This window comes from Pseudomonas sp. P4_C8 (assembly GCF_056401975.1).
The window spans coordinates 1-56,724 of sequence record NZ_JBFUIH010000021.1 but is presented as its reverse complement, the minus strand read 5'-3'; the positions used below and the strand labels follow the sequence as shown (position 1 = coordinate 56,724).

Annotated in this window: 51 protein-coding genes and 3 pseudogenes (1 of these 54 only partly in view); 30 read left to right on the top strand and 24 right to left on the bottom strand. The window is 59.3% G+C overall.

Translation table 11 applies throughout. The annotated features are described in order from the left end of the window. The 16 genes and pseudogenes from tssH to AC1DWM_RS14920 all read left to right on the top strand — a co-directional run. On the top strand, positions 1-1,701 hold the 3' portion of the coding sequence (gene tssH / locus AC1DWM_RS14995; RefSeq protein WP_477795525.1) for a type VI secretion system ATPase TssH. 948 nt of this gene lie to the left of the window's left edge; only the last 1,701 of its 2,649 coding nucleotides appear in the window; its start codon lies off the left edge, out of view; its stop codon occupies positions 1,699-1,701. A 10-nt stretch (positions 1,702-1,711) separates the two neighbouring features. Further along, positions 1,712-3,229: a sigma-54 interaction domain-containing protein gene (locus AC1DWM_RS14990; protein ID WP_477795524.1), complete on the top strand. Its 1,518-nt coding sequence runs from the start codon at positions 1,712-1,714 to the stop codon at positions 3,227-3,229. 93 nt (positions 3,230-3,322) lie between these two features. Next, positions 3,323-3,463 carry a hypothetical protein gene (locus AC1DWM_RS14985; RefSeq protein ID WP_007894589.1) on the top strand — a complete coding sequence of 47 codons (141 nt, stop codon included), beginning with the start codon at positions 3,323-3,325 and terminating at the stop codon, positions 3,461-3,463. Between the two features lie 17 nt (positions 3,464-3,480). Further along, complete coding sequence (gene tagH / locus AC1DWM_RS14980) at positions 3,481-4,677, top strand: type VI secretion system-associated FHA domain protein TagH (protein ID WP_477795523.1); 1,197 nt, start codon at positions 3,481-3,483, stop codon at positions 4,675-4,677. Between the two features lie 5 nt (positions 4,678-4,682). Further along, entirely contained in the window at positions 4,683-5,183 is a 501-nt protein-coding gene (gene tssJ, locus AC1DWM_RS14975; protein WP_477795522.1) for a type VI secretion system lipoprotein TssJ, read from the top strand. Between the two features lie 2 nt (positions 5,184-5,185). Next, entirely contained in the window at positions 5,186-6,517 is a 1,332-nt protein-coding gene (gene tssK / locus AC1DWM_RS14970) for a type VI secretion system baseplate subunit TssK (RefSeq protein ID WP_477795521.1), read from the top strand. A 5-nt stretch (positions 6,518-6,522) separates the two neighbouring features. Continuing rightward, complete coding sequence (gene icmH, locus AC1DWM_RS14965) at positions 6,523-7,398, top strand: type IVB secretion system protein IcmH/DotU (RefSeq protein ID WP_477795520.1); 876 nt, start codon at positions 6,523-6,525, stop codon at positions 7,396-7,398. Positions 7,399-7,411: 13 nt separating this feature from the next. Next, positions 7,412-10,939, top strand: coding sequence for a type VI secretion system membrane subunit TssM (gene tssM, locus AC1DWM_RS14960; RefSeq protein ID WP_477795519.1), 3,528 nt, complete (start codon positions 7,412-7,414; stop codon positions 10,937-10,939). After that, positions 10,939-11,667: a PP2C family protein-serine/threonine phosphatase gene (locus AC1DWM_RS14955; protein ID WP_477795518.1), complete on the top strand. Its 729-nt coding sequence runs from the start codon at positions 10,939-10,941 to the stop codon at positions 11,665-11,667. The genes tssM and AC1DWM_RS14955 overlap by 1 nt, the downstream gene beginning before the upstream one ends. Beyond that, positions 11,664-12,680 (top strand): serine/threonine-protein kinase, encoded by a 1,017-nt coding sequence (locus tag AC1DWM_RS14950; protein ID WP_477795517.1) that lies wholly within the window; start codon positions 11,664-11,666, stop codon positions 12,678-12,680. Before AC1DWM_RS14955 ends, AC1DWM_RS14950 begins: the two co-directional genes overlap by 4 nt. A 28-nt stretch (positions 12,681-12,708) precedes the next feature. After that, positions 12,709-14,736: pseudogene (locus AC1DWM_RS14945) on the top strand (type VI secretion system Vgr family protein); the annotation flags it as partial. A 9-nt stretch (positions 14,737-14,745) separates the two neighbouring features. After that, on the top strand, positions 14,746-15,144 hold the full coding sequence (locus AC1DWM_RS14940) for a peptidoglycan-binding protein (RefSeq protein ID WP_477795547.1): 399 nt from the start codon (positions 14,746-14,748) through the stop codon (positions 15,142-15,144). An 11-nt stretch (positions 15,145-15,155) separates the two neighbouring features. After that, entirely contained in the window at positions 15,156-16,916 is a 1,761-nt protein-coding gene (locus AC1DWM_RS14935; RefSeq protein WP_477795516.1) for a peptidoglycan-binding domain-containing protein, read from the top strand. Between the two features lies 1 nt (position 16,917). Next, on the top strand, positions 16,918-17,421 hold the full coding sequence (locus AC1DWM_RS14930; protein ID WP_477795515.1) for a hypothetical protein: 504 nt from the start codon (positions 16,918-16,920) through the stop codon (positions 17,419-17,421). Between the two features lie 118 nt (positions 17,422-17,539). Continuing rightward, on the top strand, positions 17,540-18,145 hold the full coding sequence (locus AC1DWM_RS14925) for a hypothetical protein (protein WP_477795514.1): 606 nt from the start codon (positions 17,540-17,542) through the stop codon (positions 18,143-18,145). Positions 18,146-18,217: 72 nt separating this feature from the next. Beyond that, positions 18,218-18,823, top strand: a complete 606-nt coding sequence (locus AC1DWM_RS14920; protein ID WP_477795513.1) for a hypothetical protein — start codon at positions 18,218-18,220, stop codon at positions 18,821-18,823. A 31-nt stretch (positions 18,824-18,854) separates the two neighbouring features. Here AC1DWM_RS14920 and AC1DWM_RS14915 read toward each other — a convergent pair whose 3' ends face one another. Then, positions 18,855-19,238 carry a DUF6124 family protein gene (locus AC1DWM_RS14915; protein ID WP_477795512.1) on the bottom strand — a complete coding sequence of 128 codons (384 nt, stop codon included), beginning with the start codon at positions 19,236-19,238 and terminating at the stop codon, positions 18,855-18,857. Between the two features lie 411 nt (positions 19,239-19,649). Between AC1DWM_RS14915 and AC1DWM_RS14910 the strand changes: the two genes are divergently transcribed. Further along, on the top strand, positions 19,650-20,039 hold the full coding sequence (locus AC1DWM_RS14910; protein WP_109626748.1) for a helicase: 390 nt from the start codon (positions 19,650-19,652) through the stop codon (positions 20,037-20,039). A gap of 253 nt (positions 20,040-20,292) precedes the next feature. Here the strand turns inward: AC1DWM_RS14910 and AC1DWM_RS14905 are convergent, their stop codons facing one another. From AC1DWM_RS14905 to exbB, 6 genes are all read right to left on the bottom strand, one after another. After that, positions 20,293-21,693 (bottom strand): HDOD domain-containing protein, encoded by a 1,401-nt coding sequence (locus AC1DWM_RS14905; protein WP_477795511.1) that lies wholly within the window; start codon positions 21,691-21,693, stop codon positions 20,293-20,295. Between the two features lie 78 nt (positions 21,694-21,771). Beyond that, entirely contained in the window at positions 21,772-23,847 is a 2,076-nt protein-coding gene (recG, locus tag AC1DWM_RS14900; protein ID WP_452628665.1) for an ATP-dependent DNA helicase RecG, read from the bottom strand. Positions 23,848-23,856: 9 nt separating this feature from the next. After that, a complete protein-coding gene (locus tag AC1DWM_RS14895) occupies positions 23,857-24,786 on the bottom strand; it encodes a LysR substrate-binding domain-containing protein (RefSeq protein WP_477795510.1) in 930 nt (309 codons plus the stop codon). A 270-nt stretch (positions 24,787-25,056) separates the two neighbouring features. Then, positions 25,057-25,806 (bottom strand): energy transducer TonB family protein, encoded by a 750-nt coding sequence (locus tag AC1DWM_RS14890; protein WP_477795509.1) that lies wholly within the window; start codon positions 25,804-25,806, stop codon positions 25,057-25,059. Beyond that, a complete protein-coding gene (gene exbD / locus AC1DWM_RS14885) occupies positions 25,803-26,231 on the bottom strand; it encodes a TonB system transport protein ExbD (protein ID WP_477795508.1) in 429 nt (142 codons plus the stop codon). Before exbD ends, AC1DWM_RS14890 begins: the two co-directional genes overlap by 4 nt. Before the next feature lie 6 nt (positions 26,232-26,237). Continuing rightward, complete coding sequence (gene exbB, locus AC1DWM_RS14880) at positions 26,238-27,206, bottom strand: tonB-system energizer ExbB (protein ID WP_477795507.1); 969 nt, start codon at positions 27,204-27,206, stop codon at positions 26,238-26,240. A 189-nt stretch (positions 27,207-27,395) separates the two neighbouring features. On the opposite strand from exbB, the gene AC1DWM_RS14875 reads away from it, so the two are divergent. Continuing rightward, positions 27,396-28,253 (top strand): SDR family oxidoreductase, encoded by an 858-nt coding sequence (locus AC1DWM_RS14875; protein ID WP_477795506.1) that lies wholly within the window; start codon positions 27,396-27,398, stop codon positions 28,251-28,253. 51 nt (positions 28,254-28,304) lie between these two features. On the opposite strand, the gene AC1DWM_RS14870 is transcribed toward AC1DWM_RS14875, so the two are convergent. The 7 genes from AC1DWM_RS14870 to AC1DWM_RS14840 form a co-directional block, all read right to left on the bottom strand. Then, on the bottom strand, positions 28,305-29,039 hold the full coding sequence (locus AC1DWM_RS14870; RefSeq protein WP_477795505.1) for a hypothetical protein: 735 nt from the start codon (positions 29,037-29,039) through the stop codon (positions 28,305-28,307). Positions 29,040-29,120: 81 nt separating this feature from the next. Next, on the bottom strand, positions 29,121-29,861 hold the full coding sequence (locus AC1DWM_RS14865; RefSeq protein WP_223521206.1) for a hypothetical protein: 741 nt from the start codon (positions 29,859-29,861) through the stop codon (positions 29,121-29,123). A gap of 56 nt (positions 29,862-29,917) precedes the next feature. Further along, positions 29,918-30,298 carry a RidA family protein gene (locus tag AC1DWM_RS14860; RefSeq protein WP_003229509.1) on the bottom strand — a complete coding sequence of 127 codons (381 nt, stop codon included), beginning with the start codon at positions 30,296-30,298 and terminating at the stop codon, positions 29,918-29,920. A 25-nt stretch (positions 30,299-30,323) separates the two neighbouring features. Then, a complete protein-coding gene (gene spoT, locus AC1DWM_RS14855) occupies positions 30,324-32,429 on the bottom strand; it encodes a bifunctional GTP diphosphokinase/guanosine-3',5'-bis pyrophosphate 3'-pyrophosphohydrolase (RefSeq protein WP_223521205.1) in 2,106 nt (701 codons plus the stop codon). Positions 32,430-32,486: 57 nt separating this feature from the next. After that, complete coding sequence (gene rpoZ, locus AC1DWM_RS14850; protein ID WP_007894670.1) at positions 32,487-32,750, bottom strand: DNA-directed RNA polymerase subunit omega; 264 nt, start codon at positions 32,748-32,750, stop codon at positions 32,487-32,489. A gap of 167 nt (positions 32,751-32,917) precedes the next feature. Then, positions 32,918-33,538, bottom strand: a complete 621-nt coding sequence (gmk, locus tag AC1DWM_RS14845) for a guanylate kinase (RefSeq protein ID WP_223521204.1) — start codon at positions 33,536-33,538, stop codon at positions 32,918-32,920. 12 nt (positions 33,539-33,550) lie between these two features. Next, positions 33,551-34,414: a YicC/YloC family endoribonuclease gene (locus AC1DWM_RS14840; RefSeq protein WP_223521203.1), complete on the bottom strand. Its 864-nt coding sequence runs from the start codon at positions 34,412-34,414 to the stop codon at positions 33,551-33,553. Positions 34,415-34,683: 269 nt separating this feature from the next. Between AC1DWM_RS14840 and rph the strand changes: the two genes are divergently transcribed. The 3 genes from rph (at position 34,684) to gltS (ending at position 37,459) form a co-directional block, all read left to right on the top strand. After that, entirely contained in the window at positions 34,684-35,406 is a 723-nt protein-coding gene (gene rph, locus AC1DWM_RS14835; protein WP_071552787.1) for a ribonuclease PH, read from the top strand. 28 nt (positions 35,407-35,434) lie between these two features. Then, the gene (locus AC1DWM_RS14830) at positions 35,435-35,803 is read left to right on the top strand and encodes a DUF4870 domain-containing protein (protein ID WP_223521202.1); all 369 of its coding nucleotides are present in this window, start codon (positions 35,435-35,437) and stop codon (positions 35,801-35,803) included. Positions 35,804-36,253: 450 nt separating this feature from the next. Continuing rightward, positions 36,254-37,459, top strand: a complete 1,206-nt coding sequence (gene gltS, locus AC1DWM_RS14825; RefSeq protein ID WP_223521201.1) for a sodium/glutamate symporter — start codon at positions 36,254-36,256, stop codon at positions 37,457-37,459. Between the two features lie 131 nt (positions 37,460-37,590). Here gltS and AC1DWM_RS14820 read toward each other — a convergent pair whose 3' ends face one another. Next, the gene (locus AC1DWM_RS14820; RefSeq protein ID WP_007934608.1) at positions 37,591-38,370 is read right to left on the bottom strand and encodes an exodeoxyribonuclease III; all 780 of its coding nucleotides are present in this window, start codon (positions 38,368-38,370) and stop codon (positions 37,591-37,593) included. Positions 38,371-38,452: 82 nt separating this feature from the next. Here AC1DWM_RS14820 and pyrE point away from each other — a divergent pair, with 82 nt between their 5' ends. Continuing rightward, entirely contained in the window at positions 38,453-39,097 is a 645-nt protein-coding gene (gene pyrE, locus AC1DWM_RS14815) for an orotate phosphoribosyltransferase (protein WP_077748578.1), read from the top strand. A gap of 162 nt (positions 39,098-39,259) precedes the next feature. Here the strand turns inward: pyrE and argB are convergent, their stop codons facing one another. From argB to coaBC, 4 genes and pseudogenes are all read right to left on the bottom strand, one after another. Beyond that, the gene (gene argB / locus AC1DWM_RS14810) at positions 39,260-40,165 is read right to left on the bottom strand and encodes an acetylglutamate kinase (RefSeq protein WP_046030681.1); all 906 of its coding nucleotides are present in this window, start codon (positions 40,163-40,165) and stop codon (positions 39,260-39,262) included. A gap of 39 nt (positions 40,166-40,204) precedes the next feature. Next, a pseudogene (locus tag AC1DWM_RS14805) lies at positions 40,205-41,581 on the bottom strand (phosphomannomutase/phosphoglucomutase); the annotation flags it as partial. 269 nt (positions 41,582-41,850) lie between these two features. Then, positions 41,851-42,306: a dUTP diphosphatase gene (gene dut / locus AC1DWM_RS14800; RefSeq protein ID WP_027926354.1), complete on the bottom strand. Its 456-nt coding sequence runs from the start codon at positions 42,304-42,306 to the stop codon at positions 41,851-41,853. 5 nt (positions 42,307-42,311) lie between these two features. Next, positions 42,312-43,520: a bifunctional phosphopantothenoylcysteine decarboxylase/phosphopantothenate--cysteine ligase CoaBC gene (coaBC, locus tag AC1DWM_RS14795; protein WP_477795546.1), complete on the bottom strand. Its 1,209-nt coding sequence runs from the start codon at positions 43,518-43,520 to the stop codon at positions 42,312-42,314. Positions 43,521-43,656: 136 nt separating this feature from the next. Here coaBC and radC point away from each other — a divergent pair, with 136 nt between their 5' ends. Next, entirely contained in the window at positions 43,657-44,331 is a 675-nt protein-coding gene (gene radC, locus AC1DWM_RS14790) for a RadC family protein (RefSeq protein WP_223521200.1), read from the top strand. 131 nt (positions 44,332-44,462) lie between these two features. Here radC and AC1DWM_RS14785 read toward each other — a convergent pair whose 3' ends face one another. Further along, entirely contained in the window at positions 44,463-46,052 is a 1,590-nt protein-coding gene (locus AC1DWM_RS14785) for an ABC transporter substrate-binding protein (RefSeq protein ID WP_477795504.1), read from the bottom strand. A 446-nt stretch (positions 46,053-46,498) separates the two neighbouring features. On the opposite strand from AC1DWM_RS14785, the gene rpmB reads away from it, so the two are divergent. Further along, entirely contained in the window at positions 46,499-46,732 is a 234-nt protein-coding gene (gene rpmB / locus AC1DWM_RS14780) for a 50S ribosomal protein L28 (protein WP_007894701.1), read from the top strand. Between the two features lie 11 nt (positions 46,733-46,743). Then, positions 46,744-46,899 carry a 50S ribosomal protein L33 gene (gene rpmG, locus AC1DWM_RS14775; protein WP_007894709.1) on the top strand — a complete coding sequence of 52 codons (156 nt, stop codon included), beginning with the start codon at positions 46,744-46,746 and terminating at the stop codon, positions 46,897-46,899. Between the two features lie 187 nt (positions 46,900-47,086). Here the strand turns inward: rpmG and AC1DWM_RS14770 are convergent, their stop codons facing one another. After that, positions 47,087-47,449: a cupin domain-containing protein gene (locus AC1DWM_RS14770; protein WP_223521198.1), complete on the bottom strand. Its 363-nt coding sequence runs from the start codon at positions 47,447-47,449 to the stop codon at positions 47,087-47,089. A 225-nt stretch (positions 47,450-47,674) separates the two neighbouring features. Here AC1DWM_RS14770 and AC1DWM_RS14765 point away from each other — a divergent pair, with 225 nt between their 5' ends. Together AC1DWM_RS14765 and AC1DWM_RS14760 are read left to right on the top strand one after the other, a co-directional pair. Further along, the gene (locus AC1DWM_RS14765) at positions 47,675-49,168 is read left to right on the top strand and encodes an aldehyde dehydrogenase (RefSeq protein WP_477795503.1); all 1,494 of its coding nucleotides are present in this window, start codon (positions 47,675-47,677) and stop codon (positions 49,166-49,168) included. Between the two features lie 161 nt (positions 49,169-49,329). After that, a complete protein-coding gene (locus AC1DWM_RS14760) occupies positions 49,330-50,544 on the top strand; it encodes an MFS transporter (RefSeq protein ID WP_477795502.1) in 1,215 nt (404 codons plus the stop codon). Here the strand turns inward: AC1DWM_RS14760 and AC1DWM_RS14755 are convergent. Both AC1DWM_RS14755 and AC1DWM_RS14750 read right to left on the bottom strand, forming a co-directional pair. Continuing rightward, positions 50,498-52,066, bottom strand: a complete 1,569-nt coding sequence (locus AC1DWM_RS14755; protein WP_477795501.1) for a phospholipase D-like domain-containing protein — start codon at positions 52,064-52,066, stop codon at positions 50,498-50,500. The genes AC1DWM_RS14760 and AC1DWM_RS14755 overlap by 47 nt on opposite strands. A gap of 60 nt (positions 52,067-52,126) precedes the next feature. After that, a complete protein-coding gene (locus tag AC1DWM_RS14750; protein ID WP_477795500.1) occupies positions 52,127-53,548 on the bottom strand; it encodes an aminotransferase-like domain-containing protein in 1,422 nt (473 codons plus the stop codon). A gap of 178 nt (positions 53,549-53,726) precedes the next feature. Between AC1DWM_RS14750 and AC1DWM_RS14745 the strand changes: the two genes are divergently transcribed. Next, positions 53,727-53,972 carry a DUF1127 domain-containing protein gene (locus tag AC1DWM_RS14745; protein WP_223521193.1) on the top strand — a complete coding sequence of 82 codons (246 nt, stop codon included), beginning with the start codon at positions 53,727-53,729 and terminating at the stop codon, positions 53,970-53,972. A 143-nt stretch (positions 53,973-54,115) separates the two neighbouring features. Here AC1DWM_RS14745 and AC1DWM_RS14740 read toward each other — a convergent pair whose 3' ends face one another. Next, complete coding sequence (locus tag AC1DWM_RS14740) at positions 54,116-55,429, bottom strand: NAD(P)/FAD-dependent oxidoreductase (RefSeq protein WP_223521192.1); 1,314 nt, start codon at positions 55,427-55,429, stop codon at positions 54,116-54,118. Positions 55,430-55,576: 147 nt separating this feature from the next. On the opposite strand from AC1DWM_RS14740, the pseudogene AC1DWM_RS14735 reads away from it, so the two are divergent. Continuing rightward, positions 55,577-55,831: pseudogene (locus AC1DWM_RS14735) on the top strand (YkgJ family cysteine cluster protein); the annotation flags it as partial. Between the two features lie 127 nt (positions 55,832-55,958). After that, positions 55,959-56,724: IS110 family RNA-guided transposase (locus AC1DWM_RS14730; RefSeq protein WP_477795545.1), on the top strand; the 766-nt coding region annotated here is incomplete at its 3' end.

The window sequence follows — 56,724 nt, the reverse complement described above, 5'->3', positions numbered from 1 at the left end:
GCGGCGACCACTTGGGCGGAGTACAAAAAATACTTCGAGAAAGACCCGGCGCTGGCCCGTCGTTTCCAACCGGTGCAACTGCACGAACCGACTGTCAGCGAAGCGGTGACCATCCTCCGTGGCCTGGCTCAGGTCTACGAGAAGAGCCACGGTATCTACCTGCGCGACGACGCGGTGGTTGCGGCGGCCGAGTTGTCTGCTCGCTACTTGGCTGGCCGGCAGCTGCCAGACAAAGCCGTCGACGTGCTCGACACCGCGTGCGCCCGCGTTCGCATCAGCCTCGCTGCCGCGCCGGAAAGCCTTGAACGCCTGCGTGGCGAACTGGCCGAAGGTGGCCGTCAGCGTCAGGCCCTGCGCCGTGATGCCGAAGCGGGTTTGCTGATCGATCACGAAGCGCTGGACGCGTTGGAAGCGCGTCTGGATGAAGCCGAAGACGAAAGGGGCGCGCTGGAAACCCTGTGGACCGAACAGAAAGAACTCGCCGAATGCTTGCTGGACCTGCGTCAGCAGCTGGCCAAGGCCCGCGAGGCCGCTGCCGTCGAACGAACCGTCACGGTTGAGGAAGACGCTGAAGGCACCGTGATCGAAACCCTTCCGGTCGACGAAGCGCAAAGCGTCGAAGCCCTGGAAGCCCGGCTCAACGACACGCACAAAACCCTGACAGCATTGCAAGTCAAAGAACGCCTGGTGAGCTTCGAAGTCTGCCCGCGTCTGGTCGCTGAAGTGATCAGCGCCTGGACCGGTGTGCCATTGGCGCAACTGGCCCGCGAGCACAACGCCAAGGTCGCGAGCTTCGCCACCGACCTGCGCACGCGCATCCGTGGTCAGGAACAAGCCGTTCACGCACTGGACCGTTCGATGCGCGCCACCGCTGCCGGCCTGAACAAACCGGATGCGCCAGTGGGCGTGTTCCTGCTGGTCGGCCCGAGCGGCGTCGGCAAAACCGAAACCGCGCTGGCCCTCGCTGATTTGCTCTACGGCGGTGATCGTTTCATCACCACCATCAACATGTCCGAGTTCCAGGAGAAACACACCGTTTCGCGCCTGATCGGTGCGCCGCCGGGCTACGTCGGTTATGGCGAGGGCGGCATGCTCACCGAAGCCGTGCGGCAGAAACCGTACTCCGTTGTCCTGCTCGATGAAGTCGAAAAGGCTGACCCGGACGTGCTCAACCTGTTCTACCAAATCTTCGACAAAGGTGTAGCCAACGATGGCGAAGGTCGGGAGATCGATTTTCGCAACACGCTGATCCTGATGACCTCGAACCTTGGCAGCGACCGCATTAGCGAACTCTGCGAAAACGGTGCGCGGCCGACCGCCGAAGTGCTCGAAGAAACCATTCGCCCGGTCCTCAGCAAGCACTTCAAACCGGCGCTGCTGGCGCGCATGCGCGTGGTGCCTTACTACCCGGTCGGCGGCCCGGTGCTGCGCGAGCTGATCGAAATCAAACTCGGTCGTTTGGGCGAGCGCTTGAACCGTCGTCAGCTGGATTTCACCTACTGCCAGAACCTCGTCGATCACCTGGCCGAGCGCTGCACCCAAAGCGACAGCGGCGCGCGCCTGATCGACCATTTGCTCGACCTGCACGTGCTGCCGCTGGTGGCCGACCGCTTGCTCGACGCGATGGCCACCGGTGAAAGCCTCAAGCGTGTGCACGCCACGCTCGATGGCGACGCCAGTGTGATCTGCGAGTTCGCCTGAGGTGGGTGTGATGTTCACTCAAGTGCCGCAACCGCTGGTCTATGCCGAAGCCTTGCTGGCGCAGTTCGCCAGCCTGTCGCGGGCGGCGGACGGTGCTGCGCTGCTGGGTGACTTCGTGCGCGGGTTGGCCGAACTCAGCGGTTGCGAACTGACGCAGCTGTACCTGCTGGATGCGACCCACACCAGTCTGGGGATGAACGCCGAATGCCTGAACGGCATTCTGCAGCCCCGGGAAGCGGCGAGCCTGCCGGCGGATTACAACGGTGAACAACTGCTGCAGTTCGCCCTGTGCCAGAACCGCGTGGTGAGCCTCGGCGAGTTGAGCGGCAGTCTGCACGAAACCAGTTTCCTGCCACCACAGGCCACGCCTTGGCAGTCGCTGCTGTGCGTGCCGCTGGTCAATCAACAGAAAGCGGTCGAAGGCTTGCTGCTGTGCGCCAGTCGCCGGCACATCGACCTGCAAGGGTTTGCCGATTCCCTCGGTCAACTGGGCTCGTTTGTGCTGGGCCAACTGCACTTGCTGCAACGTTTGCGTCAGCCGATCGGTATTTCACGGCCAGTGCCGGTCAGTGTGCCGAGCGCCAGCGGTTACGGCTTGATCGGCAAAAGCTCGGCCATGCGCCAGACCTATTCGCTGATCAGCAAAGTCCTGCACAGCCCTTACACGGTGTTATTGCTCGGCGAAACCGGGACCGGCAAGGAAGTGGTCGCCCGGGCCATTCACGACTGCGGCCCGCGACGCTCCCAGGCGTTCATTGTGCAGAACTGCGCGGCGTTCCCCGAGAACCTGCTGGAAAGCGAGCTGTTCGGCTACCGTAAAGGCGCCTTCACCGGCGCTGATCGTGACCGCGCCGGCCTGTTCGATGCGGCCAATGGCGGCACGTTATTGCTCGATGAAATCGGCGACATGCCGCTGTCGCTGCAAGCCAAGTTACTGCGCGTGTTGCAGGAAGGCGAGATCCGCCCGCTGGGCTCCAACGACACCCACAAGATCGACGTGCGCATCATCGCCGCGACGCACCGGGATTTGTCGGTGCTGGTCAGCGAAGGCAAGTTCCGCGAGGACTTGTACTACCGCCTCGCGCAATTCCCGATCGAGTTGCCGGCGTTGCGTCAGCGCGAGGGCGACATCCTGGATCTGGCGCGGCACTTCGCCGACAAGGCCTGCTCGTTCTTGCAGCGCGATGCGGTGCGTTGGTCCGATGCTGCGCTTGATCACCTGTCCGGATATACCTTCCCCGGCAACGTGCGCGAACTCAAAGGCCTGGTCGAACGCGCGGTATTGCTGTGCGAGGGCGGCGAGTTGCTGGCCGAGCATTTCTCCCTGCGCATGGAAGCCATGCCGGAAGACAACAGCCTGAACCTGCGCGAACGCCTGGAGCAGGTCGAGCGCAGTTTGTTGCTCGATTGCCTGCGCAAAAACGACGGCAACCAGACCCTCGCCGCCCGCGAACTCGGCCTGCCACGCCGCACACTGCTGTACCGCCTCGGGCGCCTGAATATCAATTTGGGTGATTTCGATGGTTGAACTCACGCATTGCCAGTCCATCTCATCCGCTTTCGATAGTGCCGCCCGAACAGGTCGGCGCTGTGTGCTTTGTCTACCCATGGAGACCCTCTGATGCCTGTTCGTCACTGGCAAGCCGTCCTGCTGACCCTCGTCGTTCTATGCGGCCTCGGCGGCTGTAGCGGCAATTACAAATACAACGACAACACCTATCGCCCATTGGGTGATCCGCAGGCGGTCAATCGCGGCAAGTGACCGCAAGGAGTATCACCATGGAACTGGTTTTCGAAATGCTCAACACCAAGCAATTCGTGCCCACGAATTTGTGCCAGAAAACCTTCAAGCAGGCCGGTGGCGTCATCGGTCGGGGCGAGGATTGCGACTGGATCATTCCGGACCGCAAGCGGCATCTGTCCAACCACCACGCGTTGATCAGCTACCGCGAAGGCACGTTTTTCCTGACCGATACCAGCAGCAACGGTATCCAGAACAGCGAAAGCGGCGCTCGCCTGCGTAAGGGCGAAGCGATGCGTATCGAGCACGGCAGCGTCTATGTGCTGGGTGATTTCGAGATCCGTGCGCGGCTGGTGCGTGACCCGGCGACCTTCGACGTGGAAGTCGGCCGTCCGCAAGCGGCGGGCAGCATCATTCCGGATGACGCCTTCCTCGATCTCGACCCGCTGAACGCACTGGATCAGCAAGAGCGCGTGTATTCGGAAATCGAGGAATTGATCTCCCCGAGCACCACGATCGAAGACACCCGTCAGCGCGCCGACTACGCGCGTATCGACATGGAAAGCCTGATGGTCCCGGTGCTGATCAACGCCCCGGCCGAACCCGCACCGGCCCCAGCGCCGAAAGCGGTCGAACGTCAGAGCGAAGGCTTCTGGGAGCATTTCGGTGCCGCGCTGGGCGTGGACCTCAAAGGCCTCGACCATGACGCCCGCGAAGCCCTGGCGCTGAACGCGGCACGCTTGCTCAAGCAAAGCGTCGGCGGTTTGCAGCAGAGCCTGCGAACCCGCAGCGAACTGAAAAACGAACTGCGTCTGGCCCAGACCACCGTGCAAGGCTCTCAAAAGAACCCGCTGAAATTCGCCGTCGATGCCAGTGAAGCGCTGGGCATTTTGTTGCAGCCGAACAAGCCGGGCCAACTGCCGGCCGAACAGGCGATCTCCCGTGCATTCCGCGATTTGCAGGCGCATCAGGTGGCGCTGTTGACCGCCAGCCGCGCCGCCGTTCGCGGCACGCTGGAGCACTTCTCGCCACAGCAATTGACCCTGCGTTTCGAGCGCGACAACAAACCGTTGCTCGCCACCTCCGGCAGTCGCTGGAGAGCCTACGGGCGTTATCACCAGGCCCTGCGTCAGGACGATGACTGGAGCGAGCGCCTGCTGGCCCGCGACTTCGCTCAGGCCTACGAAGAACAGATTCGCCTGATTTCCACCCTACACACCGACCACCAAGGATGATGCGCATGTCTCGCTGCTCGACCGCTTTTTTCAAGACGCTGACGGCGCTCATAGCCCTGGTGCTGTTGGCCGGTTGCTCGTCGCTGTCGCCGTATTCGAAAGTGACCAAACTCAACCTCAAACTGACCGCCAGCGATCAGCTGAACCCGGACCTCAACGGGCGTCCGTCGCCTATTGTTGTACGCCTGTTCGAGCTCAAGCACCCGGTGACTTTCGAGAACGCCGACTTCTTCAGCCTGTATGAACGCGCCAAGGAATCCCTGGCCCCGGACCTGGTGGCCAGCGAAGAACTCGAACTGCGTCCGGGCGAAACCATTGAACTGAAACTCAGCGTGGAAGAGGGCAGCCGCTACGTTGGCGTGCTCGCCGCCTACCGCGACCTGCCGGAAACCAAATGGCGCTACACCGTGCAAATCACCCCGATGGACGTCACCGACGCCGACCTGACGCTGGATCAAGCCGGCATCCGCAACAGCCACGAAGCGCTCGCCAAGGCGGATGACTGATCATGAATACCCATAAAGTCATTTGGCAGGAAGGCATGCTGCTGCGGCCGCAGCACTTCCAGCACAACGATCGTTACTACGATCACCAGATGAAGACCCGCACCCAGTTGCTGGGCAGTTACACCTGGGGCTTCCTCAACCTGGACATCGACTTGCAGTTCCTCAACATGGGCAAACTGGTGGTCAGCCAGGCCTCGGGGATTCTGCCGGACGGCAGCCTGTTCGAACTCGGCGGCAACACCGAGCCGCTGGCGCTGGACGTACCGCCGAACACCGGCAACACGCCGATCTACCTGGCTCTGCCGCTGGTGACCGGTAACCACATCGAGTCGCGCCGTCCCGAGCAATCTGACGTGCTGGCGCGCTATACCGCGTACGAAGCCGAAGTCGCCGACTCCAACGCCGGTGATGATTCCGCTAGCCAGGTGCGCTGCGGTCGCCCGGACTTCAAGCTGTTGCTCGGCGAGCAGCAGACCGATCAGGCCTACGTGAAGCTGAAGATCTGCGACGTGCTCGACACCACGCCCGACGGCGTGATCAGCCTCGATCCGGACTTCGTGCCGACCTACCTTCAGGCGCATGCCTCCAGCTACCTGCTGTCGTGCCTCAAAGAAGTGATCAGCATGCTCGGTCACCGGGGTGACACCATCGCCGACCGCATCTGTTCCAACGGCAAGGTCGGCGGCGCGGAAGTCGGCGACTTCATGATGCTGCAACTGATCAACCGCACCGAACTGCTACTGCGTCACTACCTCGGTCTGGAACAGGTTCATCCGGAAGAGTTGTACCGCACGTTGCTGACCATGCTCGGTGATCTGGCGACCTTCTCCAGCGACAGCAAACGCCCGCGTCTGGACAGCCGTTACCAGCACAGCGATCAGGGCGCGAGCTTTCGCAAGCTGATGGAAGCGATCCGTCAGGTGCTGTCGATGGTGCTGGAACAGCACGCCATCGAACTGATTCTGCAGGAGCGTCAGTACGGGATCATCGTCTCGCCGTTGCACGACCACAAACTGCTGGGCTCCGCGTCGTTCGTGCTGGCAGCCAGTGCCAACTGCGACTCCGAAGAACTGCGCCACCGTCTGCCGGGGCACCTCAAAGTCGGCCCGGTGGAACGCATCCGCCATCTGGTCAACCTGCATCTGCCGGGCATCAAGGTCAAACCGTTGCCGGTGGCCCCTCGGCAGATCGCGTTCCACTCCAACAAAACCTATTTCATCCTCGAACTCAGTTCCGCAGATCTGGCAGAACTGGAGCACTCGGGAGGCTTCGCGTTCCATGTCTCCGGCGAATTTGCCGAGCTTGAGCTGAAATTCTGGGCCATCAGGAACTGACCGACATGATCAAGAACATGGAACACCATCAGGACGATAAAACCGTCTTGCTCGACCGCCAGGGCCACGGCCCGGCGCAAAGTCCGCTGACTGATTTCGCCGCACCGCCGCGTTTCGAACAGCTCGAAGAACGCATGATCTACGCCGCGCGTCTGCGCCCGGCCGAAGCGTTCAACATCAGCCTCAATTCGCTGGTGGCGGCGGCCTCCGATTTGTTGTCGGAAGTGGTACGACTCAAGCACAGCGACATCCGTCAAGACATGGTCGCGCTCAACGAACGACTGACCGCCCGGCTCAAACTGTTTGACGCGCGCGCACTGCACAACGGCGCTGAAAATAGTCAGGTGATGGTCGCCAGTTACGTGCTGTGCACTGTGGTCGATGAAGCCATCGTGACCACGCCGTGGGGCAACGAAAGCCAGTGGTCGCAGATGAGCCTGCTCAGCAGCATCCACAACGAAACCTCCGGCGGCGAGAAGTTCTTCCAGCTGCTGGATAGCCTGTCGAAAAACCCGGTCAAGCACCTGCCGATGCTGGAGTTGATGTACCTGTGCCTGTCCCTTGGTTTCGAAGGCAAGTACCGCGTACAAGCACGCGGCATGCTTGAACTCGATGGCATCCGCGACGCTTTGTACCGGCAGATCCGTCAACTGCGTGGCGACGTGCCGCGCGAGCTGTCGCCGCACTGGGAAGGCCTGAACGATCAGCGTCGCAGCCTGGTGCGCATCGTGCCGGCATGGATGGTGGTGCTGTTCACTTTCGTCTGCCTGGTGGTGATGTATTCGGGTTTCGCCTGGGTCTTGGGCGAGCAACGCGAAACCGTTCTGCAACCTTTTCAGCCGCTAGATCCGGCCGCGGTCCAGCCGCTGTCGCAGCCGTAAACAGGGACGTGTAATGAAAAAGTTTTTCAAGAAAGTCGGCGCATTTCTGCGCAAGACCTGGGTCTGGACCTTGCTGGTGGTGTTGTTTGTCGCGCTGCTGGTGTGGTTCGTCGGGCCGCTGCTGGCGGTGGATGACTACAAGTTCTGGGAAGGCTCGACCTCGCGCTTGCTCACCATCAGCGTGCTGTTCCTGATCTGGGGCCTGACCATGGTCTTCGTCAGCTGGCGGGCCGGTGTACGCAAGAAAGCCATCGAAGACACCGAAGACGGTCAGGATCGTATCCGCCGTGAAGAGTTGATCGACGAAGAGCAGAAAGAACTTCGCGTACGCTTCAAGGATGCGCTGAAGACCCTGAAGACCTCGAGCCTGTACCGCGGTCGCAGCGAGCGCTGGCGCAGTGATTTGCCGTGGTACTTGCTGATCGGCCCGCAGGGCAGCGGCAAGACCAGCCTGCTGGACTTTTCGGGCCTTGAGTTTCCGATCAACAAGATCGAGCGCAAACTGACCCGCGACACCCGCGGCACCCGTCATTGCGACTGGTACTTCGCCGACCACGGTGTGCTGATCGATACCGCCGGGCGCTACCTGACCCAGCCGGATGCCGGAGTCGATGGCGGCGCTTGGAGCACCTTGCTCGATCTGCTGCGCAAGCGTCGCCGCAACCGTCCGTTGAATGGCGTGCTGGTGACCATTCCAGTGGAGACCCTGCTGTGCCCCGACGAGAAAGACCTCGAGCCCCTGGCCGATCAGGTACGTGCGCGCTTGCAGGACGTGCATCAAAAACTCCACGTCGATGTGCCGGTTTACCTGGTGCTGAGCAAGGCCGACAAGCTGCTCGGTTTCGACGAGTTCTTCGATCAACTGACCCGCGAAGAAAGCGATCAGGTGCTCGGCACCAGCTTTCGCAAAGAGCAGAGCGGCGCCGATGTCGCCGTGCTACGCGCCGAGTTCGAAGAGCTGCTGCATCGCCTCAACAGCCAAGTGATCATGCGCATGCACCAGGAGCGCAACGCCCAGCGCCGTGGCCGCATCCTCGACTTCCCGCATCAGCTGGGGCAGCTCGGCGAGCGTCTGTGCCTGTTCGTCGACACAGCGTTCACCGGCAACCGCTACCAGCGTGCCAGTCAGTTGCGCGGTTTCTATTTGACCAGCGCACCGCACTTGACCCAGGAAATGGACGCGACTGCAGCTGCTATTGGCGCCAACGTAGGCGTGAATAGCGGCATGCTGCCGACCCTGCGCAGCGGCCGTTCGCGCTTCATTCACCATGTGCTCAGCCGAGTGATTTTCCCCGAGGCCGATCTGGCCGGTCTGGACAAGCGCGAACGCAGCCGCATCCATTGGGGCCAGCGTGCTTTGTACGTGGGCGCGCTGGCGGCACTGGGGCTGTTCGGCATGCTGTGGGCGGGCGGTTTCTCGGCCAACTACGAGCGTCTGGAAAACCTGCGCAACCTCGCCACCCACTGGACGCAACAACGGTCGGCCCTGACGGCGCGCGATGATTCCATGGCCGTGCTAAAACCGCTCGACACCGCCTATGCGGCGACTCAGGTCTTCCCGAAAAAAGGCGACGTGAGTTACCACGAGCGCGGCGGCCTGTACCAAGGCGAAGACGTCAACCCAGTGGTCAAGAACGCCTACGAGCGTGAGCTCGAAGCGCAACTGCTGCCGAAGGTCGCGACGCTGCTGGAAGGGCAGATCCGCGCCAACATGCGCGACCGCGAACGCCTGCTTAACAGCCTGCGTGCGTACCTGATGCTGAACATGAAAGACCGTCGCGACGGCCCGTGGCTCAAGGATTGGGTCGCCACCGAATGGTCCCAGCGCTACGCCGGCAACACCGCCGTGCAGAACGGCTTGAACACGCACTTCGAGCGTTTGCTTCAGCAGCCGTTTATCTACCCGCTGAACGATCAATTGGTGGCTCAGGCACGTCAGGTCTTGCGCAGCGAATCGCTGGCCAACGTGGTTTACCGGATGCTGCGCGAGCAGGCTCGCAATCTGCCGGAATACCGTCTCAGCCAACACCTCGGCCCACAAGGTTCGCTGTTTGTCGGCACCGATTATGTGATCCCGGGGTTCTACACCCAACAGGGTTATCAGCAGTATTTCTCGGTCCAGGGTTCGGCGCTGGTTACTGACATCCTGCGTGACAACTGGGTGCTAGGCGAAGGCGCGGGCATCAGCGGCATGGACTTGCGTCGACTGATGGTCGAACTGGAGCAACTGTACTTCCGCGACTACGCCAACTTCTGGAGTGAAGCGGTCGGCCAGGTGGCTTTGCCACCGATCAACGACGCGGGCGAGGGCGCCGAGCAACTGGCGGGCCTGACTTCGGCCAATTCCCCAGTGCTGCAACTGCTGGTGGAAGTACGCGAGAACACTCGCTTCTCGGTGGTGGCCGACAGTGCTGACGAAGCGGCAGATGCGGCTGAGAAACTGGGCGGCAAGCTCGGAAAATTGGCAGCTGCCGCGGCTGATAAAGCCGCCGACATGACCGCTCAAATTACAAAGCAGCTGCCCGACACCGCGAAGAAATCCCTGCAGCGTCGCTTCGAACCGCTACACCGTCTGCTGGACGACAACAACGGCCCGGCCGCTGATTTGACCCCGGCGCTCGCGGCGCTCAACGACCTGCAAATGCAACTGGCGAGCCTGGCGCGTGCCAGTTCCCCAGAGCAAGCCGCGTTCGAAATGGCCAAGACCCGCATGAGCGGGCAGCGTGATGCGCTGAGTAACTTGCGCAATGCCTCGAATCGTCTGCCGCGCCCGGTCAGCGTGTGGTTCAACGTGCTGGCCGAAGACACTTGGCGTCTGGTGCTCAACGACTCCTACCAGTACCTGAACCAGCGTTATCAGAGCGAGCTGTACAGCTTCTATGGCAAGGCGATCAACAAGCGTTATCCGTTCAGCGCCCATAGCACCAGCGACGTGGCGATCAGCGACTTCCGCGAGTTCTTCAAGGCCCAGGGCATCAACGATCGCTTCTTCGACACCTACATGCGTCCGTTTGTGAGCGGCGATCCGGGCAACTACCGCCTGCGCAGCATCGACGGTCACAGCCTGCCGATTTCCAGGGTCTACCTCGACCAGATGGCGGCGGCACAAGTGATCCGCCAGAGCTTCTTCTCGATCAACCCGGCCGAGCCGCAAGTGCAGTTCAAACTGGAGCCGTACACCCTCGACCCGGCCGTCAGTCGTTCCGAGTTCAAGTTTGGCGACAAGACCATCGAATACCGCCACGGCCCGATCGTGCCGGTGTCGTTCAAATGGCCGACCGATGCTGAAGACGGTCGCACCAGCCTGGTCCTCGACAGAATGGCCGGCCGCCCGATCGGCATCGAGAAGAACACCGGCCCGTGGTCGCTGTTCCGTCTGCTCGACCTGATGCAGACCGAGTACCTGAGCGGTCGCGACGTGCTGGTGTTGAAGGCTGATGTTGGCGGCCTGCGCGCCAACTACCTGCTCAGCAGCCAGCGCACGCCGAACCCGTTCGACATGGGCGTGCTGCGCACTTTCCGTATGCCGGTGCAGCTCTGATGCTGGTTGCCAGTCCCTGGCGCAGCGCTGCGCGGACCGACGCCGGCAAGGTTCGGGCGCGCAACGAAGATGCCTTTCTCGACTGCCCACAGCAGGGGCTGTGGGTGGTCGCGGACGGCATGGGCGGTCATCAGGGTGGCGACATCGCCAGCCAGTTGATCGTCGCCAGCCTGGCGGAATTGCCGATGCAGGACGACTTCGACGAACGACTCAAAGGTATTCGCCAGTGCCTGCACTGGCTCAATCGCCGTTTGGGCCAGGAGTTGACCGTCACCGCCGGGCGCCACGACAGCATCATGGGCAGCACCGTGGTGGCGCTGCTGGTGGACGGCAATCGCGCGGCCTGCATCTGGGCCGGCGACAGCCGTTGCTATCTGTGGCGCGGCCAGCGGTTGTATCAGCTGTCCAAGGACCATTCGCTGCAACAGCAACTCATCGACGAGCAAAACATGAGCATCGAAGACGCCAAGGCTCATCCTGCCGCCCATGCCCTGACCCGTGCGGTCGGGGCGGCCGAGCAGCTGACCCTGGATGTGCTCGAACTCGAGGTTTATCCCGGCGATGCGTTTCTGTTGTGCAGCGATGGTTTGTACAACGGGCTGAGCAGCGACGCCTTGGGCAACGCCCTGAGCCTGACCGCGCCGCACGTTGCGCTGGAGCGTCTGTTCGACGGCGCTCTACGTGGCTCGGCGCGGGACAACCTGACGGCCGTGGTGATCCGCCAATGACCCAACTCATGTCGCCGCTCGACGACCTGCTGGTGAGCGAAGAGCAGGCCAGTAACCTGACTTACTTTGCGTTTGCCCCGCCTCTAAACGGAAAGCCGCATACGGCAGAGCCTTCGCTGGCGCCGACCAAGCCCAGCCTCGGCGAAATGCCCGACGTGTTGGCAGGCCGTTACCGCATCGAGCGCCTGCTCGGGGCTGGCGGCATGGGTGCGGTCTACCGCGCACGGGATTTGCTGAGCGAACAGTTTGGCAATCCCGACCCTTACATCGCGCTGAAAATCCTCAGCGAAGAATTTGCCGAGTCGCCGGACGCCAGCGCCTTGCTCTACAGCGAGTTCGCCCTGACCCGACGCCTGCGCCACGACAACGTGCTGCGTTTGCACAGCTTTGAAGTGGACACCGACTGCCAACGCGCCTTCATCACCATGGAACTCATGCGTGGGCTGACCCTGGACAAATTACTCTGCGAGCGGCCCCTGGGCCTGCCGTGGAAAGAACTGCGCGATATTGCGCTGCCTCTGCTCGACGCGCTGGCTTACGCCCACTCGCGCGGCGTGCTGCACGGCGACATGAAACCGAGCAACGTGATGCTCAGCGAAGAAGGCGTGCGCCTGTTCGACTTCGGCCTCGGCCAGGCCGTGGAAGGCATCCTCCCCGGCCTGCCGCACCTGAGCCGCGACCGCTTCAACGCCTGGACCCCCGGCTACGCCGCGCCGGAACTGCTTGAAGGCCAACCGCTGACCGCCAGCGCCGATGTGTACGGCGTGGCCTGCGTGATCTACGAACTGGCCGGTGGCAAACACCCGTTCCGCCGCTTGCCCTCGACTGAGGCCCGCGACGGCGAGCTCGAGCGCGAGCTGCACCCGCCGCGCAACCTGCCCAAACACTGCTGGCCAGCCCTGCGAACGGCGCTGGCTTTCGATGCGGCCAAGCGCACCATCACCGCCGCCCAATTGCGTGACGCCCTGGGCGCCACTTCGTCTTTGCTGCAACGCCTGCGAATTCGGGCGTAACGGATGACCACCGAACAGGGAGCAAGCAATGTTCAACCTCGCTAACGAAACCCACTTCAGCCTGACCGTCGAAGACTATGTGGGCGACCTGCAAGTGCTGTCGTTCACCGGCACCGAAGGCATCAGCCAGCCGTATCGCTTCGACCTCGAACTGGTCAGCGAAAACCCTGATCTGGACCTGGAACAGCTGCTGCACAAGCAAGCGTTCCTCGCGTTTGATCCACAAGGCTCCGGCATCCACGGCCAGATCTACCGCGTCGCCCAAGGCGATGCCGGCAAACGCCTGACCCGCTACAAAATCTCCCTGGTGCCGCACCTGCAATACCTGCATCACCGCACCAACCAGCGCATTTACCAGCAGATGTCGGCGCCGAAAATCATCGCGCTGATCCTCGAAGAGCACGGCATCAAAGGCAACGCCTACCGCTTCCAGCTCAGCCAACCGTGCCCGGACCGCGACTACTGCGTGCAGTACGACGAAACCGACCTGCACTTCGTCCAGCGTCTGTGCGAAGAGGAAGGCATTCACTACCACTTCCAGCACAGCGCCAAAGGTCATCTGCTGGTCTTCGGCGATGACCAGACCGTGTTCCCGAAACTCGGGCAGCCAACGGCTTATGTGCAAGGCAGCGGCATGGTCGCCGACGAACCGGTGATCAAAGGCTTCAAACTGCGCCTGGAAACCCGCACCAGCCGCACCACGCGCCGCGACTACGACTTCGAAAAACCACGCCTGCAACTCGAAGCCGCGTACAAACCCGACGGCAAAAGCACCGAGCCCGACCTCGAAGACTACGACTACCCCGGTCGCTTCCTTGACCGCGCACGCGGCAAATTCCTCAGCCAACGCGCCCTCGAACGCCACCGCGCCGACTACCAGCAAGCCGAAGGCCACGGCGACCAGACCCGGCTCATCAGCGGCCACTTCCTGGAAATGTCCGACCACCCGCGCACCGAGTGGAATGACCTCTGGCTGCTCACCGAAATCGTCCACGAAGGCAAACAACCGCAAGTCCTCGAAGAATCGGTGACCAGCGACACCACCGACAACAAAGACGACTTCCACCAGGGCTACCGCAACCGCTTCCTCGCCACCCCGTGGAACGTCTTCTACCGCCCCGCGCTGGAACACCCCAAACCCCGCGTCCTCGGCAGCCAGACCGCCATGGTCACCGGCCCCAAAGGCGAAGAAATCCACTGCGACCAATACGGCCGCATCAAAGTGCAATTCCACTGGGACCGCGAAGGCCTGGCCGACGACAAAACCAGCTGCTGGATGCGCGTCTCCTCCAGCTGGGCCGGCGACCGCTACGGCGCCATCGTCATCCCGCGCATCGGCATGGAAGTGCTCGTCACCTTCCTCGAAGGCGACCCCGACCAACCGCTGGTGACCGGTTGCCTGTACCACAAGGAAAACCAGGTTCCCTACGAACTGCCGGCGAACAAAACCCGCACCGTCTTCAAAACCCTCAGCTCACCGGGCGGCGGCGGGTTCAATGAACTGCGCATCGAAGATAAAAAAGACGCCGAACAAATCTTCATCCACGCCCAGCGGGATTGGGATGAAAACATTGAGCATGATCAGAAGATTCGCGTGGGAAATGAGCGCCACGACACGGTGGTGAAGAACACCTACACCGAGCTTAAGGCGGAAGAGCATCGCACCACGATTGCGGATCGTAAGGTTGAAACGCGGCTGGATGATCACCTGACGATTGGGCAGAACCAGCATGTGAAGTTGGGGACTGCGCAGCTGACGAGTGTTGGGAAAGAGATACATGTGAAGGCGGGGGCGAAGATCGTCATCGAGGCGGGTTCCGAGCTGACCATTTTGGGCGGTGGCAGCTTTATCAAGCTCGATGCCGGTGGTGTGACGGTGGTTGGGCCGGTGGTGAAGATTAATGCGGGTGGGTCGGCGGGGAGCGGGACAGGGATCGGGATTAAGCCGCCGGTGCTGCCGGGGGCTGCGGATAAGGATAAGGCGGGGAGTTTGATGGATCTGGCGTTGGGGAATGCGGTGACGCTGCCTCCGCTAGAAACCGAGAAAAAGAGTTTCCGTATTCAGATGAAACGCCCATATGACAAAAAAGGAATCGCCGGCCAGCCCTACACGTTGGAGGTGGACGGCGTAACTTATAACGGTACGACTTCAGGTGACGGGTTTGTAGATCAGCCAGTTCCACCTGATGCGAAGAAAGGCAAACTTACTTTTTATCCATTCGGCACAGAATCGCACCCATGGATATGGGAGCTCGATTTAAAAGCACAGTCAGACGCTTCGGACGTCAAAGGGCTGCAGTCTCGCTTAAAAAACCTCGGCTTCTATGATGGAAAAATCGACGGTGATAATGGCCCAAAAACAAAGTACGCCACCCGTTGTTTCCATCGCTCGTGTGAGTTAGCAGATAAAGATTATCTTTCTTCTAGCGATATTAAGCGTCTCGAAGAACAGCATATTGCATAAGGGAGTAGGCAATGATTTACGGGAATTTTGACCTCCGTCGGAACGATCATGACGGTAAACCCGCTCAGAATACACCTCCGCGTTGGGGAGGAATTAGCAATCCACCAGTTACCGTCGCTAACGCCGAAACAGCTGTGGCAACCGCCGGAACCAGCGCGGCTTTGGCTGTGCCAGAACACGTGAGAAAGCTTCAAGAAGACCTGATTAGCCTGGGGTTCTCTGTTCTCGGAAAACCTACTGGGGACTTCGGGCCTAGAACCGAATGGGCCGTTCGGGAATTTCAGATATATGCCTCAATGACACAAGTTGCGTGTGTGAGAGATGAAAAAAAAGGCCAGCTCCTGTTGGATCAAGCTGGTTCTCCCGTGCGAATAAATAACTTGGATGTTTATTACGACGGCTCAGCAGGTATTGTCGCTAAGGCCGGAAAGTCTCCGTCAGTTAGCGGAACTACTGTTGGGCCTGTAACTTATTATGTTGATAGCCTTAAGTCGGTATCGAATGCTGCAAAATATACTGGTCCAGTAAGCGGCGTGGTAAATGAGAAAACTCGAGCTGCGATAGAACATTGGTTGGACTATGAATATAGGTGTCCGGTTGTTTTTGAGGCTTGGAAGATAACTGCGGGAGCTAGGGTTAATCTGGCTCCTAAAGGCTGCAATATTTGGGCTCACGATAGCTTTACCGAGGGGCCTCCCAGGGTTGTAGTCAGAGACTTCAGTAGCTATTTTACTTTCCCAGATGGTCGCGCTCAGACGGAATACCACGCAGTGGGCTACTATCAGAGCGGTACCTATGGCGGGCCAAATACGGGAAAAGCGCATAGTTGGTCATCTCAGACTGAAATGACGGTAGAAAATATAACCGGCTCACCTGTTAATCCGACCCAAATTAATAGCCCAGCTCTGTCGACTTATCGAACGATAAGGGTAGTTTCGGAAGCAGAGTGTTTTGGTCGTTTTGACGTACTAAATGCTTGGGATAATGCACTAATTTCTGGCGGGCCCTGCCATTGGACCATGGGTAATTTTGGAGCAAACGCATACGGAAAAGGCGAGTTTGTTGGGTTCATGGCATATCTAAAGAATCGTAATCCTGAAATCTTCAAAAAAGTATTTGGTTATTTTGGTTTATATCCAGCTAAAGAATGGAGTAGCCCGAGCCTGTATGACTCAAATGTTATGACCTACGCCGGCTGGGTAAAGCTTACTAATGATACTTATGCGATTTCCCAATCGACTCATGCTGACAGTGAATTTACGGGCTTAGGTGACTCCCAAGATGAGGCTCACTATTTAAAAACATGGCATTGGTTTTATCGCTTGAGTATGGCAGCACGCACTATTCCTGGATATAGGGCTGCAATGTGGTCCATGGCCAAGCTTCGATTGAAGGAAATATTGACTGATTCCATTGGCTTCCAAGTTGGTGGGGCAACGGTTAACAGCACTATAGGCAATATTTACACTTCTGAGAAGGCAGTAGCAATACTTCTGCGCTGGCATGTTTGGCGTCCTTCTCATGTTGTTGGTGATCCTCCGAATAACAGGCTTCGCGCTGTTCTTCAAAGTACGATAAACGGTTCCGTCGGGGTAAATTGGCAGTTGCCGATTGCTAGCTGGGGAGCTGCGCACGAGTCGGCATTAACCGCAAAATTGTTTACGACTTTAGAGGCGCTGAACGATACGATTACTGGAGCCATAATTTTTGGTGCCAGTGAAGCTCAAGGCTCGGTTAGAACTGGTCGAAATACGTTTGTCTTGGAGAATTAATATGAAGTACCTTTTCATGCTTGTTTTTTTCGCTACTGCTGTTCGCGCTGCCCCTGTCGATGTCTGTTATCCCACGGAAGGGCCTAAGCATTTTTTGTCCCAATGGATCGAGAACTCACGCACAACCGATATGCTTTCACGGGTTGAGGGAGAGAAATTTTCAATTGAGGAGGGAAAAATCGTCTATAACGAAGACTTCAATGGTGATGGAGTAAAGGACTTTATTTTTCTTTCATATTCTAGTGCAGGTTCTAGTGGTGATTTTACTTACGGTTTTTTAGTTCAGTGCCCGGGGTTTCTGAGGAATGTGGGAGGTGACTACTTTGCAGGCGTAAAGGTTCTAGACAGCCATCCAGAAAATACTCCATATAAAGATATTCAAATTTACTCATACAATAGAGATAAGCAAGACCAAATAATGCATAAAGATGGCAAGCCTCTAACTACGCCTCATATCTGGCGTTTCAATCCAGAAACAAAACTATATGAAGGTGAGTCAAGGTAAGTGATGCAGAAAAGGTGCAGAAAAGGGGGCGGTTATATTTATGGGCTAGGTTAAATATCGATAAGTAAATCTGGCCATTTTTTTAGCCTTTTTAGAAGCATTTTTGAGGGCTGTCCAAATGAATCGTTTGATCGCTATATGTATGTTTTTCTACTGCGGTGTGGCTTGGTCTGATGCTTTGGATAGTCAATTGGAGTGTAAAGCTGGGAATGACGTACCCGGTGAATTGACACTTTTACTCAAAGATCAGGTTTTTACGTTAAAAAATTCGGAGAGAGGGTGTGATTCAGAATATACATACAGAGATTCGTCCGATAAAGCGAAGGTCTCTTTTATATTTTCGGCGCCTGGTAGCGATGATATGGGCCTTAATGCTCAAACTATGATTTACGCCGTCACGCCAGGAAACGATGAAGCGAAGTATATTGGATCTATTCCCGCCAGTGCAGTTGGACTCGGAGATGGCAGTTATAAAGATGTTCAGCAAGTCGGTGGCTCTATCTACGAAAGTGTGTACGTTGTGGATGGAGAAAAGGTTTCTACTATTTCTCCAGGTAAAGAGCTAGTTGTTTCTGGTGTTCAGTGCGTTTATCAAGAAAAAGACAGTAATAACTGTAAAAAAATGCACGGTAGTTTCAAAAATCCATTGTGCGTGCTTAGTTATGGTGAGCTAAAGGTTATTGCCAAAGCTGATGATTGCGCTGGTATGAGTGGCAATTTATAGAGCGGTGATCGAAAAAGTGGGGGGCTTGATATTGAGTGAAAAGGGGGCAGATCTATTTTCATGGTTTTTTGAGTGATCAACATGGATTGTATTTTTAAAAAAGGATGCGGCTTTCGAGCGACTCTAATGGGCGCTGTTGTGCTGAGTCTGTTTCTGGGGGGCGCGGATGCATTCGCTGAAGATCAACCATGCTCGTTCGATGTACCTCAAACGGAACTGAAGGTCGCAAGCTGCATTCAGGAAGGGGGCGTGAACATACTCAAGCTTGTGTTGCGTAATCAACCTGACTACGCCACCAACCTCGAAAACCTCCCCACCTACATTGTCACCGGGAAAAACCTGCAGGATGTTTTGGCGGTCGTCGGGACGGATAATGCACATCGTTACAACAAGTTGATCCAACTGCCTGATGCTGAATCAATCATGGAGTTTTCAGACGCGGCGGTGACAGCCAAAGCGTCGATGAAGCAACAAGGCTGGAAGTTGCTGGACATGAAAAACGTCATTTACCCTGGCCCCAGAGGTGTTGAAGGTTTCAGTTTGATATGCAACACGCTTCAAGCAGAAACAACGCGGGGCTTTGTCGTTGTTTCCCAGTGCAACACCTTTTATGAAAGTGAGATCTCAAGCCTGAAAAAAATCCTTTCCAGGATCAACTGCGAGCTCCCAAAAAGTTGAAGGGGACGTTAAGTCCCCTTCGTGGTTTCTACTATCCCTTCGCCCGATGCTCCGCCGGATTCGGCGAGTCGATGTGATCCAGCGCTCGCTCCACCAACAACCGAACTCCATCCGACATCCTGCTAAGCGCTAACGCTACAGATCGCTGAGTGCTGTCAACGTCGTCAGCCAGGTTGGCGGCGATGGCGCTGATGGACAGCAGGTCTTCTGAGGCGTTGGCCAGGAGGGCTTCGGTGTCGATGTCGGGGGAGACGGTGAAGAGGTTGCCTTTGCGAGGCTTGGGTTTCTCGCTGGGCGGAGGTGCGAAATGGTGGTTGAGGGCGCGTTCGGCGGCTTCGTGGAGTTTCTTCGAATCTAAGGATTCGTAGGGGGAGGTGTCTTCGTGTTCTGACGGGTGAGCTTTTGGATTGGTCATAGATGTAAATCCTCGGAGTTAATAAATACTCTCCCGGTTACGGACTTGCACATCCGTGTCACCGTTTTGCGGTGACGAACAAAGGTTAACGGTGAAGCCCATAGTCGCCTAGTTCATGAACAGCCCTCCGTATTGAAGGAAATGTCCGGGAGGTTTGTGGGTTGCAAGACTGAAGGGTGTGAGGCGAGTTTCGTCAGGAGCGTTTGCGGTGGATGTTGTGACGCTGAGCGTCACGGAATGCATTCCCACGCGGAGCGTTGGAACGATCTGACGCAAATGTTTCGTCAATGACTTGGTAGTCATCAGCGTCAAAAAGCGCATCATCTTCTTCTAACGCAACACGATGCTGTCGTTATCGTCCGAAGTCGCTACACTGCGCCGGCCGTTCACTTTTCTCTTGAGGCTGTGCGCATGAAATTTCGTTTTCTTCTGTGGATGCTGGGTTTGTTGATGGGTAAGGCCAGCCGGACTAATCCTGCGTTTCAGCAGCAGTTGGGTGACAAGGAGTTGGTGTTTCAGCTACAGACCCAGGACGGGAAGGTGGCGCGGCATTTCTTTGTGAAGGACCAGCGGATTACCAGTAAGTCGGGCGTGTATGCCGAGCCGGCGTTTGCGATTGCGTTCAAGGATGCGGCGTATGGCTTTGCCACGATGCAGGCGAAGAACAAGCAGTTGGCGTTTATGACGGGGATTCAGGACAAGTCGATTCAGATCAAGGGGAATCCGGCGTTGGTGATCTGGTTTCAGGGGTTGACCAAGTATTTGAAGCCGCGGAAGGCCAAAGCTAAGGCAAAGGCTTGAGCCGAGTGACTGACTTTGTGGCGAGGGAGTGGCCGCCGCGTCTTCGACGCTGCGCAGTCGAGCGGGGGCAAGCCCCCTCGCCACAGTGGGTGTGGTGATTCAGAGATACCGAGTTGGATTCATCGCGAGCAGGCTCGCTCCCACAGGGGGTTGTGGTGATTCAGGTGGGTCGGCGGGGGATTCATCGCGGGCAAGCCTCGCTCCTACAGGGTTTTGGTGATCCTGTGGGAGCGAGGCTTGCCCGCGATTGTTTTTATGCCTGGCTGAACTGCGAAGCCAGTTCACGCAGCAGCACTTCAGCCTCAAGCACTTTGGTGACGACGTCGTTGGCTTTCTCGCGGCTTAGGCCGACGCGTTCGAGCAATGCGTCGGGGATGTCTTCGTCCGGGCCGGAGCCGATGCCGCGGCCGCGTAGCAGGCGCACGGCCAGGCAGACGAGGTTCGGGTACTCGGCATAGTCGCCGTCGTAATGCGGGTCGTGCTGGAAGCGCAGGGCGGCGGCGAGTTCTTCCGGCATGTCCCAGTGGCGCATCAGCCACGCGCCGATCTGTTCGCGGCTGATGCCGAGCAGGTGTTGCTCCACAAAGCTGTGGCACAGGTGCTGGTTGACTTCCAGGTGGCGGCAGATCAGCGAGAAGTGYGGCGGGAAGACGTGGGCCAGCAGCAGGTAGCCGAAGTTGTGCAGCAGGCCGGCGAGGTAGGTCAGGCCGGCTTCCGGGCGCTGGGCGCGCGGCATGGCGCGGGTCAGGCCTTCGATGACGGCGGCGGTGTAAATCGACTGGTGCCAGTACGGCGTGGCGTGTTGCGGGTGATCTTTGGGCAGGCTCAGGGTTTTGCCCAGGGCCAGGCCCAGCGCCAGGTTGATTACCAGGTCGAAACCCAGCACCCGAACAATCGCGTCTTCTACTGAACGAATCTTGCCTGGCGAGGCGTAGTACGGCGACGCCGCCCAGCTCACGACTTGCGCGGCCAGCGCCGGGTCGGTTTCGACCACGCCGGTGATGTCGTCGATGGTGGCGTTGGGATCGACGCGCAGTTTGATGATTTTCTGCGCGGTCTCGGCCAGCGGCGGAATCTCGATGGTCTCTTCCAGACGTTGCTGGATGCGCCGCGCGGTGAATGCCTGGACGGCCTGGGTGATTTCCTTGCGGTCATCGTCGGGGCGGTCGAGGTTCGGGCGGATGCTGGTCAGGGCTTCGCCGAAGTTGGCGGCGCTGGCCTTGGTCAGCATGGTTTTGAAGTCTTCGCTGGTGATTTCCAGCAGCAGGCCCGGCTCGCCCGAGTTGATCAGCAACTTCGGTTCGCGCAGCAGGCTTTCTTCGTACAGGCACGGCGAAGTGGTCAGTGCCGGCAGGCCGGGCAGCAGGCTGAGGCTGTGTTTGCCGAGCATTTTGACCAGGCGTTCGGGAGGCACGGCGGCGAGGCGGCGGCCGGTCAGTTCGGCGAGGCGATTGAGGTCCAGCAATTGGCTTTGCGGGAACAGCACCATCAAGGCGCCGACCGCGTCTTCCACCAGAACGGCCTGCACTTTGCGCGTGGCATTGAGGCCGTGGTGATCGAGGATTTCTTCGTAGGCAATGCCCAATTTGCCCAGCAGCAGCCGAATAACAGACGGAGCGTGCAGGGTTTCCGGGGCGAGGGCAGCTTCAGTCATCGTCTGTATCCGTATTCAAACAGTTGCGCGAGTATAACCAGCTTGTTTAACGGTATGGTCCATAAACTGCGACGGTGCTCACACTTGTCCGTATTGCTGCCCATGGCGCAGCCAGCGGTCGAGCAACGGGCTGACGTGATCTGGCCAGCGCTCCAGCAATGCTTGGGCGGCGTCGCGCACGGCGGGCAATAGATCGGCGTCGCGCATCAGGTCGGCGACCTTGAATTGCAGCAGACCGGTCTGGCGCGTGCCGAGCATTTCGCCGGGGCCGCGCAGTTCGAGATCTTTTTCGGCGATGACAAAACCGTCGTTGGTTTCACGCATGATACCGAGGCGCTGACGACCGATCTGCGACAGCGGCGGATGGTAGAGCAGCACGCAATGGCTGACGGCGCTGCCTCGACCGACACGGCCGCGCAACTGGTGCAATTGTGCGAGGCCGAGGCGTTCGGGGTTTTCGATGATCATCAGGCTGGCGTTCGGCACGTCGACGCCGACTTCGATCACCGTGGTGGCGACCAGCAGTTGCAGGTTGCCGGCCTTGAACTCGGCCATCACGGCGGCTTTTTCCACCGGCTTCATGCGACCGTGAATCAGCCCGACTTTCAACTCGCCGAGGGCGGCGGTGAGGTCTTCATACGTGGTTTCGGCGGCCTGACAGGTCAGCTCTTCCGACTCTTCAATCAGTGTGCACACCCAATAGGCTTGACGCCCTTCAGCGCAGGCGCCGCGCACCCGTTCGATGACTTCAACGCGCCGGGTATCGGTGATCAACACGGTGTTGACCGGCGTTCGGCCGGGCGGCAGTTCGTCGAGGATCGAGGTGTCGAGGTCGGCGTAGGCGCTCATTGCCAGCGTGCGCGGGATCGGCGTCGCGGTCATGATCAGTTGGTGCGGGCACATGCGCCCGCCGACGCCTTTCTGTCGCAGCGCCAAGCGCTGCTGCACGCCGAAGCGGTGCTGTTCGTCGATGATCGCCAGCGCGAGGTTCTTGAACTGCACTTCGTCCTGGAACAGCGCATGGGTGCCGACCACCATCGGCGTACCGTTGGCGATCTGTTCCAGCGCGGCGACGCGGTTTTTGCCCTTGAGCTTGCCAGCCAGCCACGCGACTTCAATACCCAGTGGTTCGAGCCAGCGCTTGAAGGTGATGAAGTGCTGCTCGGCGAGGATTTCAGTGGGCGCCATCAGTGCGACTTGATAACCGGCCTCCAACGCTTGCAGCGCGGCGAGGGCGGCGACCACGGTTTTGCCCGCGCCTACGTCGCCCTGAATCAGGCGCAGCATTGGCTCGTGCTGGCTCAGGTCGTAGGCGATTTCGTTGCCGACCCGTTGCTGTGCACCGGTCGGTGCGAAGCCGAGATTGGCCAGGTACTTGGCCGGCAGCTGGGTGGCTTTCGGCATCGCCGGCGCGCGCAGGGAGCGCATGCTTTCGCGCAGGCGCTGCTGGGACAGTTGATGGGTCAGCAGTTCTTCGAAGGCCAAACGGTGCTGCGCCCAGTGGTGGCCGATGGCGAGCTCGTCGACGTCGGCATCGGCCGGCGGGTGATGCAGGTAGCGGATCGCATCGGCCAGCGGCGCGAGTTGATAGTCGCGCGCGAGTTCGGTCGGCAGCCAGTCGGGCAGGCTGGTCGGGCCGAGCATCGTCAGGGTTTGCATGCACAGTTGGCGCAAGCGCTGTTGGGTCAGGCCTTCGGTGAGCGGATACACCGGGGTCAGGGTTTCATCCACCGGCGGTGGTTCGTCACCGGTAATGGCGCGGTATTCCGGGTGATAGATTTCCAGCCCCGAGGCACCGGGCCGCGCTTCGCCGTAGCAGCGAATCCGCGTGCCGCGTTTGAGGCCTTCTTTCTGCGCATTGCTGAAATGGTAGAAGCGCAGGCTGAGCCCGCCGGTGCCGTCCTGCAGACGCACGACGAGACTGCGGCGACGGCCCATGACCACGTCGGCGCCGCTGACGGTGCCCTCGATCACGGCGTCTTGTCCCGGTCGCAAATGGCCGATCGGGACCACACGAGTGCGATCCTGATAGCGTAGCGGCAGGTGGAACAGCACGTCCTGAAGGTTCTCCAGGCCGACCTTGGCCAGCTTCTCGGCCATGGCCTCGCCAACACCTTTGAGTGCCGTCACCGACACTTGCGACAACTCGGTCATGACCGCGACTTAAGCCGCAACAACCGGCGCGGATGGCTTGGCCACCGAGCACAGGCGAATGGAGTCAGCGAGGATTTCAATCGCTTTCGGGCGCGGGAAGCTCGCGCGCCAGGCAATGGCCACGGTGCGGAACGGCACCGGCGGCGTCAGTGGGCGCACTTCGATCACGCCGGTGGCGTAGTGATGGCTGTCGACTGCCGACAGCGGCAGGATCGAGATACCCAGGCCGGACGCAACCATGTGGCGGATGGTTTCCAGGGAGCTCGACTCCACCGTGGTGTGCTTGGCGCCGTCGTTGCCTTTGGCCAGGGTGGGGCAGGCTTCCAGCACTTGATCGCGGAAGCAGTGGCCTTCGCCGAGCAGCAGCAGGCTCTTGTCGTTGAGCAGGCTGGCGTCGATGGACTCTTTTTGCGTCCACGGGTGCTGGGCCGGCATCAGGACGTAGAACGGCTCGTCGTAGAGCTGCAAGGTCAGGACGTCGGCTTCGTTGAACGGCAGGGCGATGATGATCGCGTCGAGCTCGCCGTTGCGCAGTTTGTCGCGCAGCACGTGGGTGAAGTTTTCTTCGATGTACAACGGCATCTGCGGGGCGACCCGGTGCAATTGTGGAATCAAGTGCGGGAACAGGTATGGGCCGACGGTGTAGATCGCACCGAGTTTCAGCGGGGCGGTCAGCTGGTTCTTGCCAGCCTGGGCCAGTTCGCGGATACCTTGGGCTTGCTCCAGGACTTTCTGTGCCTGGGCCACGATGCCTTCACCGACCGGGGTCAGGCGCACGGCACTCTTGCTGCGCTCGAAAATCAGCACACCGAGTTCGTCTTCAAGCTTTTTCACGCCCACCGACAGGGTCGGTTGACTGACGTGGCAACGCTCGGCAGCGTGGCCGAAGTGCTGCTCTTGGGCGAGGGTAACGATGTAGCGTAATTCTGTCAGAGTCATAGCAAGCGTCCATGTAGTTGCGCGCCAAGCATAACGGCTGCAATCGATAGACGCACGTTATCAGAGTGAGTGTGTTGAGTGACACCGGGTAATGCGTGTTTGCCGCTGGCAGATACACGAAAGGCACCTTTCGGGTGCCTTATTGGTCGCTGCATAACCCTGTAGGAGCTGAGCTTGCTCGCGATAGTGGTGTGTCAGTCAACAGAGATGTTGAATATGACGGCCTCATCGCGAGCAAGCTCGGCTCCCACAAGGGTTTTGTATTGCGTCTTAGTGTCGGCGTTTTTCCATCGAGTAAACAAACGGTGCAACGATTTCGATGGCGCCGTTGGTCAGCATGTCGGCCGGTGGCTTGGGCAGTGGCTGGGCGCGGCGGATCATTTCCAGGGTGGCCCGGTCCAGATCGGCAGTGCCGGAGGCGGTTACCAGCTCGAACGACAACACGTTGCCTTCGGCATCCACCACGAAGCGCAGACGGTTCGTGCCTTCCTTGCCCCGCGCCTGCGCACTGGCCGGGTACTTCTTGTACTTGGCCAGGTGCGCGAGCAGGGTACCTTGCCAACTGGCCTTGGCGGCCTGCTGCGCGGCTGATGGACCCGGTGCGGGCTGTGCGGATTTCTCTGTTGGCGCATTAGTCGGTTGCGCGTCGCTCGGTTTTTCCTCGGATGGTTTCTCCTTCGGCGGCTCCGGCTTCTTCTCCACAGGCTTGGGCGGTTGCGGCTTGGGCTTGGGTTTGACCGGCTTGGGCACGGCAATCTCGGCCTTGGGCACTTCAGCCAGTTTCGGGATCGGCAGCTCTTCCACCGGAGTCGGTGGTTGTGGCGGCGTGATGACCTTTGGCGGTGCAGGCGGTGGCGGGGCCGGAACCGGTGCCAGCTCGACCATCATGGCCTGCGGTGGCAACTCGATCGGCGGGCGCGAGGTCCAGTTCAGCGCCAGCGCGATGGCCAGTGCGTGAACGCCCAGCACCACGGCCAGGCTCCCGCTGTAACGCGTCAGCTTATGGCGCGTCGTGATCATTTCTTGGCTGCCGTCTCAAGTCCGACCAGGCCCACCTTCAGGTAACCGGCGGAACGCAGGTTGTCCATCACGCTCATCAGGTCGCCGTAATCCACGCCTTTGTCGGCCTGGAAGAAGATCGTCGTGTCTTTCTTGCCCTGGGTCTTGGCGTCCAGAGTGGCGCCGAGGGCTTCGGCCTTCACTTCGTCTTCGCCGAGGAACAGGCGCTGGTCAGCCTTGACGCTGAGGAATATCGGCTTCTCCGGGCGTGGCGCCGGTTTGGCGCTGGAGGCGGGCAGGTCGACCTTGATGTCCACGGTGGCCAGCGGGGCGGCCACCATGAAAATGATCAGCAGCACCAGCATCACGTCGATGAACGGCGTGACGTTGATTTCGTGGTTCTCGGCCAGATCGTCGTCTGCGCCTTCTTTCAAATGCAAGCCCATGGCTGATTACCCTACTTTGACCATGTGCGGTTGCGTGGAGCGCTCGGTGGTCGGCAGGTGATCGAGGTCACGGCTGACCAGCAGCAGGACTTCAGCCGAGGCGTCGGACACTTGTGCCTTGTAACCCGCGATGGAGCGGGCGAAAACGTTGTAGATCACCACGGCCGGGATCGCTGCAACCAGACCCAGCGCGGTCGCCAGCAGGGCTTCGGCGATGCCGGGTGCCACAACAGCGAGGTTGGTGGTCTGGGTTTTGGCGATGCCGATGAAGCTGTTCATGATGCCCCACACGGTACCGAACAGGCCCACGAACGGTGCGGTGGAACCGATGGTGGCGAGAACGCCGGTGCCGCTGCTCATGTTGCGACCGCAGGCAGCCACCAGTCGCTCGAGACGGAAGGCAACACGTTCCTTGATGCCTTCTTTCTCGCGGCTGTTGACCGACAAGCGCATCTCTTCCAGGGCGTCATGCACCAACAAGTTGGCGAGAGTGCCTTCCTTGGTGGCTGTCGCGCTGGCTTCTTTAAGGGTGGTGGCTTTTTTCAGGTGGACGATTTCGCTGCGCAGACGACGCTTGGCGCCCATCAGCTCAAAGCCCTTGGCGATCCAGATGGTCCAGGTGATGATCGAGGCGATGGCCAGGCCGATCATCACGATTTTCACGATGATATCGGCGTTCTGATACATGCCCCACGGCGACAGGTCATGGGCCATGCCCAGGGTGTTATCGGCTTCGAGCACTTCGGGAACATCTTCGGCGGCTACAGCCTGAGCCGGATCGGTCGCGGCAGGAGCGGCGACTGGGGCGGCAGGATCGACTGGTGCTGGCGCCACGGCGGTGGCCGGCGTGGCGGGTGCTTGTGCGTCAGCGAAAGCGGCGGTCGGTGCCAGCATCAGGCTGAGCAACAGAGCAGCCACTGCACGCCAGGCGCGAGGGCTTTTGGTTGGCGAAGCGGAGAATTGATTGCGTGTCATGCTGGCCGGACCTGAGAGAAAAAGACGGTTAATGTTCTTCCAGGCCTCGTGAGGTCGAGAACAAAAGTGGCGTGCATTATTGCAAGTAATTCTTGTTAACAAAAGTAATAGAGTCTCTTTTTTTCTTGCATTGCTAGCCGCTCGTCCATTGCTGGCGCTAGTCTGTGTCTTTCCGATGGGAGTTTTCTGATGTCCACACCCTCAGTTTTGATCGCCGGTTGCGGTGATGTCGGCAGTCGTCTGGCCACGCAATTGGTGGCTGGCGGGTGGGAGGTTCATGGCCTGAGGCGTGACATCTCGCGCCTGCCCGAGGGAGTCATTGGCGTTGCGGGCGACTTGTTCAATGAAGACTGCCCGGCGACCTGGCCAGTCGGTGCGGTGGATTACCTGGTGTATTGCGCGGCGGCCACCGAGCACGATGAAGCCGGATATCGCGCGGCTTATGTGCAGGGCTTGCAGCATGTGTTGGACTGGCTGAACGACTATGGTCAGGTGCCCGATCGTCTGCTGTTTGTTTCCAGCAGCAGTGTGTATGGCCAGCAGGAGGGCGAGTGGGTCGACGAGTCCTCGCCGACCGTTCCCGCAGGCTATTCAGGTCGACTGATGCTGGAGGCTGAGCAGGTCGCACTCAAAAGCGGCATTCCGGCGAGCATTGTGCGCTTGACCGGTATTTACGGTCCTGGCCGTGAGTGGCTGCTGACTCAGGTGCGGCGGGGTTATCGCGTGGCGGTCGATCCGCCGCTTTATGGCAACCGTATTCACGCCGACGACGCGGCGGGGTTGATGGCGTATCTGCTTGAGGCAGATCGTCGTGGTGTGGCGCTGGATGATGTTTATATCGGCGTCGACGATGCGCCTGCACCGCTGGCGGAAGTGGTGGGGTGGTTGCGGGAGTACCTGGGCGTGACCGAATGGGATGAAGACTCGAGCGTGCGACGTACGGGGAGCAAGCGTTGCAGTAATGCGCGGGCCAAAGCCTTGGGCTGGACGCCGAAGTACCCAAGTTACCGCGAAGGCTATGCCGCGATACTTGCCCAGGGGAGTTGAGCTGAGGGAGCCTCTAAACAACAAGCGCCTGCGGGCGCCTTTGTTATTGGATCATTGTTTTACCAGCAGCCACTGGCGTGGGCCGGGGGTGAAGTGGGGGATTTCGTCTGTCCGGGATTTATTGATTGCCTGGAAAATCTCCAGTTGCTTGCCTTTACGAACGAAAATCCATGCGCCACTACGGTCACCCGTGCCCAGATACATGGTGTCATTGCCTGCGCCTTGGCTGGCGCAATCACCGTCCAGGCATAACTCGTAACGATCGGTTCCCGGTAACCCTGAAACATGGCCATCTTCCGTAAACACGACCATTTGGCCTGTTCCGTGACTGTCGATGATTTTCCATTGCCCGCCCATGTAAGCGGCGTTCAGGGCGCTCCTGAAGGTGCTACCCCACTTTGTATACGTTTTGGTGGTCTTGCTGGGGCGACTGAACACCTGCTGGGGGACGTGCTCCTTGGCCAGTTGAGTCAGTCGCTTGCCATCCAGGCGCAGCTCGTCAGTGCCATAGCCGTTGTAGTCGACGGTCCAGGCATTGGGTGACTTTTGCAGCAGTTGGCCTTCACCCATCTCAAAACCGCTGCTCACTTGCGCCTTGCTGGTGTGGGTGTTGATGTCCCACTCCAGATTCCGGCCATGGGTGTTTAAGGATTCATGTAAAGACCGGCCTTGGGCCGCCGCATCGATGGCCGCCTGATTGATCCAGATGCCGCTGATGTCCGTTTCTGCGGGCATAGAGGTGCAGCCGCCGAGCAGCAACAGCCCAAGGAAAAGCAGTGGGCGCATGATCAATCCTTGAAAGGGGGGGCAAAGAATTCGACGGTGCAGGCTAAAGAAAAAGGAGCCCGTAGGCTCCTGTATTCTGTATCACTGTTTTTCCAGCAACCATTTGCGGTCGCCCGGGGTGAACTGCGGCATTTCATCCGCCTGTGCGGTGTTCACCGCCTGGAGGATTTCCAGTTCCTTGCCCTTGCGCGCAAAGATCCAGGTGTTGCCTTGGCCGTTCAGTTGCAGCCACATGTTGTCGTTGCCGCCGCTCATCGACGCGCAATCACCGGCCAGGCACAGGGCATAACGATCAGCGCCCGGAAGACCGGCAATCTGGCCGTCGGCCTGGAATTGCACGGTATTGCCTTCGCCCTGACCGCTGACGATTTTCCAGCTGCCGCCCATGTAGGCCGAGTACAACGCACGTTCAAAGCTCGCGCCAATCGGTGCACCTTCCGGTACCTGGACCTGCGCGCGGTCGAAGACTTGCTCCGACTCGTTCTCGGTTGCGGACTGGCTCAGTTGCTTGCCGTCACGTTTCAGCTCACTGCCGGAGCTGCCGTAAAAGTCGATTTTCCAGGCGCCGGACTGTTCGCCCAGCAGCTTGCCGTCGACATTTTCAAAACCATTGGTGTAGCGGGCCTGACCGGCCTTGGTGTTGATGTCCCATTCCAGGTTCGGGCCATAGGCCTGGAGCGCTTCGCGCAGAGGGCCGCCTTTGGCTGCAGCATCAATTGCCTCCTGATTGATCCAGGTGCCGCTGATGTCACGGTCGGCAGGGTTGCTGGCACAACCGCCCAAGAGTAGGGCGACCAGCGAGAGAGCTAGCGCATGGCGCATGGTGGAATCCTTTCAAGGCAAGATCGGCGCAGCCTTTAGAAGGCTGCGCCGCACGTTTACTCGATGACCAGAATGGCATCCATTTCAACCTGCGAACCCTTTGGCAGGGCCGCTACGCCGATGGCGGCGCGGGCAGGGTAAGGTTGGTCAAAGTACTTGCCCATGATCTCGTTGACCTTGGCGAAGTGGCTCAGGTCGGTGAGGAAGATGTTCAGTTTGACGATGTCTTTGAACGAACCACCGGCAGCTTCGGCCACGGCTTTGAGGTTCTCGAACACCTGGACGGTCTGGGCTTCGAAGCCTTCAACCAGTTCCATGGTTTTTGGGTCCAGAGGAATTTGACCCGACATGTAAACGGTGTTGCCAGCCTTGATCGCCTGGGAGTAAGTACCGATGGCGGCCGGGGCCTTGTCGCTGGTGATAACAGTCTTGGTCATGAATGACTCCTTGTAATAGTGGGCTTTACGCACGCATGCGGGTGATGCGGATCACCCCGGTCAAGGCACGCAGTTTCTTGATCACGCGGGCCAGATGCACGCGGTCGTGCACGCTGACCACCAGTTGGACCACGCTGATGCGACCATCGCGTTCGTCCATGCTGATTTTTTCGATATTGCCGTCGGCCGCGTTGACGCTGCTGGCCAGCAGCGCGATCAGGCCGCGTTGGTGTTCCAGCTCGACACGCAGTTCGACGTTGAATTCGCCGGTGACATCCTTGGCCCACGAGAGCTGGATGCATTTTTCCGGGTTGTGGCGGATTTCGCTGATGTTGCGGCAGTTGTCCAGGTGCACAACCATGCCTTTGCCGGCGGACAGGTGACCGACAATCGGGTCGCCCGGGATCGGCGTGCAGCATTTGGCGTAACTGAGTACCAGGCCTTCGGTGCCGCGAATCGCCAGCGGACCTTCCGGGCTTGGCAACTGTTCGCCTTCGCCGAGCAGGCGGCGGGCGACCACGTAAGCCATGCGATTACCCAGACCGATGTCTTCCAGCAAGTCTTCGATCAATTCGAGGCGGTACTCGGCGAGCATCGCCTTGACGCGCTCGGCGGCGACTTTTTCCAGCGAGCTGTCGAAGCCGTTCAGTACCTTGTTCAGCAGACGCTCGCCGAGACTGATGGACTCGGAGCGGCGTTGCAGTTTTAGCGCATGGCGGATGTGCGTCCGCGCCTTGCCGGTGACCACGAAGTTGAGCCATGCCGGGTTCGGCCGAGCGCCGGGAGCGCTGACGATCTCGACCGTGGAGCCGCTTTGCAGCGGTTCGGACAGCGGTGCGAGACGACGATTGATCCGACAGGCAATGCAGCTGTTGCCCACGTCGGTGTGCACTGCGTAAGCGAAGTCGACCGCCGTGGAGCCTTTGGGCAGCTCCATGATCCGGCCTTTGGGCGTGAACACGTAGACCTCGTCCGGGAACAGGTCGATCTTCACGCTTTCGATGAACTCCAGCGAGTTGCCGGCCCGTTGCTGCATTTCCAGCACGCCTTTGACCCACTGGCGGGCGCGGGCATGCGTGCCTTTTGGCTGCTCATCGCCGCTGGATTTGTACAGCCAATGGGCGGCGATGCCGTTGTTGGCCATCTCTTCCATTTCACGGGTGCGGATCTGGATCTCGATCGGAACACCGTGCATGCCGAACAACGTGGTGTGCAGCGACTGATAGCCGTTGGCCTTGGGGATCGCGATGTAGTCCTTGAAGCGCCCCGGCAACGGTTTGTACAAATTATGTACAGCACCCAGCACGCGATAGCAGGTGTCGACCTTGTCGACGATGATCCGGAACGCGTACACGTCCATGATCTCGTTGAAGGCCCGACGCTTGCCGCGCATTTTCTTGTAGATGCCGTAGAGGTGTTTCTGACGACCGCTGACCTCGCCCTGAATGCCGTCGATGGCCAGGCAGTGGCTGAGAGACTCTTCGATCTTGTTGACGATTTCCTTGCGGTTGCCCCGGGCGCGTTTGACCGCCTGGTTGATCCGAGCGGAACGCATCGGGTGCATGGCCTTGAAGCCGAGGTCTTCGAATTCTATGCGGATGGCGTGCATGCCCAGCCGGTTGGCGATGGGCGCATAGATTTCCAGGGTTTCCTTGGCGATCCGCCGGCGTTTTTCACCGGACAGCACTTCCAGCGTGCGCATGTTGTGCAAGCGGTCGGCGAGCTTGACCAGGATCACGCGAATGTCGCGTGCCATGGCCATGGCCATTTTCTGGAAGTTTTCGGCCTGGGCTTCGGCTTTGGTCTCGAAGTTCATCTGGGTCAGTTTGCTGACCCCGTCGACCAGTTCGGCCACGGTTTCGCCGAACTGCGCTTGCAGCGCCTCTTTGGCAATACCGGTGTCTTCGATCACGTCATGCAGCATCGCGGCCATCAGGCTCTGATGGTCCATGTGCATGTCGGCAAGAATATTCGCCACCGCAAGAGGATGCGTGACGTACGCCTCACCGCTACGCCGGCGTTGACCGTCGTGGGCTTGTTCGGCGTAGAAATACGCTCGGCGGACCAGGTTGACCTGGTCCTTGCCGAGGTAGGTCGATAAGCGATCGGCGAGGGCGTCTATGCTCGGCATGATAATTCCTGCCGTAAGCTGTGACCCCGCGCCGTGCTACGTCGACCAGGCATAGGCTTAGACGGCCTCGTTGGACTCGTCCTCGAACGCTGCGAACAGCGGTTCGTCTTCGACGATTTCAGCATTGGCGATGAACTCGTAGCTCATCAGGCCTTCAGCGATTTCACGCAGCGCTACCACGGTAGGCTTGTCGTTTTCCCACTGAACCAGTGGCTCTTTGCCGCCGGTGGCCAGTTGACGGGCACGCTTGGTGGACAGCATGACCAGTTCAAAACGGTTTTCCACGTGGTTCAGGCAGTCTTCAACGGTTACGCGGGCCATGGTATTCCTCGGAGCGAATGCAATATGCGCGCTGCCCGGGTGGGCGAGCGGACTAGACAGTTTAAAAAATCACCAGCGATTAGGGAAGCGCTGATTTTTTGACCAAGCCCTTCAACGCGCTGCAAGTGCCAATGTAAAGCCCTTGCAGCAGTTTTGGGAAGTGCTGTTTAGCCGAGCAATTCGGCCAAAAGTTTTCCGTTACGCTGCTGCTGACGCTTTTGATGCAGCTGATTGGCGCGGAATATCGCCTGCAAATCGCTCAAGGCGTGGGCGAAATCGTCGTTGATGATCAGGTAGTCGTAGTCGACGTAGTGGCTCATTTCGCTGACGGCTTCACGCATCCGGCCATCTATGACCTCTTCGCTATCCTGGCCGCGATTGTTCAGGCGCTGGTGCAAGGCTTGCAGGGACGGCGGCAGAATGAAGATCGAGCGCGCCTGGGGCATCAACTTGCGTACTTGCTCTGCACCCTGCCAGTCGATTTCCAGGATCAAGTCGTGGCCTTCGTCCAGCGTCTGCTGCAGATGGCTTTGCGAAGTGCCGTAGAGATTGCCGAACACCTCGGCGCGCTCCAGGAAATCCCCGTGCTCGATCATCTTCACGAAGTCGCTGCGGTCGACGAAGTGGTAATTCACGCCATTCACTTCACCGGGGCGCATGGCGCGGGTGGTATGGGAGACCGAGACACGGATCTCCTGATCTGCGTCGGTCAAGGCCTTGACCAGGCTGCTCTTGCCCGCGCCCGAAGGGGCGGAAATGATGTACAGGGTGCCGGTGCTGTGGGTCATGTCGGGTTTGCCTTACTCAATATTCTGCACTTGTTCGCGCATCTGCTCGATCAACACTTTGAGGTTGACCGCCGCTTGGGTGCTGCGCGGGTCGAAGGCTTTGGAGCCCAGTGTGTTGGCTTCGCGGTTGAGTTCCTGCATCAGGAAGTCCAGGCGCCGACCAGCAGCGCCACCGGATTTGAGCACCCGGCGAACTTCGATGATGTGAGTGCTCAGGCGATCCAGTTCTTCGGCGACGTCGCTCTTTTGCGCGAGCATGACCATTTCCTGCTCCAGCCGCTGCGGGTCCAGGTCGGCCTTCATGTCGGCGAAGCGGTCGAGGATTTTCTGGCGTTGGGTGGCGAGCATCTGCGGAACCAGTTCGCGCAGGGTGACGACGTCTTCTTCAATGGAGGTCAAGCGATCGTTGATCAGCCGTGCCAGCTCCGCGCCTTCGCGCTCGCGGCCAGCCTTGAGCTCTTTCAGGCCTTCGTTGAACAGCGCCAATGCTTCGGCATTCAAGGCTTGCGGGTCGGTGGCATCACCCACCAGCACGCCGGGCCAGGCCAGCACTTCCAGCGGGTTGAGCGCTGCTGGATTTTTGATCAGACCGGCGATCGTCTCGGCGGCGGCGACCAATTGTGCGGCGCGCTCGCGGTCCACTTGCAGCGGTTTATCGGTGTTTTCTTCGGTGAAACGCAGGGTGCACTCAAGCTTGCCCCGGGAGATGCCCTGGCGCAGGGCCTCGCGGACTGCGCCTTCGAGGTCGCGAAAGGATTCCGGCAGGCGCAAGTGCGGCTCCAGGTAGCGGCTGTTGACCGAGCGCAGTTCCCAGCTCAGGGTGCCTTGGGTGCCGGCTTTTTCAACGCGGGCGAAGGCGGTCATGCTGTGCACCATGGAGGTACCTCGCAAGTCAGGTCGATGCGTTACCAAAGGTTTCGCGGACCCGATATCTGTGAATGAAAGCCGACAGGCAGCAAAGGCGCAGGATTGTAGCGCAGTGGGGCGGATGCGCCCAAACACACGCTGTGACAAAGGGCTGCAAGCCGTCGGCAAAGCGCGGTTCAGGGCCTTCGGTCGTCGGGTGAATTTTTTAGAAGTGCCCAGTCGTGGCCGGCGGCTCTATAATGCTCGGCAGTTTTCCGTCCCCCGTACAGGTATTCCCTATGAAACGTCCAAGTGGTCGCGCTGCCGATCAGCTCCGCTCGATCCGCATTACCCGCAACTACACCAAACACGCCGAGGGTTCTGTACTGGTCGAGTTCGGTGATACCAAAGTCATCTGCACCGTCAGCGTCGAAAACGGCGTACCGCGTTTCCTCAAAGGTCAGGGCCAAGGCTGGTTGACCGCCGAATACGGCATGCTGCCGCGCGCCACCGGCGAGCGTAACCAGCGTGAAGCGAGCCGCGGCAAGCAAGGCGGCCGTACCCTGGAAATCCAGCGCCTGATCGGTCGTTCCCTGCGCGCTGCGCTGGACATGTCCAAGCTGGGCGACGTCACCCTTTACGTCGACTGCGACGTGATCCAGGCTGACGGCGGCACCCGCACCGCGTCCATCACCGGCGCCATGGTTGCGCTGGTCGATGCCTTGAAAGTGATCAAGAAGCGCGGCGGCCTGAAAGGCGGCGACCCGTTGAAGCAAATGATCGCTGCCGTTTCCGTGGGCATGTATCAGGGCGAGCCTGTGCTTGACCTCGACTACCTGGAAGACTCGGCTGCCGAGACCGACCTGAACGTGGTGATGACCAGCACGGGCGGCTTCATCGAAGTCCAGGGCACTGCCGAAGGCGCACCATTCCAGCCTGAAGAGCTGAACGCTATGCTGGAACTGGCGAAGAAAGGCATGACCGAAATCTTCGACTTGCAGAAGGCTGCACTGGCCGACTGATCGGATGGAACCACACAAGGAGGGCGTTATGAGTGACGAGCAACAGGTTCTTCCCACCCCGAGCAAAGAAGTTCGGCAGTGGGCGATGTTTTGTCACTTGTCCGCCTTGCTGGGGATCTGGATTCCGTTCGGTACGCTGATCGGCCCGCTGATTCTCTGGCAGATGAAGCGTGAGATGGACCCGTTCGTTGATGCGCAGGGCAAGGAAGCGCTGAACTTTCAGATCACCGTCGCCATTGCTTCCGCTATCTGCTTCTTGCTGATGGTGGTGATCGTCGGGTTCTTCCTGTTGGGTCTGGTTGCGATTGGTGCGTTGGTGCTGACGATCATTGCTGGCGTGAAGGCTAATGAAGGGTTTCCCTATCGTTACCCATTCACCTGGCGCCTGATCAAATAACGACCAGCGCGGCTCCCGCATTGAAAAGTCAGTGCGCACAAGCAACCCACAGCATTCAGACTGTGTGAAAACGCAGTTAGCCGCGGTTTAAAACAAATGCCCCGAACTCTCGGGGCATTTGTTTTGTAACAACAGATTAATTTCTCTAGCCATTTATGGTGGTTGCCATTTGCGGTATTCAGGCGCCGTAAATATTTACCGCGCATGTATATATGTCGCTCTTACACTTTTAGTCACAACTGCAAAGCTTCATCACTGCCTATGCGCTGGCAACTCGACTTGGTGGTTGATAAAGTTGCCGCAAGTAAATTTCATCAAGAAATATTTCGATATATTCAGACCATTGACGGTCCTTGAATCTAAACCAATCAGTGTTGAGACAATCAACCTGTTCAAGGGGCGTGTCCAGGTAAAAAGTTCGCCCCTGAATATATATCCAAGAATATCCCAATGATTCAGCTCGATTTTTACGGAACACTTGTGGCCGCCTCTTTAGTACTGTTACTGGGGCGCGGACTTGTCGCACGTGTTGGTTTTTTACGCGCCTACAATATCCCGGAGCCCGTAGCAGGCGGCTTGGTGGTTGCCCTGGTTCTGTTGACTTTGCGCACCTTTGACATTGAAGTCCGGTTTGATACTTCACTGCAAACTCCCTTGATGTTGGCGTTCTTTGCCACCATTGGCTTGAGTGCAGACTTCGCCAGCTTGAAGAAAGGCGGGCGTGTAGTGGGGGTTTTTCTACTGGTCGTCACTGGGCTTTTGGTGGTCCAGAATGCCATGGGCATCGGGCTCGCAAAGGCGTTGGGGCTCGATCCCTTGATGGGTCTGCTGACCGGCTCGATTACGTTGTCGGGCGGTCACGGTACAGGCGCGGCGTGGGGAGCGACGTTCAGTGAGAAGTTTGGTCTGGCTTCCGCCTCTGAACTTGCAATGGCCTCTGCGACGTTTGGCTTGGTGCTGGGCGGTTTGATTGGTGGTCCGGTCGCTCGCCTGCTCATCAAGCGTGTCCAGACACCCGGCTTTGAGCAAGAAAAACCACGGATGCCAAAGGGCTTTGAGCAGCCGAACAAAGAGCGCTCGATCACGCCATTTACGTTTATCGAGACACTCGCTCTGATCGCGGTCAGCCTGCTGGCAGGCTCTCTCCTGAATGGCGCGCTGCGCGAAACCGCATTTGAGTTGCCGACCTTCGTTTGCGTCTTGTTCGTGGGTGTGGTTTTACGGAACGGGCTTTCAGCACTTGGCTTGTATCAAGTGTTTGAGCGTGAAGTCTCCGTGCTGGGGAATGTCAGCTTGTCGCTGTTTCTGGCGATCGCTCTGATGTCGCTCAAGTTGTGGGATCTGGCTTCACTGGCTTTGCCGTTCTTCATCATCCTGGCAGCGCAAACGTTGGTCATGGCACTGTTTGCGATTTTCGTGACGTTCAGGGTCATGGGTAGCAACTACGATGCGGCGGTACTGGCGGCAGGGCACTGCGGTTTTGGTCTGGGTGCCACGCCAACGGCCATCGCCAACATGCAAGCGGTGACACAGCGCTTCGGGGCTTCGCAGATAGCGTTCCTGGTGGTGCCAATGGTGGGGGCTTTCTTCATCGACATCATTAATGTCATCGTGATCAAGTTGTACCTTGCGCTGCCGTTCTTTGCCGCTGCTTGAAGGTTCGATCACTGTTAACGATCCATAAAAAATGCCCGTATCTTGCGATACGGGCATTTTTTTTTTGGCTGGCTGACTGCCGGATTTTCACAGGTCTGAGCGATGTCCGCTTTTTGTCTGCGAAAAAGGGCTTAGATGGTCAGCGTCCAGTCGTAGTCCACGATCAGCGGTGCGTGCTGCGAGAACCGCGGCTGACGTGGCAGGCGTGCGCTACGAACAAAGCGGCGCAGGCCCGGGGTCAGCAACTGGTAGTCGAAACGCCAGCCCAGGTTGAGCATCTCAGCCTGTTCGTTGTCCGGCCACCAGCTGTACTGGTCGCCTTCACGGCTGACTTCGCGCAGGGCATCGACATACCCCATGTTGCCGACAATCTCGTCCATCCAGGCACGTTCAGGTGCCAGGAAGCCCGGAGATTGCTGGCTGTCACGCCAGTTCTTGATATCCAGCTTCTGTTGCGCCACGTACAGCGAGCCACAGTAAATGTACTCGCGACGTTTGCGTCGCTGTTTATCCAGATAACGGGCGAAGTCGTCCATTAGCTTGAACTTCTGGTTCAAGTCTTCATCGCCGTTCTGCCCCGAAGGGAGCAGCAAGGTCGCGATGCTGACCTTGTCGAAATCGGCTTGCAGGTAACGCCCGTAGCGGTCGGCCGTCTCGAAGCCGAGACCGCTGATGACTGCCTTCGGTTGCAACCGCGAATACAAAGCCACGCCACCTTGGGCAGGAACTTCGGCTTCGCAGGCATAAAGGAAGTAGCCATCCAGTTGGAAGGCTGGATCGTCCAGTTCAAAGGCGGAGGCGCGGGTGTCCTGCAGGCAGATGACGTCGGCATTCTGTGCTTGCAGCCAACTGAGCAAACCACGCTCGACTGCAGCCTGAATACCATTGACGTTCACACTGATGATCCGCATAAATGGCCCCAAAAATCGCGTGCGTGTATGATACACGGCGTCAACCTAATTAGCTAAATCCGTGGTATTTGGGGTTTTTTTCATGCAAGCGTATCAGCGCGATTTCATTCGTTTTGCCATCGATCGCGGCGTTTTGCGCTTCGGTGAGTTCACCCTGAAGTCCGGGCGCACCAGTCCTTACTTCTTCAATGCCGGCCTGTTCAACACGGGTTCGGCCCTTGCACAGCTGGGTCGTTTCTATGCGGCAGCCATCGTCGAGAGCGGTATTTCGTTCGACGTACTGTTCGGCCCGGCCTACAAAGGCATCCCGCTGGCAGCGACCACCGCCGTGGCCCTGGCCGAACATCACGGGCGCGATCTGCCGTGGTGTTTCAACCGCAAAGAAGCCAAGGCCCACGGCGAAGGTGGCAGCCTGGTCGGCGCACCACTGACCGGCGACGTGCTGATCATCGACGACGTGATCACCGCCGGCACCGCAATACGTGAAGTGATGCAGATCATCGCCTCCCAGGACGGCGCCAAGGCCAAGGGCGTGCTGATCGCCCTGAACCGTCAGGAGCGTGGCAACGGTGAGTTGTCGGCGATCCAGGAAGTGGAGCGTGACTTCGGCATTCCGGTGATCAGCATCGTTTCGCTGAACCAGGTGCTCGAATTCCTGGCGGACGATCCGCAGCTCAAGCAGCATTTGCCGGCCGTAGAGGCGTACCGCGCCCAGTTCGGCGTCTAGCACCGACCTGTAGAAGCAAGGCTTGCCCGCGATTGATACGCCGAGGTGTATCAGATGCACCGCGTTATCGTTCATCGCGGGCGAGCCTTGCTCCCACAGGGATCGCAGGCAAAAAAAGACCCCGCTCAGCCAGGCTGAGCGGGGTCTTTTTGTATGTACTGCTTAAGGGCGCTTGCGATTACTGATCAACGTACCCACACCAGTATCGGTGAAGATTTCCAGCAAAATCGCATTCGGAACCCGACCATCAATGATCAACGAGCTACCAACACCGCCCTGAACCGCTTCCAGCGCGCAACGGATCTTCGGCAGCATGCCGCCATAGATGGTGCCGTCGGCGATCAAATCGTCGACTTGCTGGGTCGTCAGGCCGGTCAAGACCGTGCCCGACTTGTCCATCAGGCCGGCGATGTTGGTCAGCAGCATCAGCTTTTCAGCTTTCAACGCTTCGGCGACTTTACCGGCCACCAGGTCGGCGTTGATGTTGTAGGACTCACCGTTGGCGCCAACACCGATAGGCGCGATTACCGGGATGAAATCGCCTTTTACCAGCAGGTTCAGCAGATCGGTGTTGATGCCGACTACTTCGCCAACATGGCCGATGTCGATGATTTCCGGTTGGGTCATCTCCGGGGTCTGGCGGGTGACGGTGAGCTTTTTCGCGCGAATCAGCTCGGCGTCTTTACCGGTCAGGCCGATGGCGCTGCCGCCGTGACGGTTGATCAGGTTGACGATGTCCTTGTTGACCTGACCGCCGAGGACCATTTCCACCACGTCCATGGTCGCGGCGTCGGTGACGCGCATGCCATCGACAAAGTGGCTCTCGATCGACAGACGCTTGAGCAGGTCGCCGATTTGCGGGCCGCCACCGTGAACCACCACCGGGTTAATGCCCACGGCTTTCATCAGCACGATGTCGCGGGCGAAGCCGGTTTTCAGCTCCTCGCTTTCCATCGCGTTGCCGCCGTATTTGATCACCAGCGTCTTGCCGACATAGCGGCGAATGTAAGGCAGCGCTTCGGACAGGACCTTGGCGGTGTTGGCGGCGGCTTCGCGTTCGAGGGTCATTCAGGGCTCCGGCACTTCAATAAAATGCGCTTCAATCAATCAAAACGGTAGTTGGAGGTCAGGTGCAACACGTTTCAGCTGGGTGTGGAACACGTCCTTGATGCGCTGCAATTCAGCTTCATCATCGGCCTCGAAACGCAGCACCAGCACCGGTGTGGTGTTGGAGGCGCGCACCAGGCCCCAGCCTTTGGCGTAGTCGACTCGCACGCCGTCGATGGTGGTCAGGTCAGCGCCTTCGCCCCACTTCGCATCGTGCAGTGCATCAATGATGCTGAATTTGCTCTCTTCGGTCACATGGATATTGATTTCAGGCGTAGAAATATCGTTCGGGAAGGTCTCGAACAGCTCTTGCGCGGTGGATTTTTCCTTGCTGAGGATCTCCAGCAGCCGCGCGGCGCTGTAAATGCCATCGTCGAAACCGAACCAGCGCTCCTTGAAGAAGATGTGCCCGCTCATTTCACCGGCCAACAGCGCGCCGGATTGTTTCATTTTCTTTTTGATCAACGAGTGACCGGTCTTCCACATTAACGGACGACCGCCATATTCCTTGATCAGCGGAATCAGGCGACGGGTGCATTTGACGTCGAAGATGATTTCCGCGTCAGGGTTGCGCGCCACAACATCGCGGGCGAACAGCATCAGCAAGCGGTCCGGGTAGACGATGCTGCCGGTGTTGGTCACCACACCAACACGGTCGCCATCGCCATCGAAGGCCAGGCCGATGTCGGCCTTGGTTTCCTTGACCTTGGCGATCAGGTCGACGAGGTTTTCAGGCTTGCCCGGGTCTGGATGATGGTTCGGGAAGTTGCCGTCGACTTCGCAGAACAGCGGGATGACTTCGCAATTCAGCGCTTCGATCAGTTGCGGGGCGATCACGCCGGCCGCGCCGTTGCCGCAGTCGACCACGACTTTCAGGCGACGGGCCAGTTTGATGTCCTGGACGATTTCGGTGTTGTAGCGGTCGAGGATTTCGACCTTGGTCACGCTGCCTTTGCCGCTGCTCAGGTTGTGGGTCTTGAGGCGGTCGTGCAGGGCCTGGATCTGTTCGTTGGCCAAGGTGTCGCCAGCGATGACGATCTTGAAGCCGTTGTAGTTCGACGGGTTGTGGCTGCCGGTGAGCATCACCCCGGATTTACCGGCCAGTACGTTGGCGGCGTAGTACAGCGCCGGCGTTGGTACCAGGCCGACGTCGCTGACGTGACAACCGGCATCGGCCAGGCCTTTGATCAGTTGTTCGACCAGTTCCGGGCCGGACAGGCGACCATCGCGACCAACGGAAACGTTTGGCTCGTCCTGCGCCAGGCTTTGGGCGCCAATGGCGCGACCGAGCCAGTAAGCGGTTTCAGCGTTCAAGAACTCCGGGACGGTGCCGCGAATGTCGTAGGCGCGAAAGATGCTGTCGGGGAACTTGGGTGCGACTTGGGCGGGGGTGTTCATCTGTAGGAATGCTCCATCTCGAAAGTGACTGGACAGGCCTGCTTGGTACGCTTCGGCCGGCTCAAACTGAAGGGTATGACGGCGTTTTTCACAGAGAGTTCGTGGTGCGAAAAGGCCATGTCACTAACTCCGGCAAGTATATGGCCGGCAATGCCTTGATTTTCAGCAATAAAACTTTCAAATGAAGCTTGTGCTACCTCAGCAACAAACCTGTGGGAGCGAGCAGGCTCGCTCCCACAATGAAGTCATCAATGGCTGCCGGAATGTCCGAAACCGCCCGTGCCGCGCTGGGTTTCGACGAATTCTTCGACCATCTCGAAATGCGCTTGAACCACTGGTACCAGCACCAATTGAGCCAGACGCTCGCCAACGACCATGGTGAATTCGGTCTGGCCACGGTTCCAGCAGGACACCATCAACGGGCCCTGATAATCGGAGTCGATCAAGCCGACCAGGTTGCCCAGCACAATGCCGTGCTTATGACCCAGGCCAGAGCGCGGCAGAATCAGGGCAGCCAAGCCCGGATCACCGATGTAGACCGACAGGCCGGTCGGGATCAGCACGGTTTCACCCGGTTTGATGACAATGTCTTTTTCCAGCATGGCGCGCAGGTCGAGGCCGGCGGAGCCTGGCGTGGCGTACTGCGGTAACGGGAATTCGGTACCGATGCGGGGGTCGAGGATCTTGGCTTGCAAAGCGTGCATGTAAATTAAACCTGGTTCAGACGTTCGGCGATAAAAGTGATCAGCTGGCGAGCAATCTTGCTCTTGCTGGTCTGGGCGAAAAGTGTGGCGTGAAGCTCACGGTCGATCACGCTGCAGGCGTTTTCTTCGCTGTTGAAGCCAATGCTCGGGTTGGCGACGTCGTTGGCGACGATCAAATCGAGGTTCTTGTCTTTCAACTTGCGGGCAGCGTAGTCGAGCAAGTGTTCGGTTTCGGCAGCGAAACCGACACTGAACGGACGGTCGGGGCGCATGGCGATGGTGGCCAGGATGTCCGGGTTGCGCACCATCTGTAGCAACAAGCCGTCGCCGTTCGTAGGGTCTTTCTTGAGTTTCTGTGGGGCCACGACTTCCGGACGGTAGTCTGCGACCGCTGCCGAGGCGATGAACAGGTCGCAAGGAATCGCGGCTTCGCAGGCGGCGAGCATGTCGCGGGCGCTGACCACGTCGATGCGCGTGACGCGATCCGGCGTTGGCAGGTGCACCGGGCCTGTGATCAGGGTTACGCGGGCACCGGCTTCTACCGCGGCTTCGGCCAGGGCGAAGCCCATTTTCCCGGAGCTGTGGTTGGTGATGTAACGCACCGGGTCGATGTTTTCCTGGGTCGGCCCGGCGGTGATCAGCACGTGTTTGCCGGTCAGCGCCTGGCGCTGGAAGCAGTCCGCCGCGCACTGGGCGAGTTCGACGGCTTCGAGCATGCGGCCCAGGCCAACGTCGCCGCAGGCCTGGCTGCCGGAGGCTGGGCCGAAGGCTTTGATGTCGCGGCTTTCGAGGGTTTGCAGGTTGGCCTGGGTCGCCGGATCGCGCCACATGGCCTGGTTCATCGCCGGGGCGACAGCGACCACGGCGTCGGTGGCCAGCACCAGCGTGGTCAGCAGGTCGTCGGCAATGCCCTGTGCCAGACGGGCGATCAGGTCCGCGGTAGCGGGGGCGATCAGCACCATATCGGCCCATTTGGCCAGCTCGATGTGGCCCATTGCAGCTTCAGCCGCCGGGTCCAGCAGGTCGAGGTGAACCGGGTGTCCAGACAAGGCCTGCATGGTCAGCGGGGTGATGAACTCGCTGCCGCCACGGGTCATGACTACGCGCACTTCGGCGCCCTGGTCGATCAGGCGGCGAACCAGGTCGGCACTCTTGTAGGCAGCAATGCCGCCGCCGACGCCCAGAACGATGCGTTTCCGATACAGCCGCTGCATAGGTCTGCCTTTCATTTCGTTGATGACTGCATGGCGAGACCCCCTCCCCAGGGATGAAATCGCCAGCAAAAAAGATGGGCTACGATATCACAGCGACCGCTACGGAACAGCGGCGCCCATATTCCAGGGAGGTGCTATGAGTATTCGTGATTGGCCGGCGGCGGAGCGACCGCGGGAGAGGCTGCTTGAGTTGGGCTCGGCAAGTCTTTCAGACGCCGAATTGCTGGCGATTTTTTTACGGACCGGCGTGTCGGGTAAAAGCGCGGTGGACCTGGCTCGACACCTGTTGAATCAGTTTGGCAGCCTGCGCTCATTGCTTGAGGCCGATCAGGTCGCGTTCAGCAGGCAACTGGGGCTCGGGCCAGCGAAATTCGCTCAGTTGCAAGCGGCGCAGGAGATGGGCCGGCGGCATTTGGCCGAGTGCGCACGCAAAAAATCAGCGCTGGAAAATCCGCAGGCCGTTCGGGATTACCTGAAATCGATGCTGCGCCACGAGCCCCACGAGGTGTTCGGCTGTTTGTTTCTGGATTCCAGGCATCAAGTGCTGACTTTTGAAGTGCTATTTCGCGGCTCCATCGACAACACCAGCGTTTATCCGCGCCAAGTGGTCAAGCGTGCTTTAGCTCACAACGCCGCTGCGCTGATCCTGTGCCACAACCATCCGTCGGGCAACTCCGACCCCAGCCAGGCCGACCGATTGCTGACCAAGCGCCTGCAGGAGGCGCTGGGCCTGATCGATGTGCGGGTGCTCGACCATTTCATCATCGGCGACGGCGACCCGCTGTCCATGGCCGAGTACGGGTGGATGTAGGAGGAAGGGGAGTCAAGCAAGATCCTGTAGGAGCTGGCTTGCCAGCGAAAGCGGTGTGTCAGTCACATCGATGCTGGATGTGCCGCCGCCTTCGCTGGCAAGCCAGCTCCTACAAGGATTTGTGTTGGTGCTTATGGCTTGAGGTTGACCTTCGAGTAATCCTGGCGGCCAAACGGGCTCACCGCATAACCCTCGACATCCTTGCGCGTCAGCGCAAACGCCGTCGGGTGCGCCAACGGCAGCCACAGCGCCTGCTGCTGGATCTGCGCCTGCGCCTGCTCATAGAGCTTGGTGCGCACACCTTGCTCACCAGTGGTCTTGCCAGCACTGATCAGCTTGTCCAGGTCCTGATTGCAGTAGCGGGCGAAGTTGGTGCCGGACTTGACCGCTGCGCAGGAAAACTGCGGTGTGAGGAAGTTGTCCGGATCGCCGTTGTCGCCTGCCCAGCCCATGAACAGCAGGTCATGCTCGCCGGCCTTGGCGCGGCGGATCAGCTCGCCCCACTCGATCACCCGGATTTCGGCCTGAATGCCGATTTGCGCGAGGTCGGACTGCAGCAGTTGAGCGCCGAGGCTCGGGTTGGGGTTCAGCGTGCTGCCGGAAGGGCGGGTCCAGATGGTGGTCTGAAAGCCATCCTTGAGGCCGGCCTTGGCCATCAAAGCCTTGGCCTTCTCAATGTCGTGCGGGTAACCCGGCAAGCTTTTGGCGTAGCTCCAGGTGTTCGGCGGGTACGGGCCGTTGGCGGGCTGGGCGGTGTCCTCGAACACGGCTTTGACGTAGTTGGCCTTGTCGAAGGCGAGGTTGATCGCCTGACGCACTTCCGGCTTGTCCAGCGGCGGGTGCTGGCTGTTGATGCCGACGAAAGCGGTCATGAACGCGTCGGTTTTTTCCACTTTAAGCTCTGGCTCTTTCAGTGCGGCTTGTACGTCCAGAGGCTTGGGCGACAGGGCGATCTGGCACTCATTGCGACGCAATTTCTGCAAGCGCACGTTGGCGTCCGGGGTGATCGCGAAGATCAACGGGTCCACCGAGACCTTGCCGCCGAAGTAGTCCGGGTTGGCCTTGTAGCGAATTGACGCGTCTTTCTGGAAGCGCGAGAACACAAACGGGCCGGTACCGATTGGCTGACTGTTGAGTTTTTCCGCCGTACCGGCCTTCATCAGCTTGTCGGCGTACTCGGCGGAGTAGATCGAGGCGAACCCCATGCTCAGGGTCGCGAGGAAGGTCGAGTCCGGGTGATCGAGGGTGAAGCGTACGGTCAGCGGGTCCAGTGCGTCGATCTTCTTGATCAGCACGGGCAATTGCATCGATTGCGCATGCGGGAAGCCGCTCTGGGCGACTTTGTGCCATGGGTTGGCCGGGTCGAGCATGCGCTCGAAGCTGAAGATCACGTCTTCGGCGGTCAGGTCACGCGTCGGGCTGAAGTATTCGGTGCGGTGGAATGGCACCTGCGGATGCAGTTTGAACACGTAGGTCAGGCCATCGGGGGTGACCTCCCAGCTGTCCGCGAGGCTGGCGACCACTTTGCCGCTGGCGGTGTCGAAGTCCACCAAGCGGTTCATCAGCACGTCGGCGGAGGCGTTGGTGGTGGTCAGCGAGTTATATTGCACCACGTCGAACCCTTCAGGACTGGCCTCGGTGCAGACAGTCAGGGCCGCGGCCATGGCCTGTGGGCCCAGCAGCAATGGGGCGAGCAAGAGGGGTAGGGCAGCGAGGCGCATGGTCGGATTCCTTTACAGATCGAAGGCCCATCTGCAAGTGCAGTCTGGAAAAGGCTTACCCTAGTAGGCTCTTTTGCAAATGACTATCCCCTTTTTCATTTTAAGGGGAGTATGTGCGATTGTTTTCAGTGGGCATGGGCTGAAAAAAATCCTGAATCGGCGGGTTGGCCGATTCTCTGCGACGAGTGGTCTTTATCGACGATAGCCTTTATCCAGGGCGCTCGTGGCCCGAAAAACGGGGTTTTTATGAAGTCTGTGCACACGGAATGTTGTTGCTCTCCAGTCTTTCTGGTATAAAGCAGCGCTCTTTTCTAGGGGCCCGGTTCCTTCACTGTAGGTGTAGCCGGTAAGACCTCTAAAGAAACGCGGCGCCTGGCGCCAAATGACTGAGAGATTAAGCGGCCAACCCATGCCGGGTTGGGCATGTGGTTTTAGAGGGCTGAGGCATGTCGAGAGTATGTCAAGTTACCGGTAAGGGTCCGGTGACTGGGAATAACATTTCCCACGCAAACAACAAAACCCGTCGTCGTTTCCTGCCGAACCTGCAGCATCACCGCTTCTGGGTTGAAGAAGAGAAACGTTTCGTGCGTCTGCGCGTATCTGCCAAAGGCATGCGTATCATCGACAAGCGTGGCATCACTGTCGTGCTGGCCGAAATCCGCAAAGCCGGCAAGATCTAAGGGAGCTAATCATGCGTGAATTGATTCGTTTGATTTCGAGCGCCGGTACTGGTCACTTCTACACTACCGACAAGAACAAGCGTACTACCCCGGACAAAATCGAGATCAAGAAATTTGATCCGGTTGTTCGCAAGCACGTGATCTACAAAGAAGGCAAAATCAAGTAATTGATTTTTCCCTCTTACGAAAAAGGCCCGTATCGCGAGATACGGGCCTTTTTTGTTGCCTGAATTGTGGGGCCTGACAGGGCCTCATCGCGGGCAAGCCTCGCTCCTACAGGTTTTGTGATCGACACAGATCGCTGTAGGAGCATGGCTTGCCCGCGATTGAGGTCAGCCAGGACAACCTGAATCTTCAGGCCTTCTGCTCAAACGCCACATAAATCTTGCGGCACGGCTCCAGCACTTCCCAGGTGCCCCGGAACCCGGCCGGAATCACGAAGCGGTCACCTGCGCGCAGGGTTTTGCTGTTGCCGTCGTTGTCACGCAGCACTGAAACCCCTTGAACGATTTCGCAGTATTCGTGTTCGGTGAAATTCACGGTCCATTGCCCGACTGCACCTTCCCAAACGCCAGCATTCAACTGCCCGCACGGGCTGTTGTAGTGGTTGTACACCGCTTGTTCCGGGTCGCCCTTGAGGACTTTCATCGGGTCCGGCCGATAGCGCTCGGGCGCGGTCGTGGCCTGGCTGAAGTCGACGACATCCTGGATATTCATTGTTGTAATTTCCCGTGATTGCCTGAAAGATCAAAGTCTATGTTTATTAAAATGAACATCGCAAGGCCGTTTGACGGCCTTATGTCAAATATATTGAAACTTCACCTGCCGCTGGTTTAGGGTGACAGTTGCCTTGGGCCGAAAAGCAGGCTGGCCGGGCAGAATTCCTGACAGCGCCCGCGAAGACCGCGCAGCGTTCGTATTCAATAAGAGGAGGACACTCGAATGACCACCCTGACTCGTGCCGATTGGGAGCAACGGGCTCGCGATCTGAAGATCGAAGGCCGCGCCTACATCAATGGCGAATACACCGATGCTGTCTCCGCCGAGACCTTCGAGTGCATCAGCCCGGTCGATGGCCGTCTGCTGGGCAAGATTGCCAGCTGTGACGCCGCCGACGCCCAGCGCGCTGTTGAAAACGCTCGCTCCACCTTCAATTCCGGCGTCTGGTCGCGCCTGGCGCCGACCAAACGCAAAGCCACCATGATCCGTTTCGCCGGCCTGTTGAAGCAAAATGCAGAAGAGCTGGCGCTGCTTGAAACCCTGGACATGGGCAAGYCGATCAGCGATTCCCTGTACATCGACGTTCCCGGCGCGGCGCAAGCCCTGAGCTGGAGCGGTGAAGCCATCGACAAGATCTACGACGAAGTCGCGGCCACCCCGCATGATCAGCTGGGTCTGGTGACTCGCGAGCCGGTCGGTGTTGTGGGTGCCATCGTGCCGTGGAACTTCCCGCTGATGATGGCCTGCTGGAAACTCGGCCCTGCGCTGTCCACCGGTAACTCGGTGATCCTCAAGCCGTCGGAAAAATCTCCGCTGACGGCCATTCGCATCGCTGCGCTGGCCGTTGAAGCCGGCATTCCGAAAGGCGTGCTGAACGTGCTGCCAGGTTACGGTCACACCGTCGGCAAGGCCCTGGCCCTGCACAACGATGTGGACACGCTGGTGTTCACCGGTTCGACCAAGATCGCCAAGCAATTGCTGATCTACTCGGGCGAGTCGAACATGAAGCGCGTCTGGCTCGAAGCCGGCGGCAAGAGCCCGAACATCGTGTTCGCCGATGCCCCGGACCTGCAAGCCGCTGCCGAAGCCGCTGCCGGCGCCATCGCCTTCAACCAGGGCGAAGTGTGCACCGCCGGTTCGCGCCTGCTGGTCGAGCGTTCGATCAAGGATAAATTCCTGCCGCTGGTGATCGAGGCCCTGAAAACCTGGAAACCGGGCAACCCACTGGATCCGGCGACCAACGTCGGCGCGCTGGTCGATACCCAGCAGATGAACACCGTGCTGTCCTACATTGAGTCGGGTCATGCCGATGGCGCCAAACTGGTGGCCGGAGGCAAGCGCACGCTTCAGGAAACCGGTGGCACTTACGTTGAGCCGACGATTTTCGACGGTGTGAGCAATGCGATGAAAATCGCTCAGGAAGAAATCTTTGGGCCAGTGTTGTCGGTCATTGCTTTCGACACCGCCGAAGAAGCTATCGCGATTGCCAACGACACGCCGTACGGCCTCGCCGCAGCGGTGTGGACCAAGGACATCTCCAAGGCTCACCTGACCGCCCGTGCGCTGCGTGCGGGTAGCGTTTGGGTCAACCAGTACGATGGTGGCGACATGACCGCGCCGTTCGGTGGCTTCAAGCAGTCCGGTAACGGCCGCRACAAGTCGCTGCACGCGTTCGACAAGTACACCGAGCTGAAGGCGACCTGGATCAAGTTGTAAGTCGGTTTTCTTAACGACGTAGATCCCTTGTGGGAGCGAGCCTGCTCGCGAAGACGGTGTATCAGTCAACAGTGATGTTGAATGTGCTGGCCTCTTCGCGAGCAGGCTCGCTCCCACATTGGTTTGTGTCGTGCCAAAAAATATCCACAGGAGCGTGGAAGATGCGTTGGGCGACTTATTTCGCCGTGTTGGCGTCTGTCTTGAGTGTCGGCCTGGCCCTGGGTGTCAGCATGCCGCTGGTATCGTTTCGCCTGGAAAGCTGGGGTTACGGCTCGTTCGCTATCGGCGTGATGGCCGCTATGCCGGCCATTGGCGTCTTGCTGGGGGCGAAGATCTCCAGCCATCTGGCCGCGCGTCTGGGCACGGCCAATCTGATGCGCCTGTGCTTGTGGGCCGGGGCGTTGTCCATCGGTTTGCTGGCGTTGTTGCCGAGTTACCCGATCTGGCTGGTATTGCGGCTGATGATCGGGGTGATCCTGACGCTGGTGTTCATTCTCGGTGAAAGCTGGATCAACCAGCTTGTGGTCGAACAGTGGCGGGGGCGGCTGGTGGCGCTGTATGGCTGCAGCTATGCGCTGAGCCAACTCGCCGGGCCTGTGTTGCTGGGCGTTCTGGGCACTGAACACGATTACGGATTTTGGGTCGGTGTCGGCTTGCTGATGACGGCACCGTTGCTGTTGTTGGGTCGCAGCGGTGCACCCACCAGCGAAGCGAGTGGGGTGACATTCGGCGATTTGTGGGTTTTCTGTCGTGGCCTACCGGCGATTGCCTGGGCGGTGTCGCTGTTCGCAGCGTTCGAGGCGATGATCCTGACCTTGTTGCCGGTGTATTGCCTGCGTCAGGGCTTCACCACGGACATCGCCCTGGCGATGGTCAGTACCGTGGTGGTCGGTGATGCGTTGCTGCAATTGCCGATTGGTGCGCTGGCGGATCGCTTGTCGCGCCGCACGCTTTTCACTGGCTGCGCAGTGGTCTTGCTGCTGTCGAGCCTGGCGATCCCGTTGTTGATCGACACGCTGCTGATCTGGCCGTTGTGGGTGCTGTTTGGCGCCAGTGCGGGCGGTTTGTTCACCTTGTCACTGATCCTGATCGGCGAGCGCTATCGCGACGATGCGCTGGTGCGCGCCAATGCTCATGTCGCGCAGCTATGGGGGATCGGTTGCCTGGTCGGACCGTTGGCGGCGGGGGCGGGTAGCCAATGGATCAGCGGGCATGCGTTGCCGTTGCTGATGGCGGCGGGGGCATTGGGGTTGGTGAAGCCAATACAGATGCCGAATGACACACCGCCATCGCGAGCAGGCTCACTCCTACAGAGATTTATATCGTCTGTCAGAGCATCCGCTCCAGGCCGACCGTGGTGCTCATCCATGCGTTGAAACGTCTCCACCAGCTCCCCGGTTCCCTGGTCAGGGTATGTAACTTGCCGTCGTCTTCGGTGACCCACACAACCTGACCATCCTCCAGCTTCGCCTCATAGCTCAGCGTTGGCGCCATGCCCTGCATGGCCAGTTCGCGGACCTGCGCAGCCAGTTCGGGACTGTCCACCAGCACCCCGACTTCGGTGTTCCACAGCACAGAGCGCGGATCGAAATTGAACGAGCCAACGAAGGATTTCTGCTGGTCGAAGATCATCGCCTTGCTGTGCAGGCTGGAGTCGGAGCCCTGGTAGGTGGAGCGTCCGAAAAAGTGCGGCCCGCTGCCTCCGCCTTTACCCGGTTGGCGGCGCAGTTCGTACAACTTCACGCCGTGTTCCAGCAGCGCCTTGCGATACGGTGCATAGCCGCCATGTACGGCGGGTACGTCCGTGGCCTCCAGTGAGTTGGTCAGCAAACTCACGGATACCCCGGCATCGGCGCGCCCGGTCAGGTACACCAGGCCCGGCTGGCCGGGGACGAAGTAGGCCGAGGTCATGATCAGCTCTTTGCTCACGCCGTTGAGCTCGGGTGCCAGTTGCGTGGTCAGCAACAAGTGCGGGTCTGGCTCGCCGTCTGCCAGCACCTTGCTCGGTGCGTCCCACAACGCCTGCCCCCAGGCCCAGATCAATTCTCGACGCCAGATGTCCAGGCGCGGGTGCGTCTTGAAGGTCATCAGTTGCTGATACAGCGCATGGTTCTGTTTGCGCGTCTCAGCGAGCGATGCCTCCAGGCGGGCTCGGGTGTTTTGCAAGTCCCGGGCCGTCGGTTTGCTGGACAGGAATTGTTCGATCGGCTTGCTCAGCGCGCTGTTCCAGTACTGATCAAAACTGTGCCCGAGTTGTTCGGCTACCGGACCGACGCCGAGCATGTCGATGTCGGTGAAGTTCAGGTTGGGCTCGGCATCGAAATACTCGTCACCCAGATTGCGCCCGCCCACGATCGCCATGCTGTTGTCCGCCAGCCACAGCTTGTTGTGCATGCGTCGGTGTTGCTGTGACAGGTTGAACAGGCGGCCCATGGTGCGTGTCACGCCGGTGCTGCGACCCAGGTGTAACGGGTTGAACACGCGGATCTGGATGTTCGAGTGTGCAGCGAGGGTGGCGATGAGCTGATCCTGGCCATCGCTGGTGGTGTCGTCGAGCAGGACCCTGACGCGCACGCCGCGATGAGCTGCTTTGAGTAGTTCCTCCACCAGCATTCGTGTGCTGATGCCGTCTTGCACGATGTAGTACTGCAAATCGAGGCTGCTTTGCGCGTTGCGGATCAGCTCGGCGCGGGCCGTGAAGGCTTCGGTGCTGTCGGACAGCAGGCGAAAGCCCGACCGGCCCTCATGAGGCGCGGCCTGCGCCTGGACCGACCGGCCAAACGCCGAGTCACTGGCGGGCAGCGCCTGGCTCGGCTGGCGCTGAACATCAACGCTGGCGCAGCCGCTGAGGAACGAGGCGAATAGCAGAAGAGCGAGCAGGGGCTGTCTGACTCTCAAGTGGGATCGTTCCGATTGGCGGCAGGTGTCGGCATATGGACGCTGGTTTCCCGAGAAAAGTCAGTCAGTTTCCGCTAACAGCTTGATCGCCGCCGCACCGACCTTGCGCACCGCTTCTTCGATCTGCGGCGTTGGCTTGGCAGCGTAGTTCATGCGCAGGCAGTTGCGGTACTTGCCCGACGCGGAAAAAATGCTGCCGACGGCAATCTGTACGCCTTGATCGTGCAACGCACGATTCAGTTTCAGGGTGTCGAAGCCTTCCGGCAGCTCAACCCACAGCATGAAGCTGCCTTGTGGGCGGCTGGCGCGAGTGCCGGCCGGGAAGTAGCGCGTGACCCAGTCGATCATCACGTCGCGATTACGCTGGTATTGCGTGCGCATCCGCCGCAAATGTGGCTCGAAATGCCCGGCCTTGAGAAATTCGGCAATCGCGATTTGCGGTTGTGGCGCGGTGGAGCCGGTGCTGATGTATTTCATGTGCAGCACGCGTTCCAGATAACGGCCGGGCGCTACCCAGCCGATGCGTAATCCGGGTGCAAGGGTCTTGGAAAACGAACTGCACAGCAGGACTCGGCCGTCTTCGTCGAAGGATTTGATCGTGCGCGGGCGCGGATAGGTGTAGGCCAGTTCGCCATACACATCGTCTTCGATAATCGCCACGTCGAAACGCTGTGCGAGCGTCAACAACGCGCGTTTGCGCGACTCCGGCATGATGTAGCCCAGCGGGTTATTGCAGTTGGGAGTCAGCTGTATGACTTTGATCGGCCACTGCTCCAGCGCCAGTTCCAGCGCATCGAGACTGATGCCGGTGAGCGGGTCGGTGGGAATCTCCAGCGCTTTCATCCCCAGCCCCTTGAGGGTTTGCATGGCGCCGTGAAAGCTCGGTGAGTCCACGGCCACGATGTCCCCCGGCTCGCAGATCGCCCGGATGCTGGTGGACAACGCTTCATGGCACCCGGTCGTGACCACCAGATCGCTGGCGTTCAACTGGCAACCGGAATCGAGCATCAGGCGCGCGATCTGCTCGCGCAGTTCGAGGGTGCCGTGGATATTGTCGTAATACAGACCGGGCATGTCCTGGCGGCGGCTGATACGCGCGAGGTTGCGCAGCAGCGGCTTCATGGTCGGGGTGGTGATGTCCGGCATGCCGCGACCCAGTTGCACCACGTCTTTGCGTGGCACCGCGCGAATCAGTTCCAGCACCTGGTCCCATTGCGAAATATCCACCGGTCGCTGGGCCGGGCGCCCAATGGCTGGCAGCTCCGGCAGTTCGCGCCCCACCGGCACGAAGTAGCCCGACTTGGGTTTTGGCGTCGCCAGACCACTGTCTTCCAGCACGCGATAGGCCTGCTGCACGGTGCTCAGGCTGACGCCATGTTCGACACTCAGTGCCCGCACCGAGGGCAGTCGGTCACCGGGGCGATAGAAGCCCTGTTCGATACGCGTGCCGAGCAATTCGGCGAGGTTGACGTAAAGGGTCATGGTGCAGTCTCGGTGTGGGTGATTCGGTAAACCAATACAGATCGAGGCAAAAATCAGGATTCAGACGCAGGAACGCAAAATCTGTATGGAATTAATACTCGCTTGTTGAATCTGTAATGCTTTTCGTCGTCCACGCATCATGAAAGCTCTGGCTACCCAAGTAAACAGGAGCAATCAAATGAACGGCTTGAGCGATGTGCGGCTGACGTTACACAGTCAGGAACTGGTGAGAGGGCAAGACAACGGTGCACGTGAGGCGCAGATGCGCAATGCGCCGTCCGGCCTGAGTCGCTGGGGTCTGTTCTGGCATCGTCTGCACACGCGCAAGGCGTTGCTGGCGCTGACGCCGGAGCAGCTCAGGGATGTGGGGCTGACGCGGGAGCAGGCGCGGGAGGAGGGGCTTAAGCCTTTCTGGAGGATCTGATTTTTGTGGTGTTCTTTCGGGCCAATCGCGAGCAGGCTCGCTCCCACATTGGATCTTCAGCGAACACAGATTTGTGAGCACCAAAGATCAACTGTGGGAGCGAGCCTGCTCGCGATGGCGCCAGTACAGGCGCCATCAATCCCTCAGACTAACTCTTTCAGCCGATGCCACAACATCCCCAACGCCAACAACGGCGAACGCAAATGCCTGCCACCCGGAAAGGTGATGTGCGGCACCTTGGCAAACAGATCAAACCCGCCACCCTGCTGCCCACTGATCGCCTCAGCCAGCAACTTGCCCGCCAAATGCGTGGCATTCACCCCATGACCGGAATAGGCCTGGGCGTAATACACATTCGGCTGGTCTTTAAGCCGGCCAATCTGCGGTAGCCGGTTGGCGCCGATGCCGATCATCCCGCCCCATTGATAGTCGATCTTCACCGAGCCCAATTGCGGGAAGACTTCCAGCATCTTCGGGCGCATGTACGCGGCGATGTCTTTCGGATCGCGGCCTGAATAGTGGCAGGCGCCACCAAACAGCAAGCGTCGGTCCGCCGAGAGTCGGTAGTAATCCAGTGCCACCCGCTGATCGCAGACCGCCATGTTCTGCGGCAGAAGGGCGTGCGCCAGTTCTTCGCTCAACGGCTCGGTGGCAATGATGTAGCTGCCTGCCGGCAGCACCTTGCCGCTGAGTTCGGGGTTGAGTTCATTGAGGTAGGCGTTGCAGCCCAATACCAGCGTCTTCGCACGGACCGAGCCTTGGGCCGTGTGGACTTTAATCACCGGGCCATAATCGATTCGGGTGACCGCCGATTGTTCGAACAGTATCGCCCCCATTTCCTGGGCCGCCGCCGCTTCGCCCAGTGCCAGGTTCAGCGGATGCAGATGCCCCGAGCCCATGTCGATCAGGCCGCCGACGTAACGGTCGGAACCCACCACCGAGTGCATTTCATTGGCCTGCAGCAGGCGGGTTTCATAACGGTAACCGAGGCTGCGCAGCTCTTCGGCGTCTTCGGCGAAGCCTTGGAGTTCGCGGGGCTTGTTGGCCAGATCGCAATAACCCCAGGTCAGGTCGCAGGGGATCTGAAAACGCTTGACGCGCTGTCGGACGATTTCCACGGCCTCAAGGCCCATGAGTTTCATCTGGCGCACGCCGTCTGCGCCGATCACCTTCGCGAATTGATCAAGGCCATGACCGACACCCCGAATCAACTGCCCGCCATTGCGCCCGCTGGCGCCCCAGCCGATTTTGTGGGCTTCGAGCAGGATGACGCTCAAACCACGTTCAGCCAGTTCAAGCGCTGTGTTCAGCCCGGAGAACCCGCCGCCGACCACGCACACATCCGCCACCAGATCACCTCTGAGCACCGGATAGTCGGGTTGCGGCAGGCTGCTGGCGGCGTAGTAAGAGGCGATGTGCTGGTGGCTTGGAACGGATTGCTGAGCACCGGCGTTCATGTGCGTGTTCCCGATTCTGGCGTCTGGAAAATTTGACGGAGCATAAGCCGGACCTTCGGATGCGGGCAACATTGGTCGGCTGCTGCTGTATGGATCCGTGCCTTTGCTTCAGAATCGCGCTCTATTCCGCTTTTGGTCACCGCTTCAATGAGCTGCAACAGTCAGAAAATCCGTACGCTACGACAGCAGATCCCCTCGTTCGAGTGTGTGCCCGGCTGCCATGACTGCTGTGGGCCGGTGACCACCTCGCCGGAAGAAATGTCCCGCCTGCCGCGCAAGACTCGCGCCGAGCAGGACGCGGCGATGGATGAGCTCAATTGCGTGCACCTTGGGCCGAACGGCTGCACGGTGTATGACGAGCGCCCGCTGATTTGCCGGTTGTTTGGCACCACCAAGACCTTGTAATTGGATGGACTCGCCCACGCCGAGGCGTCAATGCGCCACGGTGGCAGTCTAAGAAGCCAACGGCAGCGAGGGCGAGTCCATGAAAAAGAATACGACGCTTAAACAGTCCCTGTCTTCAACCGATGTGTCGGCCTGTACGACAGTGGCGGTCGATCTTGCCAAGCAGGTCTTTCAGGTCGCAGGCGAAGACGCTCTGGGCCAGGTGCTTTATGAAGAACGCCTCAAATCGCGTGAAGCTTTCCACGCCTTTTTGCGCAAGCTGCCGCCCAACATTGTTGTGCTGATGGAAACCGGGCCAGGTGCTCAAGCTTGGGCACGACAGCTACAGGCTCAGGGCAATTTGGCGCGAATTCTGCCGGCCCAGCTTGTAGCCAAGCACCGCACCGGCGCGAAAAATGATCGCAACGATGTGTTGGCCATTTTGCGTGCGAACCGGGACCAAAAAATTATCGCGGTACCGATCAAAAGTGCCTCCGCCCTGGCAATGCAGGCATTGCACCGTGCCCGGCAAGGTTATGTACGTCGGCGCACCGCCACCAGTAATCAGATGCGTGGGCTACTGATGGAACATGGCGTTGCCTTGGCACAAGGTGATGTTGCTATCAGTCAAACCCTGCCTCGGGTGCTGGAAGATGCCACCCAACCGCTGCCGGACATGTTGCGAGAGCTGATCGACGAGTTGCTGGGCGAATGGCGTCAGTTAGGCGAGCGGATCAACGTGTTGACCGGTCGCTTGGAGGCMGCTGCGAAGGAGGATGAAACAGCCAGACGGCTGATGACCGTACGCGGTGTCGGACCGATCATCGCCACGGCGATACTGGCCAAACAGACCGAGCCGGAGCGCTTCGCCGATGCACGTCGCTTCGCTGCCTACTTTGGCCTGGTGCCTG

Coding starts and splice junctions, on each gene's coding strand:
- AC1DWM_RS14990 (WP_477795524.1), top strand. CDS start 1,712: ATGTTCACTCAAGTGCCGCAACCGCTGGTCTATGCCGAAGCCTTGCTG.
- AC1DWM_RS14985 (WP_007894589.1), top strand. CDS start 3,323: ATGCCTGTTCGTCACTGGCAAGCCGTCCTGCTGACCCTCGTCGTTCTA.
- tagH (WP_477795523.1), top strand. CDS start 3,481: ATGGAACTGGTTTTCGAAATGCTCAACACCAAGCAATTCGTGCCCACG.
- tssJ (WP_477795522.1), top strand. CDS start 4,683: ATGTCTCGCTGCTCGACCGCTTTTTTCAAGACGCTGACGGCGCTCATA.
- tssK (WP_477795521.1), top strand. CDS start 5,186: ATGAATACCCATAAAGTCATTTGGCAGGAAGGCATGCTGCTGCGGCCG.
- icmH (WP_477795520.1), top strand. CDS start 6,523: ATGATCAAGAACATGGAACACCATCAGGACGATAAAACCGTCTTGCTC.
- tssM (WP_477795519.1), top strand. CDS start 7,412: ATGAAAAAGTTTTTCAAGAAAGTCGGCGCATTTCTGCGCAAGACCTGG.
- AC1DWM_RS14955 (WP_477795518.1), top strand. CDS start 10,939: ATGCTGGTTGCCAGTCCCTGGCGCAGCGCTGCGCGGACCGACGCCGGC.
- AC1DWM_RS14950 (WP_477795517.1), top strand. CDS start 11,664: ATGACCCAACTCATGTCGCCGCTCGACGACCTGCTGGTGAGCGAAGAG.
- AC1DWM_RS14940 (WP_477795547.1), top strand. CDS start 14,746: ATGAAACGCCCATATGACAAAAAAGGAATCGCCGGCCAGCCCTACACG.
- AC1DWM_RS14935 (WP_477795516.1), top strand. CDS start 15,156: ATGATTTACGGGAATTTTGACCTCCGTCGGAACGATCATGACGGTAAA.
- AC1DWM_RS14930 (WP_477795515.1), top strand. CDS start 16,918: ATGAAGTACCTTTTCATGCTTGTTTTTTTCGCTACTGCTGTTCGCGCT.
- AC1DWM_RS14925 (WP_477795514.1), top strand. CDS start 17,540: ATGAATCGTTTGATCGCTATATGTATGTTTTTCTACTGCGGTGTGGCT.
- AC1DWM_RS14915 (WP_477795512.1), bottom strand. CDS start 19,238: ATGACCAATCCAAAAGCTCACCCGTCAGAACACGAAGACACCTCCCCC.
- AC1DWM_RS14910 (WP_109626748.1), top strand. CDS start 19,650: ATGAAATTTCGTTTTCTTCTGTGGATGCTGGGTTTGTTGATGGGTAAG.
- recG (WP_452628665.1), bottom strand. CDS start 23,847: ATGACCGAGTTGTCGCAAGTGTCGGTGACGGCACTCAAAGGTGTTGGC.
- AC1DWM_RS14895 (WP_477795510.1), bottom strand. CDS start 24,786: ATGACTCTGACAGAATTACGCTACATCGTTACCCTCGCCCAAGAGCAG.
- AC1DWM_RS14890 (WP_477795509.1), bottom strand. CDS start 25,806: ATGATCACGACGCGCCATAAGCTGACGCGTTACAGCGGGAGCCTGGCC.
- exbD (WP_477795508.1), bottom strand. CDS start 26,231: ATGGGCTTGCATTTGAAAGAAGGCGCAGACGACGATCTGGCCGAGAAC.
- exbB (WP_477795507.1), bottom strand. CDS start 27,206: ATGACACGCAATCAATTCTCCGCTTCGCCAACCAAAAGCCCTCGCGCC.
- AC1DWM_RS14875 (WP_477795506.1), top strand. CDS start 27,396: ATGTCCACACCCTCAGTTTTGATCGCCGGTTGCGGTGATGTCGGCAGT.
- AC1DWM_RS14870 (WP_477795505.1), bottom strand. CDS start 29,039: ATGCGCCCACTGCTTTTCCTTGGGCTGTTGCTGCTCGGCGGCTGCACC.
- AC1DWM_RS14865 (WP_223521206.1), bottom strand. CDS start 29,861: ATGCGCCATGCGCTAGCTCTCTCGCTGGTCGCCCTACTCTTGGGCGGT.
- AC1DWM_RS14860 (WP_003229509.1), bottom strand. CDS start 30,298: ATGACCAAGACTGTTATCACCAGCGACAAGGCCCCGGCCGCCATCGGT.
- spoT (WP_223521205.1), bottom strand. CDS start 32,429: ATGCCGAGCATAGACGCCCTCGCCGATCGCTTATCGACCTACCTCGGC.
- rpoZ (WP_007894670.1), bottom strand. CDS start 32,750: ATGGCCCGCGTAACCGTTGAAGACTGCCTGAACCACGTGGAAAACCGT.
- gmk (WP_223521204.1), bottom strand. CDS start 33,538: ATGACCCACAGCACCGGCACCCTGTACATCATTTCCGCCCCTTCGGGC.
- AC1DWM_RS14840 (WP_223521203.1), bottom strand. CDS start 34,414: ATGGTGCACAGCATGACCGCCTTCGCCCGCGTTGAAAAAGCCGGCACC.
- rph (WP_071552787.1), top strand. CDS start 34,684: ATGAAACGTCCAAGTGGTCGCGCTGCCGATCAGCTCCGCTCGATCCGC.
- AC1DWM_RS14830 (WP_223521202.1), top strand. CDS start 35,435: ATGAGTGACGAGCAACAGGTTCTTCCCACCCCGAGCAAAGAAGTTCGG.
- gltS (WP_223521201.1), top strand. CDS start 36,254: ATGATTCAGCTCGATTTTTACGGAACACTTGTGGCCGCCTCTTTAGTA.
- AC1DWM_RS14820 (WP_007934608.1), bottom strand. CDS start 38,370: ATGCGGATCATCAGTGTGAACGTCAATGGTATTCAGGCTGCAGTCGAG.
- pyrE (WP_077748578.1), top strand. CDS start 38,453: ATGCAAGCGTATCAGCGCGATTTCATTCGTTTTGCCATCGATCGCGGC.
- argB (WP_046030681.1), bottom strand. CDS start 40,165: ATGACCCTCGAACGCGAAGCCGCCGCCAACACCGCCAAGGTCCTGTCC.
- dut (WP_027926354.1), bottom strand. CDS start 42,306: ATGCACGCTTTGCAAGCCAAGATCCTCGACCCCCGCATCGGTACCGAA.
- coaBC (WP_477795546.1), bottom strand. CDS start 43,520: ATGCAGCGGCTGTATCGGAAACGCATCGTTCTGGGCGTCGGCGGCGGC.
- radC (WP_223521200.1), top strand. CDS start 43,657: ATGAGTATTCGTGATTGGCCGGCGGCGGAGCGACCGCGGGAGAGGCTG.
- AC1DWM_RS14785 (WP_477795504.1), bottom strand. CDS start 46,052: ATGCGCCTCGCTGCCCTACCCCTCTTGCTCGCCCCATTGCTGCTGGGC.
- rpmB (WP_007894701.1), top strand. CDS start 46,499: ATGTCGAGAGTATGTCAAGTTACCGGTAAGGGTCCGGTGACTGGGAAT.
- rpmG (WP_007894709.1), top strand. CDS start 46,744: ATGCGTGAATTGATTCGTTTGATTTCGAGCGCCGGTACTGGTCACTTC.
- AC1DWM_RS14770 (WP_223521198.1), bottom strand. CDS start 47,449: ATGAATATCCAGGATGTCGTCGACTTCAGCCAGGCCACGACCGCGCCC.
- AC1DWM_RS14760 (WP_477795502.1), top strand. CDS start 49,330: ATGCGTTGGGCGACTTATTTCGCCGTGTTGGCGTCTGTCTTGAGTGTC.
- AC1DWM_RS14750 (WP_477795500.1), bottom strand. CDS start 53,548: ATGACCCTTTACGTCAACCTCGCCGAATTGCTCGGCACGCGTATCGAA.
- AC1DWM_RS14745 (WP_223521193.1), top strand. CDS start 53,727: ATGAACGGCTTGAGCGATGTGCGGCTGACGTTACACAGTCAGGAACTG.
- AC1DWM_RS14740 (WP_223521192.1), bottom strand. CDS start 55,429: ATGAACGCCGGTGCTCAGCAATCCGTTCCAAGCCACCAGCACATCGCC.